Genomic DNA, 55995 nt, shown 5'->3' on the forward strand with positions numbered 1-55995 from the left:
GTCTGCCGTGACTACGCTCATCTCGCCATCGCCTTTTGCCGCGCCATGAACATTCCCGCGCGTATGGCGCGACAATCAGGATGGAGAGCGCGACAATCAGGATGAGACGGTCTGGGGTCGCGGCAAGAGCATGATTGACGCTGCAGTAGGCAGGTTTCAAGGGTTCTGTCGCGGAGCGTCAATCAGGTTGGAGTTGATTGTCGCGCGCGAGGGTGGGCGTCCAGGGCCGCGTTTTCTCTCCAGTGCTGCTCGTCGCCGGTAGCTTTCGACGTTCATCTCGAAGATGGTGGCGTGATGAACCAGCCGGTCGATGGCAGCCAGCGTCATGGCTTGGCTGGGAAAGATCTTGCCCCAGTCGCCGAAGGGCTGGTTTGCCGTGATCAACAAGGAGCGCCGCTCGTACCGGGTGCCAATCAGCTCAAAGATGACGCTGGTCTCCGCTTGATCCTTGGCGACGTAGGCGAAGTCATCGAGGATCAGCAGGTGGTATTTGTCCAGCTTAGCGATGGCCGACTCCAAGCTTAGGTCACGTCGGGCGATCTGCAGCTTCTGCACCAGATCGGTGGTCCGGGCGAACAGCACACGCCAACCATTTTCCACCAGGGCGTAGCCGATGGCGGCGGCCAGATGCGACTTGCCCCCGCCGGGCGAGGCAGCGACATACTGCCCGATATCAGGGCCAGGACGTAACGATCCACTACCCTTTCCATCCCCGGTGCGGCGAACGCGTCGGCGTCGTCCGGCGCCACCGCTTGCGCGGCACCGTCATGCTGGTAGTCGAACAGCCGGACGGCACGCTGACCCACGTGCCGGAATGGATGACCGCGCCGGCGGCCGCGAGCACCAGCCTTTGTGACGCCCCCCGGTTCCCGTTGGGGGTTCTCCAGGAGCTGTGTTTGGCCACCGACGCTGCCTTGTCGTTGCTCCGCGAGCGAGACAACGGAGGGCGGCATGAGACACCCCAAAGCGACCGTGCAACCGGACTTGTTCGCGCCGACGCGGCCGGAGGCCGCCCTTCCGCGGGAGGTGGCGCAACGGCTCCTGCCGCTTCTGGAACAGCTCCTGCTGGAGGTGCTGGCGAGCGAAACCCTGGTGACGGAGGCGGGCGATGAGCAAGATCACCCCTGACCACCTCGCGCGTCATGCCTACGTCTACGTCCGCCAGTCCAGCCCGGACCAGCTCCTGCACAACCACGAGAGCCGGCGCCGGCAGTACGGACTGGCCGACCGCGCCCGCCAGCTCGGCTGGGCGGAGGTGGTCGTCATCGACGACGACCTCGGCCGCTCCGGCGGCGGGATCGCCCGCCCCGGGTTCGAGCGACTGCTGGGGGCAATCTGCGAAGGGCGGGTCGGCATCGTGCTGGCCATCGAGGCGTCGCGGCTCGCCCGCAACGGCCGGGACTGGCACACGCTGCTGGAATTCTGCGGCTTGGTGGGGTGCTTGCTGGCCGATGAGGACGGGGTTTACGACGCGAAACTGCCCAACGACCGGCTTCTCCTGGGCATGAAGGGCACGATGAGCGAGATGGAACTGTCCATCCTGCGTCAACGCTCCCTGGAAGCCCTGCGCCAGAAGGCGCGCCGCGGCGAACTGTTCCTCACCGTGGCGGTCGGCTACATCAAGACCCACCACGACCGCATCGCCATGGACCCGGATTTGCGGGTGCGCGAGGCGCTCGGCCTGGTGTTCCGCAAGTTCGCCGAGTTCCAGAGCATCCGCCAGGTTCACCTCTGGCTGCGTCAGGAGCGGATCCGGCTGCCGGCCGTCGAGCGGACCGCCGAGGGGCCGCGCATCGTGTGGAAGCTGCCGGTCTACAACACGCTTCACCACCTGCTGACCAACCCGATCTACGGCGGGACCTACGCGTTCGGCCGCACCGGCAGCCGCGTGAGCGTGCAGGACGGACGCAAACGGGTGGTTCGCGGCTTCCGCCGCACGCAGGCGGAGTGGGAGGTGTTGATCCCCGACCACCACGAGGGCTACATCTCGTGGTCGGAGTTCGGGAGGAACCAGGCCCTGATCGCCGACAACGCCAACAGCAAGGGCATGATGGCCCGCGGCTCGGTGCGCCGCGGCGACGCGCTGCTGGCCGGACTGCTGCGCTGCGGACACTGCGGCCGACGGCTGCACGTTGCCTACAGCGGCACGGATGGCTACTGCGTGCGCTACGACTGCCGTGGCGCGCATCTCAATCACGGAACCGAGCGCTGCATCTCGTTCGGCGGGTTGCGGGTCGATGCCGCCGTGGCGGAGGAAGCCCTGCGGTTCCTGGCGCCGCTGGGGATCGAAGCGGCGCTACGGGCGATCGACGCGCGCGAGGCCGACGGCTCCGAGACGCGGCGGCAGGCGGAACTCGCCCTCGCCCAGGCGCGCTACGAGGCCGAGCTGGCGCGCCGCCAGTACGATGCCGTTGATCCCGATTACCGCCTCGTGGCGGCTGAACTGGAGCGTCGTTGGAATGACCGGTTGGTGGAGGTCCATCGCCTGGAGGAGCGCGTGGCGGCCTTGCGGACCGGCCAGACCGCCGCGCCCACGGCCGAGGAGCGGGCTCGCCTGATGGCGCTAGGCGCCGATGTCGCGGCGCTCTGGCATCATCCCGGCGCGACGGCGGAGACGCGCAAACGCATTCTGCGCACCGTCATCGCCGAGATCGTGGCCAAGGTCGTCGATGACACGATCGAACTGGTGATTCACTGGCAGGGCGGCGACCACACCCGCTTGAGCGTGCCGAAGAACCGGAGCGGCAAGCACCGCTGGAGAACCGACGCCGACACCGGTGATCTCATCCGCGCCCTGGCCCGGCAGCAGACGGACGGCGGCATCGCCGCGATCCTGAACCGGGCTGGCAAGCGCACCGGCAAAGGCAACAGCTGGACCGAGGCACGGGTGCGCAGCCATCGCAATGCCCATGGCATAGCGGTGTACCGGGAGGGCGAAATCGCCGAGCGGGGCGAAATGACCTTGGAACAGGCGGCCGACCGGCTGAAGGTGAGCAAGATGACGGTGCTGCGGCTGATCGCCGGCGGGACCATTCAGGCCAGCCAAGCGTGCAAAGGGGCGCCATGGGCGATTCCCGAGGCCCAACTGGCTGGGCTCGAACCGCTCCGCCCGTCGCCACGCCGTCCGGTAACAGACGATCCGGATCAGCAGACCTTTGATTTTCAATGACGTAGCGAGGTGGGCATCATGACGCGGGAACGGGCGGCCCGAACAGGATCAAATTGGCGCCTTTCTCCAACCAGCTGTCGCCGGCAACCAGGGCCATCACCTGGGCCTTGCTAACCATGGGCACCGCGTCGAACTCGAAGCTCTCCAGGGTCTTGCCGGGCGGCAGGCGGGCTTCGTCGAGGTGACGCTCGACGCGCCGACGGGCGCGCTCAGCGATCTCATGTTCGGTTAGGGCGGCCAGGAAGCGGGCAGCAGGCCAGCCCTCCTTGTCGGCTCGTGCGGCGAAGTCGGGCCAGATCAGCTTGATGGCCGGCAGGCGCAGATCGCCGAGCGCCAGCGACAGGCGGGCGGCGTCGATAGGATCGGCCGCAGTCATGCTGGTTCTCCCGGGCGAACGGTGCCCAGCTCGTCATAGACGCTGAGCGGCACGAGATCGACGGTGACGGTGGTGAGGGCGGTGGTGGGCGCCTGGAAGCGCTCACGCAAATCCTGCAAGTCGGGCAACCGGCCGGCCGCCAATTCGATCTCCAGGAGTTGGGCCAAAGCGGCTTCGCAGCCCCGTTCGTGGGCGAGCGACAGCAGTTCCACAGTGGTGGCGCAGGCCCGCCGCTCATCGCCGGCAGCCAGCAAAGCCTCGAAGGCGCGGGCGTAGGCTTGGCGAGGGAACAGCTGGTCACGGTAGACGAGATTGAGCAGCGCCATCGGCTTGCGCCGCAGGGCATGGATGACGTGGCGGTAATCCACGACATGGCCATGCTTGCCATTCCCGCGCGAGCGTCCGCGGGGCAGGCTCAGCACGTGCGTTCCTCCCAAGAAGCAGTCCAGCCGATCATCGAACAGGTGAACCCGCAGGCGATGCCCGATCAGGCGCGAGGGCACGGTGTAGAACACCTTGCGCAGGGTGAAGCCGCCGCTGGAGGTGACACAGACGATGGTTCGTTCGAAGTCGCGGGTTCGATCGGGTGGTAAGGGTTTGAGGGCATCCCGCTCCACCGCGACCTCTTTCACCCGGCGGGCGTTCTGCTGGCCAACGACCTCGTCGATGAAGCGGCGGTAGGCCGCCAAATCGGCGAAGTCGCGGCTGCCGCGTAACAGTAGGGCATCCTCCACCGCGCGCTTGAGGTGGCCATGGGGACTTTCGATGCTGCCGTTCTCGTGGGCGACACCGCGGTTATTCCGGCTGGCGCTCATGCCGTAGTGGGCGCAGAGCTCTTCGTAGCGGCGAGTGGCATCCTCGGCGGCTTCGCGGTCCAGGTTGCGGAATGCGGCCGACAGGCTGTCGCTGCGATGATCGGCCGGTACACCGCCGAGCGACCAGAGAGCGTTCTGCAGCCCCTCTGCCAGGGCGACAAAGCTTTCCCCACCCAGTACGACGTGGGCGTGCTCCCAGCCGGAATAGGCGAGGCGGAAATGGTAGAGGCGGTGATCGAGCGGCTGCTGGACGACGGTGACTGCCAGGGTCGCCATGTCAGTGAAATCCGACAGGCCCATCCGGCCGGGTTCGTGATCCTGACGGAAGATGACGTCCTGATCTGGGCCATTCACCGCTCGCCAGGCGCGGATGCGGCGCTCCAACGTACGCCGGACGCTTTCACTCAGATCTGGATGCCGTCGCCGGATTTCAGCGAACACCGCGATCGCTCGTAGCCCCGGTGCTGCTTTGAGCATCGGCACCACCTCGCTGTCCCAGAAGTCAGCCAACGGATCAGGGCGGCGCCGACCTCTTGGTGTCTTCTTGGTCGATGGCGGGCTAGGATCCTGGTCTATGCGATAGGCAGTCGCTGGACTGAACCCCGCTTTTGCTGCCGCTATGGCGGGGGTGTTGGAGGACCGGTATTTCATGTAGAGCCTCATTTGCTGGTCGGTGATGTGTCGGCCCGGCAAGGTCGGGGTTCCTCATTGGCGTGAAGACCCTCGATCCTGGCTGCGTTCACTGCTTCCGCCAGCAGCGCCTTTCCCAAACAGAAAGACGCCGATGCCGCCGTCGTGCCTCCGGCCGGGCTACGCCCGTCCTCCGTCACGACGGCGGCATTCCATTCTCATCCTGATTGTCGCCATTCTCACCGTGATTGTCGGGCCATACGCGCGCTACTGCACCGGCTACATCAGCGACATCGGCCAGCCACCGCCCTATGCACCGATGGATTTCGCGGCCTGGATGGAGGTGTATCTCGGTGGCCGCTGGCATGTCTTCGACCCACGGAACAACGCCCCCCGGATCGGACGAATCCTGATCGCGCAGGGACGCGACGCGGCCGACGTGCCGCTTACCCACACCTTCGGCCCCAACACGCTGACGGGATTCCAAATCTGGACGGACGAGGTGGTCGCCTGATCCGTTCGCCCGGCCGTTGTCGGCGCGCCGGAGGCCCTTGTCGGGCATGATCGGTACAGGTTACGCCCGACCGGCCACCGCGGCGTCCGGAGTCATGACGTCCAGGCTCCTGAAGGGCGGCGGCGGGACTGGCGCGCGGGCGCGTTCGCGGCGCGGCAGCAGTGCGATCCGATGCAGATCCTCCACCCAGGGCGACGGGTAGCTGTCGGTGCCGAAGACCCAGACGGTGGCCATGATGCCTTCCGCGGTTCGCATCAGAACGCGGGCGTCATGGCCGTCCTTTCCGGCATGGTTGGCGGCCTGCACCGCGGCGATCAGGGCGCCGACCTGTCCGTTGGGGAAGGGGCCGTAACGCTCCCCCTCCAGCCCGATGAACCAACCGTCCGTCCGGCACGACACGATGTAATGGGCTGAGAGGCTCATGAGGTCACAGTTCCTTGCGGGCGGTTGCGCCGGCCACGGCGCAGGCCATGGTGAGACGGGTCAGCACGGCCCCTCGCATCAGGCTGGCTTGACCCGGCGGCGAAAAAGCGGGGGGAAGAAGGTCGGCTGGCGTGCCATGGAACGCCGGATGCCAGCGGCGCTCGGCTTTCGTCCAGCGCAGCTGTTCGCGCAGCACGTCGGCGCCATGGGGGCATCGCCCTTCGATGGAGTGGAACAGGGCGGTCATGGGCGTTCCTCCGGTGTGGATGTGGGCGGTGGGGATGCGGCCGACGCGGATGTGGACTTCAGGAGTTCCGCCATGGCCGGAACCGCCGGATGCGGTGAACCTGCATTCGCCTGCGACGCTCCGCCCGCCGCTCCGCCGATGGCCGCACAGCACCAGCGGACATGGCAGCGCTCCCCCGCCGCCGATTGCGCCAGCACGATGCTGGCGAAACCGAGCCGCTCCGCCGCCCGCGCTTCACGAATGGCTTTGGCGAGCGCATCGGCCTGACTGGCGCAGGGCGGATAGACGAACCCGTCCACACGGACGATCCAGCCGACGCGGGTTTTCAAAATGAAGAAGGCAAGCCTTGTACGGGCATCCATGGGGTGGTCTCCGATGTGGGCCGGTTGTGTCGGCATTGGCGGCGGCCAAGCCGTCCGGATCGAGTCACACCAGGAAGGGCCCCGGATTTACGGACCGTAGCAAAAATGAGCAAGCCTGGAGTGGCTTCAACAGATTCCAATTGGTGATCCACAAGACAGTTTGCAATGGACACTATGCAAAAGTGATGGCTCCCGATGGCTTTTTGCCAATCGATTGCGCGTATCTATTCGTCGTTTATTTTTCAAAAAAAGGCGCTGAAAACTCCGTGAAGTCTTCATCGCCTTCGCCATTCAGTCCGCCACAGCTCAAGCCGGCTGCGGCGGGAGGCGGCCGGATCGCCGCCCCATCATGGTATGCGCGCTTGCGCTCAGCGCTTGTTGCCGGACTTGCCGCCGACGGGCTCCACCTTTACGTCGGTGCGGCGGGCGGTTGCCTCCACGGCCTGTTCCCGTTCGGAAGCGGTCTTGGACAGCACGACCTCCTCGACGACGCGGGCCTCCTTGGTGATCTCCGGCGTTTCGGTGGTCGCCGTCAGTTCGACGGTCTTTTCGCCGAAGGCGGCCTTCTCCTCGTCGGGGCTCAGGGCGCGGTCAACCTTGCGGTGTTCCACATCCACCGTCTCGTCACGCAGCGTGACGGTGTCCCGGACCGGCGTCTCGGTGACCTCCGAGGTGAGCTTCATCCCACCCTTGGCGACCCGCCGCTTGCCGATCTCGACCTCCTCCTTTACCGACTGGAGGGTCTCCTGCTCGACGGTGCCGCCATTGCCCGCCTTCTTGTTGCCGGCCTTCTGCCCTGCGGAAGCCTCGGGCAGGTCGATGGCGCCGTTCTCGTCGAGGATCGCCTCCGCAGCGTCGGCGTCATCGTCGGCGATGTCGGCCGCGACCAGGGTGTGGCCCTGGCGGACGGCAGCGCCATACTGTTCGGCCAGTTCCTTCTCGAAGCCGTGCCCCAGCAGTCCCTGGGCGGCCTTGTCGGCGCTGTCGGCGCCGCCGAAGGTTTCGATGTCCGTTTCCTGGCAGCCCGCCGCGATCAGGGCCTGGAAGGCCTTCTTGGCGGAACCGGTTTCCTTGTAAAGTCCAACGACGATCGTGCTCATGATGGTCTCCAGTGGGATTTCGAGTGTTTGGATTTTTGAAGCGGTCTTTTGAAGCGGTCTGGACCGGTCAGGCCGCGGAATCGTCCGGCGCCGGATCCTGGTCGATCACGACTTCCTGACGGCGCAGCGTGACCTCGCCGGTCATCTTGCGGCTTTCGGTGCGGCGGGTGATCCGGACCTCTTCCACCAATTTCAGGCGGACCTCCACGATCGCCACCTCCTCGATCACCGAGATGACGGTGGTGTCGCCATCCTGGCGGTCGGGGATCAGACCATCGACGAAGCGTCCGATGGGCACCCGCTCGACCTCCAGCGTCTCCACCGACAGGTCGGCTTCGACCGGTTGTTCCCGCTCGTGGCTGAGGGTGCGGGCGCGGACGGTCCCGGTGACCTGCCGGCGCTTGGCGACGCTCACCTGCTCTTCGACGGCGAGAAGCGTCTGCGGTTCGTTTTCCGAACTGGTCAACGGAGATCCTCCTGCGGTTCCTGGGCTGCGGCTCCCGGGGCTGGGGTTCCCGGGGGCGGCGTCAGGCGTCAGGGCTGTGCTTGGCGTCCTGGGTCAGACGGGACGCGGCCTGGGCGACGCGGACATTGACCTCGAAGAAGGCCAGCCACCCGCCGAGCAGGTAGCGGTTCCCCGCCGTCACGATGTCCTGCGGGCCACGAGCCTGGAGCATGCTGCCCATCATCTCGTTCTGACGCTCGACGGCCTTGTTCATGAAGGAGACGGCTTCCGAAAAGGCCGTTCCATAACCCGCCATCAGGGCCCCGCCGAGTGCCATCGCCCGGCCGCCGCCGTCACCGAGGCCCTGGTTGAATGCGCGGTCGAACCTCTGGCCGGCGGCCTGGACGGTTTCCGGGAAGCCCTGGTTGCCCGAGGTGCCGGGCAGCTTCGGCGGCCAGGGCCTCGGCGGTTGCTGGCCGAAGCCACGGCCGGCTTTCGGCGCGTGTTCTTCGCTGGCGCTCCGAATGGTGGCGCCCTTCGGCCCGTCGTTGCGCGCCGCGGTTTCGTCGCTTGCGCTGCGAATGGTCGGGCGGGTGGTGGGGGCGGTGTGCGTGCCGTCGTCCATATCAATTCCATATCTGTTTGGGTTGGGTGTCCGGGAGCGCTGTGCTCGACCTGATTGACTAAGGCTTATATTATGCTGCAGCGCGGAAATTCAACGCCGCAGGAAATAAAATTTGAAAGTTCATGCGATAAATCGCAGAATAGAAAGAGAGTGTTCTTTTGATTATTTTCGGGATGAGATTGTGTGTATGCAGGAAGCCTAGGAAAGATCGTAGGGGCATCCAGTAATATATTTGTCTCTCTGGGGGATTGGGCCACGGTATGGGCTCCACACCTCTTCGCCTGGGAAGGCTGCGCTGTGCAGCTATATCCTTTCAGCAGAAACGATTGGACCAGGGAGCGTTGCATGCCCGGTAATTCCCGCGATCAGAAGGACGCAGAGAAGATGGTCAGGGAGGAGGAGGCGCGTGGCGGCCCCTTCGTGGTCGCTGCGGAATCGACCCTGATGCCGATGCTGATCGCCGATCCGACCCTGCCGGATGTGCCGATCGTCTTCGTCAACGCCGCGTTCATCAAACTCGGCGGCTACGCGCGGGAGGAGGTGCTGGGCAGGAGCTATCACCTCCTGTCCGGCTCCGACACCGACCCGGAGGTGGCGCGCGCCATCGATCTGGCCCTGCGCGCCGGGGAAGCCATCGTGCGCCAGGTGCAGCTCTACCGGAAGGACGGAAAGGAACTGTGGGTGCTCCAGCATGTCGCTCCCGTTTTCGAGGACGACCGGATCCGCTACCACTTCGCGTCCTTTGTCGACATCACCGCTCGCAAGGCGGCGGAAGATGAACTGCGGCAACTCAACGAGGAACTGGACCGCCGCGTCTCGTTACGCACCGGCCGGCTGGACGAGTTGAACCGCCAACTCGCCGCCGAGGTGGAGCGCCGCGTCGACATGGAGCGGGTGCTGCGCAACACGCTGCATGACAAGGACATGCTGCTGCGCGAGAAGGATGACCTGATGCGGGAGGTGAACCACCGGGTCAAGAACACCTTGCAGATGGCGTCGTCCTTCCTGCGCATCCAACTGGACGCAAACCGGAACCAGGAGCCGGCCGTGCAGGATGCGCTGCACAGCGCCGTGGAGCGGCTGGACCGCATGGCCGAGATCCACGAGAAGCTCTACCGGGCGCAGGGGCTGCAGGAGGTCGAATTCGGCGGGTATCTGGGGATGCTGTGCCGTGACCTGCTGGCGTCCTTCGGGGCCGCACAAGGCCGGCAGGTGGTCCTGGATATCGATGCCGACGAAGCGTTTCTGAAGCCGGACCAAGCCATCCCGCTCGCCCTGATCGCCAACGAGGCGATGATCAACGCGGTGAAATACGCGTTCCCGGGCGGGCGATCCGGCCGCATCTCCGTCTCGTTCCGCCACACCTCGCGCAGCCTTCTGCGCATGACCATCGCCGACGATGGCGTCGGCATGCCCGAGAACCGGCGCTCCGGTTCGCTCGGCCTGACCTTGATAGAGTTGCTGGCCGAGCAGATCGATGGCGGCGTGACCGTCAGGTCCGACAAAGGCACGACCGTCACGGTGTCGATCCCGGCATGACCGGCCCGGTGCCGTCTGCCGGGAAGGCGAGGAGCGATGCCGCCATGGACCCGGTCACAAACCCGCATATCCCGACATCCGAGGTGCTGCGTGGCTTGCTGGCCGAGGCTCCGGCCGACTGCGTGACGTTCGGCTGGCTGCTGGACAAACTCCACAAGCGCTCCTTCGGCATCGTTCTGCTGCTGCTGGCGCTGATCGGGCTGGCTCCGGGAACGTCGCCGGTCGTCGGCCTGCTGCTGACGATTCCCGCGATCCAGATGATCCTGGCGCGCGAGAGTCCGGCCTTTCCCCGGATCATCGCTTCCCGGCGCTTCCCGACACGGCGTCTGGTCCGTCTGGTCGATCGTGCCGTGCCGGTGTTGAGGCGCATGGAGACGGTCATACACCCGCGTTGGAAGACACCGTTCGAAGCGACGACGCGCGTGGTCGGGCTGGTCGTTCTCGCGCTGACAAGCGTCTTCTTCTTGCCGATTCCACTGAGCAACGTCGTTCCGGCCGTGACGATCATGCTGATCGCCCTGGCCTATCTCGAAGAGGATGGGGTGTTGCTGGCCTTGTCCTTGACGGCAGCAGCCGCCGTGATCCTGGCCGGGGCCTTCACCATCTGGCAGTCGGTCGAGGCGGTCCGTTCCCTGACTTCCTGAGCCGTGCATCGCACGCCGCGCGGCTGCGGCCAGACAGCGGTTCGCGGACAAATTCAGAAGCAATCATAAAATCATGCTGCAGCGAGGGAAATCGTGCATCAGCAAGCACCCAATTGACTCTGATATGATTATTTCAAGGCCTTCGTTGCAATAAAATATCTCGTCACCATATTCAATATTGAAATTTTGGAAGGAGATGGCCATGGCGATCAGACACATGACATTGCCGGAATGGGCGGAGTCGGAGCGTACAGCCTGGGCTTTGTCCGCACCGAAATGGAAGAACACGGCTTATCTGACACTTGGCATGTCGATCGGCTTTCTTGCGGGATTGCTGTTCGCCGGCTTCGGCGGATAGCCACCGCTTCAAGCCGCACGCCCTGCAGAGCACATAGCAATCCACCGGATACGCATGGGAGTGCCCAACGATGACCACAGCATTCACCCGCACGACCAGCAGGACCGTGACGTTCACGCATCCTTTTGCCTTGGGCGGCGTCGACGGAGTGCAGCCGGCGGGAAGCTACGTCGTGGAGACTGACGAGGAGTTGGTCGACTCGCTCTCCTTCCCCGTGTACCGGCGCACTGCGACCTGGATCCATCTGCCGCGGTCCGATGGCGGGGCCAACAGGGGAATGGCCATGTCGCAGACTGCGCTCATCGACCCGGATGAACTGGATCGGGTCCTTCAGTCGGCGGAAAAGGGAAGCCACTCAGCAGAATGAACCCGCGCCAAGCTATGCGCCGCTCAACGGCTTAGGGAGTTATAATAGACACGCTTCACACTCATGTATAGCGCAGAGGAGACATCGTCATGCAATCCGTCCACCCAAGCAACCGCTCATCGTCCATCCATTTCCTTCACGGGAAAATGTTCATCCAGACCGCGTCTTTGTTTCCATTGACCGTGACGGTTGCCGGTGAACGTCAACGCCAGCGGGAGCGTGGCTCCCAACTTCGCAATTGGGACGACGATGGTGGTGCGCAACCGCAAGAGAATGCTAAAGAGTGAGTTGACCGTCGGCCTCAAGATTTGGCATCGACGGTAGAGGAGAACGCCAACCGGGACGCCGGGCTGCCGGACCGCGGGTCGTCTCAGTTGAGCCATCGAGAAATGCACTCTCAGCGAATACGCCATCAGCGGCACCCTCAAACGATATCGGTTCGGTCCTTCGGGAGCCGCGGAAGGGCAGCACCATGAGCGATAAGGCATCCTTCCCGATCGTCGGCATCGGCGCATCCGCCGGCGGGGTGGAGGCCTTGGAGGGACTGTTCCGCGCCTTGCCTGCCGACAGCGGCATGGCCTTCGTGGTCGTCACCCATCTGGCGCCGCAGCACGAAAGCCTGCTGGCGGACATCATCGGCCGATGCACTCCCACACCGGCGCGCCAAGCCCGTGATGGGGATGAGGTCGAACCCGACCACATCTACACCCTGCAGCCCGGAACCCTGCTGACCATCGAGAGCGGCCGCTTGCGTGTCCGGCCGGAAAACTCCGCCCATCGCGAGCGCAATCCGATCGACATCTTCCTCGGCTCTCTTGCCGGCGACTGTGGGGAACGGGCTGTCGGCATCATCCTGTCGGGCAGCGGCAGCGACGGAACCCTGGGCGTCAAGGCGATCAAGGAGCGGGGCGGCTTCACCATCGCGCAGGGCCATGACGGCATCCCCCGCCATGATGGAATGCCGAACAGCGCCATCGCCACCGGCGTCGTCGACCTCGTCGCTCCGGTGGAGACGATGGCGGCGACGCTGGTGGACTACACGCGAACCGCGACGCCGCTGGGCGACCTGACGAACGAGAAGGACGTGCGTGAGGATGCGCGGCTGGAGGCGGCGCGCCGAAGCATCACCACCATCCTGCGCAACCAGATCGGGCACGACTTCCGGGGCTATAAGCACAACACCTTCCTGCGTCGCGTCCAACGCCGGATGCAGGCCCTGCGGCTGACGGACATCGACAGCTATGTCGACTATCTGCGCGAGGATCGCACCGAAGCCGCGGCGCTGTTTCGCGACCTGTTGATCGGCGTCACCACCTTTTTCCGCGACGGCGAGACCTTCCAGGCGCTGGAGGAGCTCGTCATCCCGCAGTTGTTCGCCGGGAAGAGCACCGGCGATGCGGTGCGCGTCTGGGTTCCCGGCTGCGCCACCGGCGAGGAGGTGTATTCCATCGCCATGCTGCTGTCGGAATATGCGGAAACCCTCCACTCCGTGCCGAAGATCCAGGTCTTCGCCACCGACATCGACGAGCATGCGCTGGAAGTGGCCCGCACCGGGCGTTATCCCGCCAGTCTGGTGCGGGATGTCCCGGCCGACCGGCTCAAACGCCATTTCATCGAGGACGGCACCAGCTATGTCGTCCGCAAGGAGGTGCGCGACCTGTGCATCTTCTCGGCGCACAGCATCGTCCGCGACCCGCCGTTTTCGCGCATCGACCTGATTTCCTGCCGCAACCTGCTGATCTACCTGGGGGTGGAGCTTCAGGATCAGGTCATCCCGATGTTCCACTATGCATTGCGACCCAGCGCCTATCTGTTCCTCGGCGTGGCCGAGACGATCGGGCAGCATCAGGCGCTGTTCCTGCCCATCGACAAGAAGCACCGTCTGTTCCGCCGGGAGGACACCGTCTCGGTGACCATTCCGTTCGCCTTGGCTGAGCATGGCGGCCGCTCGGTTCGCGGAGCGTCCGATACGCCCCGCTCCATCCAGTCCAATGCCGCCAACCTGCGCGGGCATGTGGAGGCGCGCGTTCTGGAGCGCTTCGCCCCGGCCCATGTCGTCGTCAACCAGAATGGCGAGGTCGTCTACTACTCCGCCAACACCGGCAAATACCTTCAGGCGCCTCCGGGCGCCCCGAACCGCCAGCTTCTGGCGATGGCCCGCAAGGGATTGCGGCTGGACCTGCGCGGCGCCCTGCATGAGGCGATGCAGACCCACAAGCCGGTGACCCGCAAGCATCTTGCGGTGGAGGTGGACGATCGCGTCCAGGTGCTGGATCTGACGATCGAGCCGTTCGACCGCGACGAGGAAGCCTTCTTCCTGGTCCTGTTTTCCGATGTCGGCCGCCCGAGTCCGCCGGAGGAAATCTACGGCAAGGAAAGCCAATGGGGTCAGGATCCCGTCGCGGTGGAGCAGTTGGAGCGTGAACTTCGCGACACCAAGGAGCGTCTTCAGAGCACGATCGAAGAGTACGAGACCTCGCTGGAGGAGCTGAAATCCGCCAACGAGGAACTCATCTCGGTCAATGAGGAGCTTCAATCGACCAACGAAGAGTTGGAAACGGCCAAGGAGGAAACGCAGTCCGTCAACGAAGAGCTCCACGCCGTCAACATCGAGCTCAACAGCAAGGTTGAGGAGCTGGATCAGTCCAACAACGACCTCCAGAACCTGTTCAACAGCACCCAGATCGGGATCGTCTTCCTGGACCGGTTCCTGCTGATCAGGAGTTTCACGCCGGCGGTCACCCGGATCTTCAATCTGATCGCGAGCGACCGCGGCCGGCCGCTGACCGATATCGCCACCCATCTCGATCAGGTCGATCTGGACCAGGATCTCGGCCATGCGCTCGCGGGGCCGGGGCCGGTGGAAAAGGCGGTCCGGTCCCGGGACGGCACCAGGCACTACATCATGCGCATTCTGCCGTACCGGAACGCCAGCAACGATTTGGAAGGCCTGTTGTTGACCTTCGTGGATGTCACGTCGCTCAAGGAGGCCGAGGAGCAGCAGCGCCAGCTGATCGGCGAGCTCGACCATCGGGTCAAGAACATGCTCGCCGTCGTGATCGCCCTGGCCCAGCAGACGCTGAAGACGATCGCCAAGGCACCGGAATGCACGGCGTTCCTCGGACGCCTGAAGGCGGTTGCCAGCACCTACGATCTGCTGACCCGTGACCGTTGGGGGAATATTCCCCTGAACGACATCGTGCTCAACGAGGCGAAACCCTATGCCGGCAGCGAAGGACGGTTCGTCGTTGAAGGACCCGCGGTTCAACTCCGGCCCAAGGCCGCGCTGGCGCTCGGCATGGTGATCCACGAGCTGGTGACCAACGCCGTGAAATACGGCGCATTGTCCGTGGCGGAGGGCCGCGTCGACGTGAGCTGGAAGTTCGGTCAGGAGGGGGATGCCGATCCGGCACTGCTTGTCCATTGGCGCGAGACGGGTGGGCCGGCGTTGTCGCCGCCCTCCCATCATGGCTTCGGCTCCAAACTGATCACCCAGCAGATCCGCTACGAACTGCGTGGCGACGCCATGGTTGATTACCGTCCGGCCGGTTTCGAGGCGACCTTCACCGTACCGATGGCCCAATTGAGGAGAGACGACGAAGCACCCGACCTCCTTGAAAAGTCCCGATGACCGAACGCCCGATGACCGAACGCCCACTTACAGGCAAGCGTCTCGAGGGCTGCCGGATCGTGATCGTCGAAGACGAATTGCTGATCGCCATGGCGTTGGAGCAAATTCTGCAGGATGCGGGAGCCACCATCGTCGGCATGGCCGGCTGCGTGGCGGACGCTCTGGCGCTGATAGCACGGGAGGATTTCGACGCCGCCGTGCTGGATGCCCGCCTGGATGACGAGCGGGTCACCGCCATCGCCGATGCGCTCGAAGCCGGCGCGAAGCCCTTCATTTTCCATTCCGGATACGGACCGGAGCATCTGCCGCCGGAGCACCGGCACCGGCCATTGCTCCGCAAACCGTCCGATCCCGCTGCCATTGTCCGCGTGCTGTGCAATGCCATCGCCTGCACGGAGAGCGGCGAACCGGGCCCGGCTAATCGGGCATGATGGAAAGTTCGAAAGGGACGGTGCCGGATGGCCGATTCCGCTGTTGATCCGACGATGATGGACAAAAGCGAACGATAAGAGTCCGGCATGGATAGGCAGACTCGGGACATTGTCGTGGTTGCGGCCTCCGCCGGCGGCGTTCAGGCGCTCCAGCGGCTGGTCAGCCAACTTCCCGGGGACTTGGCCGCTACCATTTTCGTCGTCGTCCACATCGGCGCCAACCGCCCAAGTCTTCTGCCCCATCTCCTCAGCCGAGCCGGCCCCATGCCGGCCTATCATCCCGTTCATGGCCAGCCCATCGAACGTGGCCGGATCTACGTTGCGCCCCCCGACCTCCACATGCGGCTGCAGACGGGGGTCATTCACCTCGACCGCGGCCCCAAGGTCCGCCACACCCGCCCGGCAGCGGACCCGCTTTTCGAATCGGCGGCAGCGGCATACGGGCCGAGAACGGTCGGGATCGTGCTGACCGGCGGGGATTTCGACGCAACGGCGGGAGCCAGAGCCATCAAGGCGCAGGGCGGCCTCATGATCGTTCAGCAACCGCACGAAGCCGAAGCGCCCTCGATGCCGCTCAGCGCACTCCGTGACGATCACCCCGACTACATCCTCCACATCGACGATATGCCCTCAGTTCTGGTGGATTTGACCAAAGGGATGTAGGTCGTCGCATCGGGCGACGGTGATTGTTCGAGAAACTCATCACCTTGATCGTCGCGCTGGAGACGATCATCCGCCTTCGGTCATTTCATCACCTCATGTAGCGCCTGCACGACACTGGATGACAGCGATGGCTTGCGCAGCAGCGGGCGATGACGGTGGGCGCTTGGGAGATGCTCGGGGCCATATCCCGAATGAAAAACAAAAGGAATGCCCCGCGCGTCCAGGGCGTCGGCAATGGCGGTGACCGGTTCATCGTCCAATCGGGCGTCCAGAAGTGCGACATCGAAGCTCTCCGCTTCGATCAGTGCAAGAGCGTCCGCGGTGGAAGCCGCGAGCCGGACAACGCTGGCGCCCGCCTCCTCGACCGCCGCCTCCAGAACGACGGTAACAAGAAATTCGTCCTCAACGATGAGGACCCGTCGCTCATCCAGCAGCTTTCCAGACATCCACCGCTCTCCTGGCTTAGAACTCCGGTAGAGCATATGCCTGCGGCCCTCGATGTACAGTTGGACAAAAGCCATGACCGTACACGCCAATGGGGTGGACAACGGAGCCGAGTCCGGCCTTTACACCGATAAATCACTCCTCCATCGGCTGCTTTCGCGCCTCACCGGACCTGCCCTGGTCTGTTCAACCACATGCTTATATACCCGCCGATGCACCTCTTGCGGCAAATCTCGTCGGGTGACTGGACTGCGGTGGGGCAGCGTGTCGCGGATGCTTTGCGCCCCGCAAGTGCGGCGGTTTGCATAAAGATGTGGCGCAACGGCGCCGCGGGCGCCAAAAAGCGGGCGTCGTTCCCACGGAAGGCGTCCTGCTTGCCCGAATTAATCAGATCGTCAATTTTTTGGCTTGGTATGGCCTGACCATTTCCCCGGCAAGTGCGCCTTTCCACACAGCTTCGGACAGAACCTCCATGGCAGATTTCTTCCCGCGTTGGCCGCTTGCGACCGGCCCCGTCGTCCAGCCGGACGAGCGCCTTCCCTGGGGCTCGACGATGACGCTCGGCATCCAGCATCTGGTCGCCATGTCCGGCTCGACCATCCTCGGGCCGTTGCTGATGGGGTTTGATCCAAACCTCGCGGTGCTGTTTTCAGGCATCGGCACGCTGATCTTCCTCGTGCTCACCGCCGGGCGCGTGCCGAGCTATCTCGGCTCCTCCTTCTCGTTCATCGCCGTGGTGATCGCGGTGACGGGGTACAGCGGCCAAGGCGCCAACCCGAACATCGGGCCGGCGCTCGGCGGCATCATCGCGGCCGGCGTGCTTTATGTCCTCATCGGCCTGCTCGTGACCTACACCAGCACCGGCTGGATCGAGCGGCTGATGCCGCCGGCGGTCACCGGCGCGGTGGGGGCGGCGATCGGCCTCAACCTGTCGCCGGTTGCCGTCAAGGGCATCGAGGGAACCGGCCCCCACACCCTTGTCGCCCTGTTCACGCTGGCCGCCACCGCCCTCATCGCGGTCTACGCCCCGCTTGCCATCCGGCGGCTCTCGATCCTCGCCGGCATCGCGGCGGGCTATGTCTTCTATCTCGTGCTGGCCAACGGGTTCGGCATGCTGCCGCCGGTCAGCTTCGCGGAACTGGCCGCCGCACCGTGGTTCGGCATGCCGGAGTTCCGCACGCCCAGCTTCGATGCCGGCGCCATGGCCCTCGTCGCACCCATCGCCTTCATCCTGGTCGCCGAGAATCTCGGCCACATCAAGGCCATCGGCGCCATGACCGGGCGCAACCTCGACCGTTACATCGGCCGCGGATTCATCGGCGACGGCATCGCCACCATCGTCTCGGGCAGCGGCGGCGGCACCGGTGTCACGACCTATGTCGAGAACATGGGCGTGATGGCGGTCACCCGCGTCTTCTCCACGCTCATCTTCGTCGTCGCCGCGGTCGCCGCGATCTTCCTGGGCTTCTCGCCGAAGTTCGGCGCCCTGCTGCGAACCATTCCGGCACCGGTGCTGGGCGGACTGGCGACGGTCGTCTTCGGCCTGATCGCCGCGGCGATGGTGCGCCTGTGGGTCGACAATCGCGTCGACTTCTCCGATCCGCGCAACCTCATCACCGTCGGCGTGACGCTGGTTCTCGGCGCCGGCAACTTCACCATTTCCGCCGGAGGCTTCTCCATCGGCGGCATCGGCACCGCGACCATCGCGGCGCTCGGCCTCTACCAGCTGCTCGGGATCGGGCGTTCCAGCGAGACCTCCCGCACCGCCCCCCAGCCGGCACCAACGACGCTCCACTGACGGAGCAGAGCAAAAGGGGAGCGCGTCCGCTCCCCCTTTCCCCTCATTTGACGAGCGGACAGCCGCTGTCCTTCGGGTCGATGTAGGCCTGCGCGGCGGGCACGGTCTTGACGATCTTGAAGTAATCCCAGGCGTATTTGGATTCGGCCGGCGTCTTGACCTGGGCCAGATACATGTCGTCGAAGATGCGGCCGTTGGCGGCGATCTTCGCCTCCTTCATCATCATGTCGGTGATGGGCATGCTGCGCATCTTGGCGGCCACGTTGTCAGCATCGTCGGTGCCGATCTCCTGCACGGCTTTCAGGTAATGGCGGACTGCCGAATAGACACCGGCCTGGTTCATCGACGGCTTGCGGCCGGTCCGTTCCTCGAACTTCTTCGACCAGGCGCGGGTTTCGTCGGTCATGTCCCAGTAGAAGGAGTTCGCCAGCATCAGCCCCTGGGAGGTCTCCAGGCCGAGCGCCTGGATGTCGTTGATGTTCAGCAACAGGCCGGCCAGGGTCTGCCCGCCCTGCGGAATGCCGAACTCGGCCGCCTGCTTGACGCCGTTAATGGTGTCGCCGCCGGCATTGGCGAAGGCCACCACATCCGCACCCGACGCCTGTGCCTGCAGCAGGTAGGAGGAGAAATCGGATGCACCCAGCGGATGGCGCACGCTGCCCTTGATCGTACCGCCGAGCTGCTTGACCGTGTTGGCCGCTTCGGCTTCCAGCGAATGGCCAAAGGCGTAATCGGCGGTGATGAAGTACCAGCTCTTCCGGCCCTGCTCGACCAGGGCACGGGCGGTGGCCGACGCCACGGCATGGTTGTCCCAGGTCCACTGGAAGCCGTAGGGGCTGCATTCCTTGCCCGTCAGGTCGGTGGAACCGGGACCGGACATCAGGAAGAGGCGCTTCTTGTCCCGCGTGATCGCCTGGACGGCCAAGGCGGCGGCGGAATTCGGCACGTCGGCGACGACATCGACCTTGTCGGTGTCGATCCATTGCCGCGCCAGATTGGCGGCGATGTCCGCCTTGTTCTGGTGGTCGCCGACGATGATCTCGATCTTCGTGCCGTTGACGGCGTTGCCGAACTCCTCGGCCGCCATCCTTGCGGCGATGGCCGATCCTTCACCGTTGATGTCGGCGTAGATGCCGGACCTGTCGGACAGCATGCCGATCTTGATGACGCTGTCGGACATCTGGGCCTGAGCTTGGGTTGAGGCGGCGCCTGAAGCCAGCGTGGCGACGGCGGCGCCGGCGAGAAGGAACTTGCGCATGTTTCACTCCCAATTCTGACAGTTCTTGGTGCTTGGGGCGGCCGTTCACGGTGGCGCCGCCCGGACGACGGTGGGACGATTGCTCAATGGGTGGTATAGCCGCCGTCCACCGGAATGACCGCCCCGGTGATCGATGCCGCGGCGTCGGAGCAGAGGAAGCCGATGGCGGCGGCGACCTCTTCCGGGGCGATCAGCCGGCCGGTCGGCATCTTTTCCAGGAACACCGCCTTCAGGACCTGATCCTCGGGCAGGCCGGTGACCTGCGCCTGCTGGGCGATCTGGCGTTCGATGATGGGGGTCAGCACCGTACCGGGACACACCGCATTGCAGGTGATGCCGTGGCCGGCGACCTCGATCGACACGGACTTGGTCAGGCCGATGATGCCGTGCTTGGCGGCGACATAGGCGGGCTTGTGCGGGGCGCCCACCATGCCGAGCACCGAGGCGGTGTTGACGATGCGTCCCCAGCGCCGCTCCCGCATCGCCGGCACGGCCGCCTTGATGGTGTGGAACGCCGCGCTCAGGTTGACGGCCAGCAGCAGGTCCCATTTGTCGTCGGGGAACTCGTGCAGTGCGGCGACATGCTGGATTCCGGCGTTGTTCACGAGGATGTCCACCGGTCCCAGCAGCTCCGCGGCCTCCGCCATCATGGCGCGGGCCTCCTCCGGGCGGCTGAGGTCGGCGCCCGAATAGACGATCCGGGTCCCGCTCTGCTCCGCGATCCCGGCACAGGTCCGGTCGATCTCCGCGCGGTCGCCGAAGCCGTTGACCATCACATGACAGCCCCGGCCGGCCAGTTCCCGCACGGTCGCCAACCCGATTCCGCTGGTGGAGCCGGTGACGACGGCGTTTCTGTTCTGCATTTATCGTTCCTCGGTCAGGAAATGGTACGGCTCAGAACGCCACCTGGTCGGCACCCTTGAGGTCGAGCATGGCGCGCGCCTCGGCGGGGGTGGCGACCTCCAGCGACAACTCCTCCAGGATGCGGCGGATCTTCGCCACCTGCTCGGCGCTGTTCTGCGCGAGCCGGCCCTTGGCGAGATAGAGGCTGTCCTCAAGCCCGACGCGGACATTGCCGCCCATCACCGCGGCCATGGTCGTGAAGGGGATCTGGTGGCGGCCGGCGGCCAGCACCGACCATTGGTAATCCTTGCCGAACAGGCGGTCGGCGGTCTCCCGCATGAAGACGAGGTTGCGCTCCTCCGCCCCGATGCCGCCGAGGATGCCGAAGATGGTCTGGATGAACAGCGGCGTCTTCACCAACCCGCGATCGAGGAAATGCGCGAGGTTGTACAGGTGGCCGACATCGTAGCACTCGAACTCGAAACGGGTGCCGCAGCCCTCCCCCAGATGTTCGAGGATATAGGCGATGTCGCGGAAGGTGTTGCGGAAGATGAAGTCGTCGGTGCTGCGCAGATAGGGCTCTTCCCAGTCGTGCTTCCAGTTCTGGTAGCGGTCGGCCAGGGGGAAGATGCCGAAATTCATCGACCCCATGTTGAGCGAGCACATCTCCGGCTTGGCCAGAAGCGGGGCGGCGAGCCGTTCCTGCACCGTCATGTTCAGCGAGCCGCCGGTGGTGATGTTCAGCACCGCATCGGTGGACTGCTTCAGCCGCGGCAGGAACTGCATGAACACCGCCGGATCCGGCGTCGGCTGGCCGGTGCGGGGATCGCGGGCGTGCAGATGCAGGATCGCCGCCCCGGCCTCGGCCGCGCCGACGCCCTGCTCGACGATCTCGTCGGGCGTGACCGGCAGGGCATCCGACATGGTGGGCGTGTGGATCGATCCCGTCAGCGCGCAGCTGATGATGACTTTGTTCCGTATTGCGGCCATGCATGGCCCTCCTGTGCTGGTCCGGCCGGGGAGGCTGCGGACGATTGAGAGTTGAGCGTCGGCAAGCGGTCGTGCTGCCGGTCGTGCCGGCGGTCAGCTGTGGTCGACGCCATCCAGGCGTCGCAGGTGGGCGGCGAGGCCGTCGGCGACCTCCTGCCGCTGCCCCTCGGTCCAGCTCCGGAATCCGGCACCCGTCTTCATGCCGAGCCGCCCGGAGGCGACCAGATCACGCAGGAGCTGCTGCGGGCCGGCGCTGCGGTCGAGGTCGGCCAGGACATGCTCGTGGACCGCCAGCGTCAGGTCGGTGCCGACGAGATCGGCGTTCTCCAGCGGCCCAAGGACGGCGAGCCGCCGGCCGAAGCTCGCCTTGACCACGGTATCCACCGTTTCGGCATCGCACACGCCGCTCTCGACCAGGGCGATCGCCTCGCGCCACATCGCGTGCTGCAGGCGGTTGCCGATGAAGCCGGGAACATCCTTGCGGACATGCACCGGCGTCTTCCCGATCGACGCCAGCAGGTCGATCATCGCGGCCACCGCCGCATCGCCGGTGTCCCGGGTCTGGACGACCTCGACCAGCGGGATCAGATGGGGCGGGTTCCACCAATGGGTGCCCATGGCACGGGTCTTGTCGCCGAGCGGTTCCATGATCAGGGTGATCGGGATGACCGACGTGTTGCTGGCCAGAAGCGCATGGGCGGGAGCGGCGGCCTCGACGGCGGCGAGGACGCGTTGCTTGAGTGCCAGATCCTCCGGCACCGCTTCGATCACGATGTCGGCACCGGCGACGGCGTCCGCCAGCATTTCCTGCGGGTGGATCAGGTCGGCGACCGCGGCGTCCTCTCCCAGAATCTGCAGATTGCGGCGGATAACGCCGAGGATCGCCGCCCGGCGGTCTGCATCGGGTTCCTGGATCGCGACGCGATGCCCGGCGGCGGCGAAGGCCTGCGCGATGCCGTGCCCCATCAGTCCGCCGCCGATGATCGCGATGCGCTGCTTTGTCATGGCGCGTGCATATCCCCCTTTTTCCTGACCCGAGCCCCTATCCCGCCTCCCGCCGGATATAAGGCGTGAAACGGATTGTTTAGGTAGGGCACGTTGTGGAAGGTTGGACAGCAACGCGCGTGCCAGTTGGACAACCAATTGAAAGGAAAGGGTTTTGGTGCCGCGATGTGCGATTTGGGGACGCAGGAGACATGGATTTCGGACAGTCCGCCCCCTCCTGCGACGGGACACCCTTGCAAATGGGCGCTTTCACCCTGTTCACTTTTCTGACAGACAATGTACATTATATTGACAATCGGTGAGGCGGAGGACTGTCGGATGCAGTCGGAACCAGCCGGTCACTTCGCCGCGGCGCGTGCGCTGATGGTGATGATCGACGAGATGATCGACGGCGCCATACTGGTCGACCGGGATGCGCGCGTCGTCTGGTCCAACGACAAGCATGTCTGGTTCAACGACAAGCTGATGGCGCAGCTCGGGCTGAGATCGACCGCGGACCTGATCGGCCAGCCGGTGGAGCGCGTCATCCCGCACAGCCGGATGCGCGAGGTTGTGGAAACCGGCCGGTCGCTGCCGCTCGACATCATGCGCTATGGCGAGCACACGCTGCTGGTCAGCCGCCTGCCCCTGCGCGACGAGCGGGGGGAGGTCATCGGCGCCCTCGCCTTCGCCCTGAAGAACAGCCTCACCTATCTCCGGCCCATCGCCGACCGCTTCAACAAGCTGCAATCGCGCCTGACCCGCGTGGAACAGGAACTGGCGGCAAGCCGGGCTTCCCAATACACGGTCGAGAACCTGATCGGCTTCAGCCCGGCGATGCTTCAGGTCAAGCGGCTGGTGCGGCGGGCGGGCCAGATCCGATCGGCGGTCCTGCTGCTGGGCGAGACGGGGACCGGCAAGGAACTGGTGGCCCAGTCGATCCATGCGTCGTCGGACCGGGTCCATCGCCCCTTCGTCGCGGTCAACACCGCCGCCATTCCCGAAAATCTTCTGGAAGCGGAGTTCTTCGGCGTCGCGCCGGGGGCCTATACGGGTGCGGGGCGCCAGCCGCGCCCCGGCAAGTTCCAGCTGGCCCATGGCGGGACGCTGTTCCTCGACGAGATCGGCGACATGCCGCTGCCGTTGCAGGCCAAGCTGCTGCGCGCCCTGCAGGAACGCGAGGTCGAACCGCTGGGGTCCAATCAGGTCGTCAAGGTCGATGTCCGCATCATCGCGGCGACCAGCCGGCCGCTGGCCGACATGGTGCGGAGCGGCGCCTTCCGGTCGGACCTCTATTATCGGCTCAACGTCTTCCCGATCCAGCTGCCGGCGCTACGTGACCGCAAGGACGACCTGGAAATCCTCGCCTCCCTTTTTTCGGAAAAGATCGCCATCAGCCTCGACCAGCCGATGCGCGAGCTGACGGCTGCGGCGCTCGATGCGCTGCGGCAGCATGATTGGCCCGGCAATGTCCGTGAATTGGCCAACGTGATCGAACAGGTCTATGTGCGCACCGAAGGGGAGCGCATCCTGGCCGAGGATTTCGCGGACATCCTTCCGGGCACGGCGATCCAGCCCCCCGAACCGCCGGACAGGAAACGCTCCCTGGCCGCGGCGATGGACGATCTGGAGCGGGCGCTCATCCTCGAAGCGCTGGAGGACAGCCGCGGGAACAAGCTGGAAGCCGCCCGCAGGCTCGGCCTGTCGCGCACGAACCTCTATGCCAAGCTGCGCAAGCACGGCATTCCGTCGCAGCCGGACGACTGACGCCGCGCAACCGTGAACGGCACCAAATCGACGTTCGCCTGTTATCCCGCTTCAGGCGGCGGCCGGTGACGACCGGCCGGCCCTTGTTGGCCGGGAGGAACAGATGGGTATCACCGTGAACGGGGCCGAGGTGGATCTGCCAGATGATCCACGCGTCTCCCTGCTCGACCTGCTTCGTGAAAAGCTCCACCTGTCCGGCACCAAGAAGGGCTGCGACCAGGGAGCCTGCGGCGCCTGCACGGTGCTGGTCGACGGCCAGCGCATCCTCTCCTGCCTTGCGCTTGCGGTGCAGTATGAGGGGCGCTCGGTCACCACGATAGAAGGCGTCGGCACAGACGGCGCGCTGCACCCGCTGCAGCAGGCCTTCATCGAGCATGACGGCTTCCAGTGCGGCTACTGCACGCCCGGCCAGATCTGTTCGGCCATCGGCATGATCGAGGAATTGCGGCGCGGGGTGCCCAGCCACGTCACCGGCGACCTCCACGCCACATCGATCCCCTACAGCCGCGACGAGCTGCGCGAGCGGATGAGCGGCAACCTGTGCCGCTGCGGCGCGCACAACGGCATCATCGACGCCATCGCCGAAACCTATCGGGCCAATGCACATCCGGAGGCCGCGGAATGACGCCCTTCACCTACACGCAGGCGGCCGATGCGGACGCCGCGGTCCGCCTTGCCGGCAACCGGCAAGCGGGCGCCCGGTATCTCGGCGGCGGCACCAACCTCGTCGACCTGATGCGCGAGACCATCGAACGTCCCACGGCGCTCGTGGACGTCACCGGGCTGTCGGACGGGATCACGGAGACCGACGGCGGCGGCCTGCTGATCGGTGCGGCGGTGCGCAACACCGCCCTTGCCGAGCATCGGCTGGTCCGCAGCCGCTATCCGATGCTGGCCCGCGCGATCCTGGCCGGTGCCTCCCCGCAGATCCGCAACATGGCGACCGTGGCGGGCAACATCCTCCAGCGCACGCGCTGCGCCTATTTCTACGATCAGGCCGGATCGCGCTGCAACAAGCGGGAGCCCGGCCAGGGCTGCGACGCCATCGACGGCTTCAACCGCATGCATGCGATCCTCGGCGCCTCGCAGTCCTGCGTCGCGACCCACCCGTCGGACATGTGCGTGGCGCTGGCGGCCCTCGACGCGACCGTTCATCTGACCGGTGCCCAGGGCGAACGCCGCCTGCCCTTCGCGGATCTGCACCGGCTGCCCGGCGACGAGCCCGACCGCGACACGGTGCTGCAGCCGGGCGACCTCATCACGGTGGTGGAACTGCCGGCCCTTCCGCCGGCGGCGCGATCCGCCTACCGCAAGGTCCGCGACCGGTCGAGCTACGCCTTCGCCCTGGTTTCGGTCGCCGCCGCTCTGGCGGTGGAGAACGGGACCGTGACGGATGTGCGGCTGGCGCTCGGCGGCGTCGCGCACAAGCCCTGGCGCGCATCGAAGGCGGAGTTGGCTCTGCGCGGCCAGCCCGCGACCGAGGCCGCCTTCCAGGCGGCTGCGGCCGCTGAACTGGCGGAGGCCACCCCGCTGCGGGACAACGCCTTCAAGATCGAACTGGCGCAACGGGTCATCGTCGCCGTGCTCGGCGAGTTGGCGGAAAGCAGGCTGACGGGAGACGGGGCATGAGCATCGTCGACAAGGGCAAGGAAGCGGCGCAGGGCATCGCGCAATCGGTGATGAAGAAGGCCGTCGAGCTGGCGCCCGGCGCCCTCCTGCCGGGCGGTCGTCCCGACCCGTTGATCCGGCGCCAGCACGGCCATATCGGCAAGCCGGTCAGCCGGGTCGACGGTCCGCTGAAGGTGCGGGGCGCCGCCCCCTTCGCGGCGGAAATCGCGCTGGACGGCATGGTCTATGCCGCACTCGCCTACAGCACCATCGCCAAGGGCCGCATCGTCACCCTCGACACCGCCTCGGCGGAGGCGGCACCGGGCGTGATCCTGGTGATGACCCACCGCAACGCCCCGCGCCTCAACCCGCCGCCGCGATTCCTCAGCGGGGACAAGGCGGCGGCGGGCGACGATTCGCCGGTCATGCAGGACGACCGCGTCCGGTGGAACGGCGAGCCTATCGCCCTGGTGCTGGCCGAGACCCAGGAGCAGGCAGACCACGCCCGCTCGCTGATCCGCGTGACCTACGCGGAGGAGCCGGCGGCAACCTCCCTGCCCACGGCCGACGGCTGCGAGGTCGGGACCTTCATGGGCGAGCCATTGCGCGCGGTGGTCGGCGATGCGGATGCGGCCCTGGCCGCCGCTCCGCACAAGGTTGAGGCGGTCTACACCACGCCGGGCCACAACCACAACGCCCTGGAACTGCATGGCGCGACGCTGGTCTGGCGGGGCGACGAGCTGTTCGTCCATGACGCCACGCAGGCGGTCGCGCACACCGCATGGTCGATGGCGCAGGTCTTCGGCCTTGAGGAGGCCCAGGTCCATGTCAGTTCGCCCTTCGTCGGCGGAGGGTTCGGCGCCAAGGGGCTGTGGCAGCACCAGATCCTCGCAGCGGCGGCGGCGCGGCTGGCCGGTCGCCCGGTCCGCATCCCCCTGTCGCGGGAGGGCGTGTACCGCATCGTCGGCGGCCGCAGCCCGACCGAGCAGCGGGTGGCGCTCGGCGCCGATGCCGATGGCCGGCTGACGGCGATCATCCATCGCGGCGTGACGCCGAAGACGCGCCACAGCCCGATGCCGGAGCCCTTCATCCTGCCGACACAGAGCGCCTACGCCGCCCAGACCTTCGCGCTGGAGGTGCAGACCTGTTACCTCGACATGGTCGCCAACACCTTCATGCGCGCACCCGGCGAAGCGGTCGGCACCGTCGCCCTGGAATGCGCGATGGACGAACTGGCCGAACAGCTCGGCATGGATCCGATCGAGCTGCGCATCCTCAACGAACCGGAGAAGGATCCGCTCTCCGGCCGGCCCTTCTCCGCCCGCAACATCGTGGCGGCGTACCGGGCCGGCGCCCAGCGCTTCGGCTGGGAGCGGCGAAACCCGGTGCCCCGGTCGCGGCGGGAGGGGGACTGGCTCGTCGGCATGGGCTGCGCCACCGCGACCTACCCCTATCACCGCATGCCCGGTGGTGCTGCGCGCATCACGCTCGACGCGGCCGGGCATGTCCGCATCGACGTGGCGGCGCACGAGATGGGCATGGGCACCGCGACCACCCACACGCAGGTCGCCGCCGACCGCCTCGGCCTGCCGCTGGAGGCGGTGACGGTCCGCTACGGCGACTCCTCGTTGCCTGGCGTCATCCTTGCCGGCGGTTCGCAGCAGACGGCTTCCGTCGGCCTCTCCGTGATGATGGCCCACCAGGAACTGGTCGGCGAACTGCTGAAGCTCGCCGGCAACGATTCACCGCTGGCCGGGCTCGGTGCCGACGAGGTGGAATGCACCGACGCCGGCCTGCGCAAACAGGACGAGCCCGGCCGGTTCGAGAGCTACGCCTCGATCCTGGCACGGTCGGGGCGCAGCGAACTGGTGGTGGAAGGCAAGGCGCCGATGCCGTTGGAGACGATGCATTGGTCGATGCATTCCCACGGCGCGATGTTCTGCGAGGTGCGGGTCAACGCCATCACCGGCGAAACCCGGGTCAGCCGCTTCCTGGGTTCCTTCGACTGCGGCCGCATCATCAATCCGAAGACGGCGGCGAGCCAGTTCCGCGGCGGCATCATCATGGGACTGGGGCTGGCCCTGATGGAGGAGACGCAGTTCGACGGGCGGAACGGCCGGATCATGAACCGCAACCTCTCCGACTATCACCTTCCCGTGCATCTGGACGTGCCGGAGATCGAGGTGATCTGGACCGACATTCCGGACCCGCATGCCCCGATGGGCGCCCGCGGCATCGGCGAGATCGGCATCACCGGCACCGGCGCCGCCGTCGCCAACGCCATCCACAACGCCACCGGACGGCGGGTGCGGGAGTTTCCGATCACGCTCGACAAGCTCCTGTGATCGGGTCCCGAACCAGGCATGTTCCGTTGTGGTCAAAGCTGGCTGCACAGGCGGTAGGCATCGAAGATCGAGGCATGCAGATCGCGGCTGGCCACCGCATCGCCGATGCGGTGCAGGGCGAAGCGGCCGGGCCGCAAATCCTGAGGCTGGCCGGCCAGCAGCCGGTCGATGTCGGTCACCCCGTCATTCAGCGACGCGGCACGCAGGTCGTGGAACACCCCGTCCATCGGCAGCGTGCCGTGTTCGACCACGACCTGGGCGGTGACGATCACGCGCTCCTCATCCGTCATGTCGTTGCGCAGGATGGCGGCGAGACGATTGCCCTGGCGGCGCACCCGGACCAGGCGGTGATCGACCAGGGGCGTGATGCCTTGCTGGTAAAGCCTTTTGCGGAAGCTGGAGGTGTCCTGATACGGCATCTCGACCGCCGCCGCGGCATCGGGCGTGACGAAGGTCACCGTCTTTCCCGCCGCCGCCAGCTTCAGCGCGCAGGAGGGTGCCGCCTGCCGGCCGGTGCCGTCATAGACCAGCACGTCGTCCTGCGCCGGGACGTGGCCGGACAGCATGTCCCAGACGCTGGCGCAATGCTCGCCGCCATCCAGCCAGTCCAGATCGGGGATGCCGCCAGTGGCGACGATGACGATGTCCGGGTTCTCCGCAAGGATATCGGCGGCTTCGGCGAAGACATTCAGGCGGATGTCCACGTCCAGCCGCTCCAACTCGCTCCGGCGCCATTCGGTGATGCCCAGGAGATCCTGCCGCCCTTCGGCGCCGGCGGCGATCAGGACCTGCCCGCCCAGCCTGCTTCCCGCTTCGAACAGGGTGACGCGATGGCCGCGTTCGGCCAGCACGCGCGCGGCCTCCATTCCCGCCGGGCCGCCGCCGACCACCACCGCGCGGCGCGGCGTGTCGGCGGGCGCGACCTCGTGGCTCAGCGTGGTTTCGCGGGTCGTGGCGGGGTTGTGGATGCAATGCGCCTTGCGATAGAGGCAGTAGGACGCCCCGACACAGGGCCGGATACGCTCCTCCTCGCCGCGCTGGATCTTGGCGACCAGATGCGGGTCCGCGATGTGCGCCCGCGTCATGCCGACCAGATCGGCGATGCCTTCGCGCAGGACATGCCGCGCCGTCGCCACGTCACGGATCCCCGCCGCATGCATGACGGGGAGGCCGACCTCGGCGCGGAAGCGCCGCACCTCGGCCAGGAACGGGGCGCTGCGCTGGAACATGCCGGGCATGTTGTGTTCGGTCAGCAGCAGGTCGCTGTCCATCCGGCCATAGATGCAGTTGAAGAAGTCGATATGGCCTTCGCGCTGGAGCATGTGGGCGATTTCGAGGCTTTCGTCCATATGCAGCCCGTCCTCGCCCCCTTCGTCGATGACGTAGCGGATGCCGATGACGCAATCCGGGCCGACGGCCTCGCGCATCGCCTCATGCGCCATCAGCACGAAGCGGGCGCGGTTTTCGGTAGAGCCGCCGAAGCCATCGGTGCGCAGATTGGTGCGGGGCGACAGGAACTGGCCCATCAGATGCCCGCCGGTCAGCGTTTCCACCCCGTCCAGCCCGGCTTGGCGGCAGCGCCTCGCGGCGGCGGCGTAATCGGCGATGACGCGGTCGATGTCGGCGCGGTCCATTTCCTTGGGAAAGCTGCGGGTCCGGGTTTCGCGAACGCGCGATGGGGCAATCGCCGGCAGCCAGCCGCTGCCCAGCGCGGTCGCCCGCCGCCCAAGATGCGACACCTGGCACATGATCGCGGCGCCATGGCCGTGGATGCGCTGCGCCATCGCCTCGAGATGCGGCAGGATCGCGTCGCTCGACAGATTGAGCTGCCCGCCGCCCCAGCTTGAATCGCGCGAGGTCATGGCGGAGCCGCCGACCATCGTCATGGCGATGCCGCCCTTGGCCTTTTCCTCGTGGTAGCGCTGGTACCGCTCGGTCGGCATGCCGCCCTCGTCCAGCATCGAGGCATGGCTGGTGCTGATGATGCGGTTGCGCAGCAGAAGCCCGCCCAGCCGGAACGGCGACAGCAGGGGATCGGACGACTGGAAGCTCGGCTGGGTCGCGATCTGCATGGCTGGGGGGTTCTCCTTGGCGTGCCCGGGCGGGGCGGACATGAGCCAAGGATGTGCCTGTGGAGCACGGGCCGGGAAGCTTGATAAAACCTGCAAGAGGTATACGCTGAGCGTATGGCCCTGCGCAGCATCGCTCCCCTTGCCAGAACCCTGTTCATCTTCGAGGCCGCCGCCCGGACGGGCAGCTTTTCGGCTGCGGCGCGGGAATTCAACGTGACCCAGCCGTCCGTCAGCCGCAGCATCGCGCAGCTCGAGGATCGGCTGGGATTGCGGCTGTTCCAGCGCATCCCCACCGGTATTACCCTGACCACCGAGGGTGACGAGATCTTCCGCACCATGCGCGACAGTCTCGAGGCGATCGACCGCACGGTCGATGCCGTGCGTCAGCGCGCGGCGAAGACGCGGATCACCCTGTCCTTCTCCAGTTCCTTCGCCACCCATTGGCTGGTGCCGCGGCTACGCGCCTTCAAGGCGGCGTTCCCGACCGTCGAACTGCGTCTGGATCTGGTGCAGGGAATGCTGGGCCAGCCCCCGTTCGACGTGGACATCGCCACCCGCGTGGTCGAGGCCGACGACCCGCGCTATCACATCTGGCCCTTCGCGCCGGAAATCATCATGCCGGTCTGCAGCCCCGCCTATCTGGCGGAGCGCGGTCCCCTGGATGCCGATCCGCAACGCCATGTCTTCCTGAACCTGAACGACGAGCACAAGGCGCATTGGAGCCGGCTTCTGAACCCAAGCGGGCGTCTGGATGGCATCGGGACCTGGGATGTGTTCTCGGACTATTCGGTCGCGCTGCAGGCCGCGCAGAATGGCGAGGGGATCGCGCTCGGCTGGGTGAGCGTCGCATCCCGCGCGCTTTGCGAAGGGCATCTGGTTCGCGCCGGCTCAGGCGAAATACGCACCGGGCGCTGGCATTCGCTCATCGCGCCGAAAGCCCGCCCGCTGCAGCCCGTGGTGCCTGCGATCTGCGACTGGCTGATCGCGGTGATGCGCGACGACCTGGAGCGCCTCGACCTTGCCCGGCCCGCATGAGAACGACGAGGCGATGCGCCCCGCCGCTCACTCCTCCTCAAGCAACGCGCGGATCGGCGCCGGCCGGACCGGGGCTTGCGCACGCAGGCGTCCCACGTCTCCGGCATGGGCGAGCCCGCCGGTGGCGGCGATCAGGTCGGCCGCAGCCAGTTGGCAATAGCGGCCCTGGCAGCGCCCCATGCCGGCGCGGCCCAGGGATTTCACCCGGTTGGCCTCCGCCCCGCCATAGGACGCCGTTTCGCGCACCGCACCGGCGGTGATCCCCTCGCAGCGGCACAGGACGGTGTCGTCGGGCAATGCGCGCACCTGATCGGCCGGCCAGGGGAAGGCCCGGGCGATGCCGCGCGCAAAGCGTTCCATCCGGCCGAGCCGCTTCAGGTCGGCCGCAACATCCGGCCCCGGCAGCCCCAGATCGGACAGGCAGGCGGCCGCGGCGAGGCGGCCGGCCACCTCCGCCCCATCGGCTCCCAGCAGGCGCAGGCCGTCGCCGGCCAGATAGACGCCTTCCCCGGCACGGCCCATGCGGTCGGCACGGGGCAACCACTGCGCCCAGGTTTCATCATAGTCGAACCGGCAGCCGGCGAGATCGGCAAGCTGGGTTTCCGCCTTCAGATGCCAGCCCAGCCCGACCGCATCGCAGGCCGTCCGCCGGGATTGCCCGCCGGCATCCGTCCAGCGCACCGCCGTCACCCCGGTTTCCGTCGCCTCGATCCCCTCCAGACCGATCCCGGCATGGTAGAGCCGCCCCAGCCGCGCCCGCATCGCCAGCCCTTGCAGGGCGAAGGACGGGCGGACGGCAAGGTCGGGGAAGGCGGCGATCTGGCCGCGCATGCCGGCGGTGTCGAGAACCGCGGCGATCTGCGCGCCCGCCTTCAGCAGTTGGGTCGCCAGCAGGGTCAGCAACGGCCCCGACCCGGCCAGCACGATCCGCCGCCCCATCGCCACGCCTTGGGCCTTGAGCGCGATCTGCATCGCGCCGAGGCTGTAGACGCCGGGCGCCTGCCAGCCCGGCAGCGGGGCAAGGCGGTCGGTCGCCCCGGTCGCCAGGATCAGGCGGTCATAGCCGATCCGGCGGCTTCCGCCGTCGCTCACCGCATGCAGCGTCCCATCGGCCAAGGCGACGACCGAATGGCGCGGCAGATGGAGGATCCGGCCGGCCGCCACCAGCCCGTCGAAGGCCGCGTGCAGCGCCACCGCCTTGCCGGCCTGCGACCCGTAGAGCGTCGCGGGCGGACGGGTGAAGCCGTCGGGCGGGCGGCGGTAGATCTGTCCGCCGGCCCGTGCGCCCTCGTCGATCACCGTCGGGCGCAGCCCGGCCGCCGCCAGCGTTTCCGCCGTACGGATCCCGGCAGGACCGGCGCCGACGATCACGACACGCGGTTCGGTGGGCGCGGTCATGGCCAATCCTCCCGCGTCCGGGTCAGCAGCCGCATGCCGTCGGCCAGGGGGGTGGAGCAGGCGCGCAGGCGCGGCCCCTGTTCCTGCCAGATCCAGCAATCCTGGCAGGCCCCCATCAGGCAGAATCCGGCGCGCCGCTCCGGGCCGAATTCCGCCTGACGCAGCGCCGGGGCGTTGGTGAGGATCGCCGTCAGCACCGTATCGCCCGCCAGAGCCACCCGCTCCACGCCGTCCAGCAGGAAGCGGACGGGCTCCCGTCCCGTCTCGGCCAGCCTGACCAGCCGGCCGCCGGGTTCTTGCGGAGAGGCGAACGCCGCCCCGCTCATTCCGCCGCCTCCCGGACCAAGGCCTTGGAGCGGGGCATTTCGGGGAAGCGGGCATAGACCTCTTCCAGCGCGGCCTCCACCCCATCGGCCCCGGCGCGGCTGGCCATGCGGCCGAAGATTTCGGTCTTGGCGAAGAAGCGCCAGTGGATCGGCAGGCCGTCCAGGGTCCGCGTCAGGAAATCATAGGCGTCCGGGGTCCATTGCCGCTCGTAGCCCTCGCGTTCGGGTCCGAAATGGAAGTGCGCGGTGGGTGCCGTCCGGCCGGCCCGTAGCCGTTCGGTAGCATCGGTGTCGAGCACGCCGTCGCGGATGACGACGCCATACTCCCGCTCCGCCGCCTCCACCGACACATAGCCGCGCGCCACGTCCTGGGCCACCCGCCATGCCTCGCGCGCGAAGGGGTCGCCCCGGCCGCCGCCGCCGGCCGAGCGGATGTCCAGCATGTCGCCCGGCTGCAGCACCGCGGTGTCGATGTTGCCCAGCCGCCGTTCGCCCGGCGTGCCGGGATTGACCACCATGTCGGACAGACCCGCGGCCCGGCCGCCCAGCACGCCCCAGGGACGGAAGAATCCGCGGTCGCGGTTGCGCGCGGTGATCCGGGTGTCGGGGGAGAAGACGCGGAAGGCCATGTGGGTGGCCAGTCCGCCGCGCCAGCGCCCGGCCCCGCCGCTGTCGGTCGCCAGCCCGTAGCGCACGAACTCCACCGGGGTTTCCATCTCGGTGATCTCGATCGGCGTGTTCTTCAGATAGGCGGCGTCGGCTCCCGACCCGTTGGTGCCGTCGCGGTGCGGCATGCCGCCGCCGCCGCCGACCACCGGGTTCACCGCGGCGATGATGCGGTTGCCCGTCCGCTCGTCAGTGGTCATCACGTTGACGATGCAGTTGTTGCCGGCCGGCGCCGCCGGAAGCCGCTCCGGCACCGCCTGGGAGAAGGCGCCGAAGATGACCGAGCGCAGCCGCGCGCAGGTCAGCGACCGCATGCCCACCGCCGCCGGGAAGGTCGGGTTCAGCACCGTCCCCTCCGGCGCGATGCAGGTGAAGGGCCGGGTCAGGCCGGTATTCAGCAGGATCTTCGGGTTGAGGGTGTAGAGGACGTAATAGACCCCGACCAGCAGGATGGTGTGGCGGGGATCGCCGCCCGACGGCACGTTGAGGGAGGATGCCAGCTGCGGATCCGAGCCGGTGAAGTCGAGGATCGCCTCGTCGCCCCTGATCCTCAGGGTCAGCTTCAGGCGGCAGGGGTTGGCCTCGACCGAATCCTCGTCGGCGTAGTCGGCGAACACCCATTCCCCGTCGGGCATCGCGCGCAGGATGTCGCGCGCCTGCGCCTCGGCATGGTCCAGCAGCGCGTCCACGCCGTCGAGGAAGGCGGTCTTGCCGAATTTCTCGACCATGGCGAGGATCTTGCGCTCGCCGGTGTTCAGCGCGCCGACCAGCGCCTTGATGTCGCCGATGTTCAGGTCGGGCTTGCGGACGTTGGTGGTCATGATCCGCAGGATCTGCTCGTCGAACACCCTTTCGCGGACCAGCTTCATCGGCGGGAAGCGGATGCCCTCCTGATGGATTTCGGTCAGCGCCCGCGACAGCGAGGCCGGGACCGCGCCGCCCATGTCGGTGTTGTGGATGTGCCCACCGGTCCAGGCGATGATCTCCCCATCGTAGAAGACCGGCTTCCACAGATGGGTGTCGGGGGCGTGGGTCGCGACGAAGCCGGAATAGGGATCGTTGGTGAAGGCGACGTCGCCGGGCCGGTAATCCTCGATCATGTCGATGGCGCGGCCATAGGTCAGGCCCGGATACCAAGTCGCCCCCAGCTCCATCGGCACGCCGAAGGTCTCGCCCCGGCGGTTCAGCAGCATGACGGTGAAATCCTCCGTCTCCTTGACGAAGGCGGAATGGGCGGTGCGCTGGAGCGTGTGGGCCATGTTCTCGGCCGCCGAGCGCGCGTGGTTCGCCAGAACCTGAAGCTTCATACGGTCAAACACAGCGATCACTCCGCAAAGGTCAGGTGGAGGTTGAGGTGCGCGTCGACACAGGCCGCGGTCCCGGCCGGAATGGCGAAGGTGGTGTCCTCTTGCGCTACGATGGCCGGCCCCTGGAAGCGCGCGCCGGCCTGCAAATCCGCGCGGCGGTACAGCCCGACCGGGGTCACGACGCCGCCGGTGAAGACCGGGACGCTCCGCTCCGCCGACGCGGCGCGCGGCTCTTCCGGGGCGGTGGGGAAGTGCAGCGCCGGGCCGTTGCCGATGGCCGACAGGCGCAGGTTGACGATCTCGATGCGACCGGCCGGGTCGTGGAAATCATAAAGCCGGGCGTGCGCCGCGTGGAATGCGGCGGCGATGGCGCCCGAGCTGGAGTTGGGGTCGTCGCCGGCCAGCCAGGACGGCTGCAACAGCGTCTCGATCTCATAGCTCTGGCCGGCATAGCGCATGTCGGCGACGATCATCAGCTCGGCCGCGCCGGAATGGCCCTGAGCGGCGAGCCAGTCGCGCCCTTCCGCCCCCATCGCGGCGAAGGCTTCGCGCAACGTCGGCATCAAACCGGGGGACAGCTCGGCGAACAGGGTGCGGACGAAATCGCCGCGCAGGTCGGCGACCAGACCGCCCAGGGCCGACACCACGCCCGGCCAACGCGGAGCGACGACGCGCGGCATCCCCAGTTCGCGCGCCAGGAACACCCCCAGCATCGGCCCGCCGCCGCCGAAGGGCATCAGCGCGAAGTCCCGCACGTCCACGCCGGCGCGTGCCGCCATCTTCTCGACCTCCGCGAACATCTCCGACACGGCGACGTCGAGGATGGCCTGGGCGGTGGCCTCCACCGAGCGACCCAGCTCGTCCGCCAGCCGCCGGACGGCGGCGCGGGCGAGGTCGGCATCCATCCGCAGCTGCCCATAGGCCATCTGGCTGTGGCCGAGCCAGCCGCACACCACCATCGCGTCGGTCACCGTCGCCCATTCGCCGCCGCGGCCGTAGCAGGCCGGACCCGGCGTCGATCCGGCGGATTCCGGCCCGACGCGCAGTACCCCCTGCCCATCGACGCTGGCGATCGATCCGCCACCGATGCCGATGGAGCTGACCGACACCGACGGGATGTGCAGCGGAAACTCGCCGATCATCTCGCCGGTGCCGAACTGCGCCTGACCGTCGATGATGAGGGCGAAATCGGCCGAGGTGCCGCCGATGTCGAGCGTCAGGATGCGCGGCTCCCCCGCCTGCCGGGCCAGCCACGCCGCGCCATTGACGCCCGAGGCGGCGCCGGACAGCAGCATGTGGACGCAGGCCCGCTTGCCCTCCGCCGCGTTCATCACGCCACCGTTGGACTTGGTCAGCAGCGGGCGGGCGGGCACCCCGCGTCCGGCCAGCCGCTCCTCCAGCGCCGACAGGTAGCCTGAGATGCGGGGATGGACATAGGCGTTCAGGATCGCGGTCGTCGTCCGCTCATACTCGCGGATCACCGGCCAGACCTCGGCGGAGGTGAAGACGAACAGGTCGGGGGCCAGCCGGGCGATCTCCTCCTTCACCGCGCTCTCATGGCCGCCGTCGCGCCAGGAATGGAGGAAGGAGACGACGACGCCCAACGCCCCCTTGGCCTTGAGGGCCGCCACGGCGTCGGCGACGGCCGTCCTGTCGGGAGCCTGCCGCTCCGTACCGTCCGACCGCATGCGGGCGGGAATGCCGAAGATCATGTCGCGCGCCACCAGCTGGTCGGGACGCGAGCAGAACAGGGAATAGGTGTCCGGCATGCGCAGCCGGGCGAGTTCGATCACGTCCTCGAACCCCGCGTTGGTCAGCAGCGCCAGCGGAGCGCCCTTGCGCTGGATGACCGTGTTCATCCCCACCGTCGTCCCGTGCACGAAACGGCTGACGGCGCGCGGATCCATCCCCTCGCGCTCGGCCAGCAGGGTCAGGCCGGTCATCAGCTCCGCGCCCGGATCGTCCGGCGTCGTCAGCACCTTCAGCGACGCAACCCGGCCCGACCGGGTATCCAGCGCGCAGAAATCGATGAAGGTTCCGCCGATATCGACACCGACCTTCCAATCGGCCTCACCCATGCCCCCGTCCATCTTTGCTCCCTTCCGCAAATCAGCCTGTGCTGGGCAAAAAGCTGACATGGCTGAGTGAGGGCGGTCTAAGACCCAATGAAAGCAGAGGCATAAGGCGGACTTATGAATGCGGGCTCCGGATGGCCCAGCCCATAGCCCTGCCTTATGGGACCATGCCCAACCCGTCTTTGACCCGGCCGCCGGTCCTGGGCAGCCTGATCGGTGGGGCGGAGCCGCGTCCGCCCGCATGTGGGAGAGGTCGATGAGGGTTATCGTGCTGGGTGGCGGGTTGATGGGATCGGCCGCCGCCTTCTTCCTTGCCCGGCGCGGCCTGCGCGTCACGCTGCTGGAACGCAACCGTGTCGGTTCGGGCGCCACGGTGGCGTCCTTCGGCAACATCCGCCGCAGCGGGCGCTATCTGCCGCAGCTGCCGCTCGCCCACCGGTCGCGGGCGCTGTGGGGCGAGGCGGAGCGGCTGCTGGGCCGCGACGTGGAGTTCCGCGCCACCGGCCATCTGCGGCTGGTGTTCGACGAGGACGGCTTGGCCGATATGCGCCGCTACGTCGCCGACGCGCGGCCCTGGGGATTGGAGCTTGAAGAACTGTCGCCACCGGAGATCCGCCGCCGCTTTCCAGGTCTGGGTCCAGGGGCCATCGCCGCATCCTTCTCTCCGCAGGACGGCAGCGGCAACCCGCGCCTGATCGCCCCCGCCTTCGCCGACGCCGCCCGCCGCCTGGGGGCCGAGATCGTGGAGGACTGCGGGCCGGTGGAGGTGTCGGCGACCGGCTCTGGCTTCGAGGCGGTGACGCAGCAGGGCCGCTTCACCGCCGATTGCCTGCTGAACGCCGCCGGGGCCTGGGGGGCCCGCGTCGCCGCCGGCTTCGGCGAGCCTGTGCCGATGGAGGCGTACGGACCGCAGATGGGTGTCACCGAACCCTTGCCGCACCGGATCCTGCCGGTGGTGGGCATGTGGTCGCGCGCGGGCGGGGACGGCTATCTGCGCCAGGTGGAGCGCGGCAACATCGTCTTCGGCGGCGCGGCGGAGCGTGTGCCGGTTGCGCTCGACCCCGGCCACGCCAGGGCCGACCCGTCGCGGCTGCCCGGACAGCTGCGGGGGCTGGTCCGGCTGCTGCCGGCCATAGCCGACGTGGCGGTGATCCGCACCTGGTCGGGATGCGAGGGCTATGTCGCCGACAAGCTGCCGGTGATGGGGCCGTCGGCGACCACGCCGGGCCTGTTCCACGCCTTCGGCTTCAGCGGCCACGGCTTCCAGCTCGGCCCCGGCGTCGGCGACGTGATGGCGGAGATCATCGCCACCGGGCGCACCGACACGCCGCTGCAGGATTTCCGCATCGACCGCTTCCAGACCTCCGGCCAGCCGGTCGGCCTGGAAGCGGGACTGTCCTGACCGCGCCGCCGCCTCGGCTTGCGGACCTCAGCGGACAGACTCCAGGGCTTCGGACCGGCTGGTGAACCGGCCGGCCAGAGGCACAACCAGCGCCGAGGCGGCGATGACGAAGGCTCCGGCAAGGCTGACCGGGGACGGCAGCAGGCAGAAGATCAGCGCGTCGAGCATCAGCGCCCACAGCATCGCCGTGTAGTCGAACGGCGCCTGGGTGGAGACCGGCGCGCGGGCCATCGCCTCGGTCATGGTGATGTGCGCCAGACCGCCGGAGATGCCCGCGCCGACGAGGTAAGCCATCGCATGGCCCGTGGGGGTGATCCAGCCGAACGGCCAGCTCGCCAGGCCGCCGAGCGCACAGAGGAGGGCGAAATAGAAGGCGATGGTCCCCGGCGCCTCGGTCGCGGTCAGCGTCTTGATCTGGACCCGCCCGGCGGCGGTCGCGACGGCCATGGCCAGCCCGGCCGCCACCCCGATGATGGTGTCATGGTCCAGCCTCGGCCCGTCGAAGGCGGGGGCGAGCATCAGGACCACCCCGGCGAAACCGGCCAGCGCCGCACCGATGGCGACGGGGCCCGGCCGTTCCCGCAGGAACAGCATGGCGGCCGGCACGGCGAGCAGCGGTGCCAGGAATCCCAGCGCGGTCGCCAGCGCCAGCGGCAGATAGGCCAGCGAAATGAAGGACAGCACCATCGCCACGCCGCCATACAGGTTGCGCTTCATATGTCCGACCGGCTGCCGCGTCTTCAAAGCCCGCGGGAATTGCCGGCGCCACATCAGATAGGCGATGATCGGCGGCAGGGCGAAGGCGCTGCGGTAGAAGACGATCTGTCCGATCGGCGCCTCGACCGTGGCCAGCCGGACGAACAGCGACATCACCACGAACAGCCCGGCCGACACCAGCCTGAGCAGCACCCCGTCGCGGATGCCGGCGGAGGATGGCGGCGGTATCGGTTCTGGTACGGGTTCGGGCACGGGTTCGGCGTGAGAGCCGGCGGAGGAATCCGGCGTCTGTCCCGGCATGATCGGCAAATCCTTATTCGTGAAGCCGACGTCGGCTCAACCCAGGGCCTGGGTGGCGAGCGCGAAGGTGATGGGGCGGTCCGGTCCGCGTGTCGCCGGATCGGTCAGCGGCGCGCCCAGCGACATGGTCAGCACCGTGTCCTTGATCCGCATGCCCGACCGGGCGACGAACAGCGGGAAGATGCCTTCGTCCAGATGGGTGTCCAGACGCAGGAAACGGCCGTCATGCTCGTCCACATGAGGCCGGACCACGGCGACGGCATCCTCGTCCAGCCCGGCGACCACCGGACCGACGACATGGCCGCGGCCGAAGGGACGGCAGAGGGCGAAAGCCACCAGCGCGCCGTCACGCTCCAGCCCATAGCCGACCGACTGCCCGAACAGCCGCGCGATCAGCCCGGCGCGCGAGGTTCCAAAGGCGCGCTCGTCCAGCGCCGTCACCGCCGCCAGATCCGCCGCCGCCAGCCGCCGCACCGGCTCCGCCGAGGGGGGCTGGTCGCTGCGCCGGGCCTCGCCCTGGCACTGGAACACGGTCCGGTGGCCGATGAAGCCGAGAGAGCGGTAGAGCGCCAGCGCCGCCCGGGTGGCGTTGAGCCGGTAGGTCCGTCCCGCCGACGCCGACAGCACCCGCTTCATCAGCCATTCGCCGACCCCCAGCGATTGCAGCCGGGGCGAGGTCATGACCATGCCGATGGTCGCGAAATCGTCGCCATGGGGAAACCACATCGCCGACGCCAGGACCCGGTCGATCTCGTCCAGCGCGACGAAGCCGTGGCCGACCTCGCGCGCGAACTGCCAATCCTCCGCACGGTGCGGCCAGCCGACCGAGATCGACAGCGCCTGCAGGCGCTCCAGGTCGATATCCGCGACGTCGGCCATCCGCACGTCGAAGGCGTCGATTGTCAGGGAGGGCGGTAACGCACCGTCCCCCGACCCGTCTTCAAGGCCGCGTTCGCTCAATGCTTCCTCCTCCCCGGAGTTTCGATAGCGTGAGTCGGTGCTCCTATGGGTCAACCGATATGCCTGAGCCACCAACCGCTCCCCGAGATTACCGGGGCAACCACCGCACAAATCACCGCAGAGCGCCGGGCCGGCACAACAATCATCCAAATCGCCCGTGCATTCAGCATGGAATGGAGCGGGCAGCGGCTAAGATCGTGAGGGCCGCAGCCGCCGGGACCGCCGCCCCTTTCCGCACGAATCGAAACCGCAACGACCGCCCGCGCCCTCAGAACGGGACGCAGCACGGGACAAGGTGAGGCCGTCATGACCGTGATCGACATCCTGAAGGATCTGATCGCCTTTCCCTCCGTCGTCGGCACCCCCAACGGCGCCATCGTCGACAGGATTCGCAGCGTTCTGGAAGCTGCGGGGGTGCGCGTCCGGGTGCTGCCGGGGCCGGAGGGCGACCGCTTCAACCTGTTCGCCACCATCGGTCCGGCGATGGTGCCGGGCTATGTCCTGTCAGGTCACATGGACGTGGTTCCGGCCACAGAACCCGAATGGACCAGCGATCCGTTCCAGCTGCGCGCCGACGGCAACCGGCTTTACGGACGCGGCACTTCGGACATGAAGGGCTTCATCGCCGCGGCGCTGGCGGCCCTGCCCGCCCTGACCGCCGCCCCGCTGGCCCGGCCGATCCACTTCGCCTTCACCTATGACGAGGAGGCCGGCTGCCAGGGCGCGCCGCATCTTCTGCCGCATCTGCCCACCCTGTGCGCGCCGCCGCTGGGCGTCATCGTCGGGGAGCCGAGCGGCCTGCGCGCCGTCCGCGCTCACAAGGGCAAGGCGGCGGCCCGGCTGACCGTGCGCGGACGCTCCGGCCATTCCTCCCGCCCCGACCAGGGGCTGAACGCCATCCACGCCATGGCCGACGCGCTGACCGCAGCCGTCGCCCAGGCCGACCGACTGACCCGGGGGCCGCTGGATTCGGTCTTCGAACCGCCCTACTCCTCGCTCCAGGTCGGCACCATCCAGGGCGGGCTTGCGGTGAACGTCATCCCCGACACCTGCACCGCCGAATTCGAAGCCCGCGCCATCGCCGGGATCGACCCCGCGGCCCTGCTGGAGCCGGTGCGCGAGGCGGCGGCGCGGCTGGAGGAGCGGGGCTTCGCCGTGGACTGGACGCAAACCGGCGCCTATCCCGCCCTGTTCCTGGCCGCCCGCACGCCGCTGGCCCGCCTGCTGGAGGAGCTGACCGGGCAGGAACCACTAGCCGCTGTCAGCTATGGCACGGAGGCCGGGCTGTACCAGACCGCCGGGATGGACGCGATCATCTGCGGCCCCGGCGACATCGCGCGGGCGCACCGCCCCAACGAACACATCCTCGTCGAGGAACTGAACGCCTGCCAGTCGATGATCGAGGCGCTGGGCCAGCGCTGCCGCCTCTGACCATCGCCGGCAACGGCCGCGCATCGCCAAGGGGACGCACATGACCTTCCTGTTCAATTCGGACGCCGTGCGCGGCGCCGTGTTCGCCAAGGCCTTCGCCAGCGAGCTGCCCGACCTGCCCTTTTCGATGGATCCGGCCACAGTCGATCCCGATGCGGTCCGCTACCTGATCACCTGGACCATCCCGCAAGACCTCGCCCGCTACCGCAATCTGGAGATGGTCTTTTCCATCGGGGCCGGGGTGGACCAGTTCACCATGACCGATCTTCCCGACTCCGTGAAGGTCGTGCGCATGGTGGAGGACGGCATCGTCCGCATGATGCAGGAATATGCCACCCTGGCCGTGCTGACCCTGCATCGCCAGATGCCGGCCTATCGCGCCCAGCAGGCGGACCGCCTCTGGCGCCCCCTGCATCAGCCGCAAGCGGCAGAGCGGCGGGTCGGCGTGCTGGGGCTGGGCGTGCTGGGCCAGGCGGTGCTGGACCGGCTTAATCCCTTCGGCTTCCCGCTGTCGGGCTGGAGCCGCTCGCCGCGCCGGCTTGACGGCGTGACGTGCCACCACGGCGCGGACGGGTTGGACGCGATGCTGGCCGACACCGACATCCTGATCGTCCTGCTCCCGCTCACCCCGGACACCCGCGGTTTCCTCGACGCACGGCTGCTCGCCAAGCTGCCCAAGGGGGCCGCGCTGGTCCACACCGGGCGGGGACCGCAGCTGGACCATGCCGCGCTGGTGAGCGCGCTCGACGACGGCCACCTGTCCGGGGCCGTCGTCGACGTCACCGACCCGGAACCGCTGCCGCCCGACCATCCCTTCTGGGCTCATCCGAAGATCGTGCTGACCCCGCATGTCGCCAGCATCACCCAGCCGGACAGCGCCGCACGGGCCGTCATCACCAACCTCCGCCGGCATTTCGCCGGACAGGACCCGGTCGGGCTCATCGACCGGCGGCGCGGCTACTGACGCCGCGCCCGACCTATTCCCCCGCGGCGCAGCCGCACATCGCAAGGATTTCCCCATGTCGCTGCTCAAGACCATCGATCCCGCGCCGACCTTCGCCCCGCGCGAGTCCACCCCGGTTCCGGAACGGCTGATCGCCGGGGCGCCCGCCTTCAAGACCTGGGCGCAGGACGCCGCCAAGGACGACACCGTCAAGACCGGGGTCTGGGAGGCCACCCCGGGCGAAACCCGCTCGATCAAGGGCGAGACCTTCGAGTTCTGCCACATCCTGGCCGGCGTCATCGAGATCACGCCGGACGGTGGCGAGCCGGTGGTCTACCGGGCGGGCGACAGCTTCGTCATGAAGCCGGGCTTCACCGGCGTGTGGAAGACCATCGAGACGGTCCGCAAGATCTACATCACCGTCAATTGAGGGTGCGTCATGAGCCTGTCCTTCGACCCGGACCGCCTGCCGCTGCCCATCGGGCACTTCATCGGTGACCGCCTGATTCCGGCGGAGGACGGGCTGCCCATGCATCGCCCATCGGATGGCCGGGCCTATGCCGACTGCCCGGTGGCCTCGCCAGACCTCGTCGACGAAGCGGTCGCCACCGCCCACGCCGCCCTGAAGTCCAGCAACTGGGGCGGCGTGCGCCCGCGAGAGCGCACCGCCGTGCTGCAGCGCTGGGCCGCGCTGATCGAGGAGGAGGCGGAGACCCTGGCGAAGGTGGAGGCGCTGTCCTCCACCCGCCCGGTCGGCCAGCTCGTCGCCGGCGATGTGGCGGTGACCGCCGAGCAGATCCGCTTCTTCGCCGAATTCGCCGACAAGGAAGGCGGCGACCTCGCCCCCACCGACGATGGCAGCCTCGGCATGGTGATGACGGAGCCCTACGGCGTCGTCGGTGGCATCACGCCGTGGAACTTCCCGCTGTCGATGGCGGGCTGGAAGCTCGGCCCGGCGCTGGCCGCCGGCAACGCGGTGGTGCTGAAGCCGTCGGAGATGACGCCCTTCTCCACCGTCCTGCTGGCGCAGCTGGCGGTGAAGGCCGGTCTGCCGGCCGGGCTCATCAACATCGTCCTGGGCGACGGCCCGACCACCGGCGCCGTCATCACCCGCCATCCCGGCATCGCCAAGGTCAGCTTCACCGGATCGACGGCGGCGGGATCGGCGATCATGGCCGACATCGCCCGCAGCGGCGTCAAGCCGATGACGCTGGAGCTGGGCGGCAAGAGCCCGCAGATCGTCTTCGCCGACGCCGATCTGGAAAAGGCCGCCGCCGCCATCGCCACCAGCGTGCTGTCGAATGCCGGTCAGGCCTGCGTCGCCGGATCGCGCCTGCTGGTCGAGGCGGGTGTGGCCGAACCGCTGATCGAGATGATCCTGGGACATATGCGGGCCGTCCGCCCCGGCCCGACTTGGGACGAGAAGACACGCTATTCCCCCATCATCTCCGAACGGCAGCGCGCCCGCATCCACTCCATCGTCACCGCTTCGCTCGGCGGGCCGGTGGAGTGCCTGACCGGCGGGGCGCCGATGGACGGCGACGGGTATTTCTACGCGCCGACGCTGATTGCCGGGGTCGATCAAAGCTCCCCCGCCGTGGTGGAGGAGATCTTCGGCCCGGTCCTGACCGTGCAGAGCTTCGATACCGAGGAAGAGGCGATGGCGATGGCCGACCATCCCACCTACGGGCTTGCCGCCGGCCTCTACACCCGCGACCTGTCGCGCGCAATCCGCTTGACCCGACGCCTGCAGGCCGGAACGGTGTGGGTCAACCGCTATGGCCGCTCGCGCGATCACATCCTGCCGACCGGCGGCTACAAGCGCTCCGGCATCGGCAAGGACCTGGGGCGCGAGGCCTATCTCGCCAACCGCCGCAGCAAAAGCGTGCTGATCGGCCTGTAATTCGATGAAAACCGGTACAAACCGATAGGGGACGTTCGATGAAAACCCACAACATTGCGATCATCAAGGGCGACGGCATCGGACATCCCGTGGTCGACGCCGCCTGGGAGGTTCTGCAGGCCACGGCAAAGCAGTCCGGCTTTGCGCTGGAAGGCACCGAAATGCCTTGGTCCTGCGCCCACTACAAGGAAACCGGCGTGATGATGCCCGCCGACGGCATCGACACGCTGCGCAAGTACGACGCCATCCTGCTGGGTGCGGTCGGCTGGCCGGCGGAGGTGCCGGACGCTGTGTCTCTGCACGGGCTGCTGCTGCCGATCCGCAAGGCGTTCGACCAGTATGCCAATGTCCGCCCGCACCGGCTGCTGCCGGGGGTGGAGGGGCCGCTGCGCCGCGGCGGCTTCGACATCCTGTGCATCCGCGAGAACACGGAAGGCGAATATGCCGGCGCCGGTGGGCGCATCCATCAGGGAACGCCGCAGGAAGTGGCGGTGGAGACCGGAATCTTCACCCGCATGGGGGTTGAGCGGATCCTGCGCTTCGCCTTCGCCCAGGCCCGCGCCCGGCGCGGCAAGCTGGCCTCGGTCACCAAGTCGAATGCGCAGAAATACTCGATGGTGTTCTGGGACGAGATCACCCGCCAATTGGCCGCCGAGCATCCAGACGTCGAGGTCACCAGCTATCACGTCGACGCCATGGCGGCGCGCATGGTGACGGCGCCGGAGAGCCTTGACGTCGTCGTCGCCTCCAACCTGTTCGGCGACATCCTCACCGATCTGGGCGCGGCGATCCAGGGCGGGCTGGGCTTCGCCGCCTCGGCCAACCTCAACCCGGACCGCAAGGCGCCGTCGATGTTCGAACCGGTGCATGGCTCGGCCCCCGACATCGCCCATCTCGGCATCGCCAACCCCATCGCCGCCATCTGGTCGGGCGCGATGATGCTGGACCATCTGGGGGAGAAGTCCGCCGCCGACCGCGTCATGGCGGCGCTGGGCGACACCACCGGCCGCGGCATCGGCACGGTTCCCGGCAAGGACAAGACGGACGCGATCACCGCCGCCGTGCTGTCGGCGCTGTCGTAATGCCGGTTGCCCTGATGCCGGTTGCCCTGATCCCCGTCGCCTCGAATTCACCCGCAGCGGAAAACACACGACCATGACCCATCACCTGACGGACCCCTCCTTGTTCCGCGAACAGGGGCTGATCGGCGGGCGCTGGTGCGCCGGGGCGGCCGGCCGGACCATCGACGTCCGGAACCCGGCGACCGGCGGCAGCCTCGGCAGCGTCCCCGACATGGACGGAACAGACGCCCGCGACGCCATCGCCGCCGCGGCCGAGGCCTACCCCGCCTGGCGGCGTCGCACCCATGCCGACCGTGCCGCGCTGCTGGAGCGCTGGCACGCGCTGATGATCGAGAATCTGGAGGATCTGGCCCGCATCCTGACGCTGGAGCAGGGCAAGCCGCTGGACGAGGCGCGGGGCGAGATCCGCTATGGTGCGTCCTTCGTCAAATGGTTCGCCGAGGAGGCGCGACGCATCGGCGGCACCACCATCCCCTCCCCCACCCCGGACCGTCGCATCGTCGTCCTGAAGGAGCCGGTCGGCGTCTGCGGCATCATCACGCCGTGGAACTTCCCCAACGCCATGATCACCCGCAAGGTGGCCCCGGCGCTGGCCGCCGGCTGCACCGTGGTGATCAAGCCGTCGGACTTCACGCCCTATTCGGCGCTGGCGCTGGGCGTGCTGGCCGAACGGGCGGGCATCCCCGCCGGCGTGATCAACATCCTGACCGGCCGGCCGGAAGCCATCGGCGAGGAGCTTCTGGCGAACGAGACCGTCCGCAAGATCTCCTTCACCGGCTCCACCCGCGTCGGTTCCCTGCTGATGCGCGGGGCCGCCGCCGGCATCAAGCGGCTGAGCCTGGAGCTGGGCGGCAACGCGCCCTTCATCGTGTTCGACGACGCCGATCTGGATCAGGCGGTGGAGGGTGTGATCCTCTCCAAGTTCCGCAACGGCGGGCAGACCTGCGTCTGCGCCAACCGCATCCTGGTGCAGGCCGGCGTCTACGACGCATTCCGCGACCGGCTGGTCGCCCGCGTCAACGCCATGCGGGTGGGGTCCGGGCTGGAGCCGGGCGTCGCCATCGGCCCGATGATCAACGCCGCCGCCGTCGAGAAGATCGAGCGCCACCTCGACGACGCGCTGTCCAAGGGGGCGAGCATCGCGTCCGCAGCCGCCGTCGCGGCGCAGGGTCCGCAGTTCGTGGCGCCGGTGGTTCTGACCGACGCCACCACCGACATGCTGCTCGCCCATGAGGAGACCTTCGGCCCGGTGGCGCCGCTGTTCCGCTTCGAGACGGAGGAGGAGGCCATCGCGCTCGCCAACGCCACGCCCTTCGGCTTGGCCGCCTATTTCTACACGCAGAACCTCGCGCGGTCCTGGCGGGTGGGCGAAGCGCTGGAGGCCGGCATGGTCGGGCTGAACACCGGCCTGATTTCCACCGAGGTCGCTCCCTTCGGCGGCGTCAAGCAGTCCGGCCTGGGGCGCGAAGGGGCGCAGGTGGGGATCGAGGAATATCTGGAGATGAAGACCTTCCACATCGGCGGGCTGGGGTGAGGAAGTCCCCTCTCCCCCCCGGGGAGAGGGTTAGGGTGAGGGGGGCGCGCGGCAGGATTTCTACAAAGGTCCTGCAACGCATCCCCCTCACCCCGACCCTCTCCCCGGGGGGGAGAGGGAGAGTGCCACTTAAACCCCACATCACTGAATCCGGTCGAGCGCCTTGTAGTACAGCCCGACCAGCGGCAGGAACCAGGGCTTGCCGAAATGGCCGGGGACGGCGGGCCAGGACAGCCCCTTCAGCGGGTTCCGGTCCTCACGGCCCAGGATCGCATCGGCCATGGTCATGCCGAGATGGGTGGACAACTGCGCCCCGTGGCCGGAATAGCCCATGGCGTACCACAGGCCGTCCTGGTAGCCGGCGCGCGGGTAGCGGTCGCTGGTCATGTCCACCAATCCACCCCAGCAATAATCGATGTCGACGCTGGCGATCTGCGGGAAGATCTTCGCCAGGCTCGCCCGCAGGATCGCCCCGCTCTTGGCGTCGGACCGCTGGTCCGAGGTGGCCGAGAAGCGCGCCCGGCCGCCGAAGATCAGCCGCCGGTCGGGCGACAGGCGGAAGTAGTTGCCGATGTTCATCGACGTGACGTAGGTGCGGTTGCCGGGTACCACCGACGCGATCTCACCGTCGCTCAGCGGGCGGGTGGCAATGATGAAGCTGCCGACCGAGATGATGCGGCGGCGGAAATGGCTGAAATTCGGCGTGGTATAGGCGCCGGTGGCGACCAGCACCTCCTTGGCGGTCACCGTGCCGCGCGGCGTGGACAGCGTGTGGCGGTCGCCGGAGCGGGTGATGGCGCCGACCGGCGCGTTCTCGACCAGCACCGCGCCATGCCGCACGGCCGCATCCGCGAGCCCGGTGACGAAGCGGCCCATATGCATCATCGCGCTCTTGCGCGACAGCATCGCGCCGTGGAATGGCGAGCCGACCTCCCCCTTCAGGTCCTCGGCGGTCAGCAGAGCGGTGTCGGGATCGACCTCGCGGTGCACCACCTCGAAGTTGCGGGCGATGGTGTCGAAATGGGCGGGCTTCGAGGCCAGCTTCAGCTTGCCGGCACGACGAAAATTGCAGTCGATCCCCTCTTCGGCGATCACCGCCTCCAGCGTGTCGATCGACTGGTCGAAGGCGCGGTAGAGCGCGATGGCGCGCTCCGTCCCCAAGGCGGTCTTGGCGGCGATGAAGCTGTGCGCCAGACCGTTGTTGAGGTGCCCGCCGTTGCGCCCCGACGCACCGCCGCCGATGCGGTCCGCCTCCAGCACGACCACCCGCGCCCCGGCCTTGGCAAGCTGGCGGGCGGCACCCAGGCCGGTGAACCCCCCTCCGACGATGGCGACGTCATACTGGCCCTCTGCGACGCCCTCTGCGACGCCCTCTGCCCCGCCCCTGAAGGCGGGAGCGGTGTCGTGCCAGTAGGAGACGAATTTCATGACCTGGGTCCTTCTCATTGCAGCCTGAACCGTGAAATGCGCCCCTTACAGCCCGACCACGCCGGGCAGGCCGGAGATGTCGCGAATCTCCGTATAGCCGTAATACGGGTTGGCCGGTTCGTGGCCGCGGTTGACCCACACCTTGTTGCGGATCCCCAGGTCGTGCGCCGACATCAGGTCGTAGCGGAAGGAGGAGGAGCAGTGCAGGATGTCCTCCGGCCCGCAGCCGAGCATGTCGAACATGTATTCGAACGCTTGGAAGCGCGGCTTGTAGGCCTGCGCCTGCTCGGCGGTGTAGACGGCATGGAAGGGCGCGCCCAGCTTCGCCACGTTCGACGGGATCTGGTCGTTCATGGCGTTGGACAGGATGACCAGCGGGATTTCCTTGGCGACCCTGGCAAGCCCGGCCGGCACGTCCGCATGCGGCCCCCAGGTGGGAACCCGCTCATAGACCATGCGCGCATCCTCGTCGCGGAAGACGACGTTGTTGCGCTTGCAAGTCCGCTCCAGCGAATTGTGCACGACCTCGGCGTAGGGCTTCCAGTCGCCCATGATCTCGTCAAGCCGGTAGGCGGCGAAGTTCTTGATGAACTCCGTCATCCGCGCCTCGTCGAGGATCGATCCGTACAGATCGCGCGCGGCTTCGGCCATCTGAAAATTGATCAGCGTGCCGTGGCAATCGAAAGTGACGTATTTCGGCCGAAACTGGCTCATGGCTGCTTCCTCGGGATGGGGGCGGTGGGAGAGGATTGGGGCGCGATCGGCCCTGCCCCACGATCCTAGCCCCGCCGTGATACCGGGCCTGACCGAATTGCCCGGCGCGAAAGCACAAAGTTCCGTTTCCGTCTCCGCACTCAGCATTTGGTTGGGAGGGGAAGGGCGCTGGCGCTCGTCGAACGGGGTACGGGCGCCCCATGCGCGGGACCGGCGGCCCCCGCCACGGCATAAGATGCGGCCAGCCGCCGAAGCAAAGGTGAAAGATATCGCGGCAGGCGTCGCCTTCGGACAAACGTCCGGGAGCAGTGCGCCCACTCTTGGGTCAGAGGGTGAAAGGACTGCCCATGAGCAAGAATACGGTTCCCAAGAGAACGGTTCACTATCCGGCTTTCGAGCCCAGATTTCTCAAGGACGCGCTCGCCCTGTCGCGGCAGGCGCAATGGCCGCACCGTCTGGAAGACTGGTCCCTGGCTCTCGCGCTCAGCCAGGGGCTGGTCGCCGTGGACGCCGAGACGTCGCAGGTGGTCGGCACGGTGCTGATGACGCCCTATGGCGAGGATGCGGCCACCATCAACATGGTCATCGTCGATGAAGGCTGGCGCGGGCAGGGCCTTGGCCGCCGCCTGATGGACGAAGCCATGGCGCTGGCCGGAGACCGCCCCCTGCGCCTCGTCGCCACGACGGACGGTTTGCCGCTCTATGAAAAGCTGGGGTTCCGCGAGGTCGGCACCGTCCTTCAGCACCAGGGGGAGGCCGGTCCGGTACCGATGGTTGCGGCGGATGACGTTGTCCCCGCCGGCGCCGACGACCGCACCGCCATCGCCGCCCTGGACCGGCAGGCCTTCGGCGCCGACCGCGGCCTGCTGCTGGAGCGCTTCGCCGAGGTCGGATCCTTCACGCTGCTGCGCAGGAACGGCGCACCCGTCGGCTTCGCGGCGCTGCGCGATTTCGGCCGCGGACAGGTCATCGGCCCGGTGGTCGCCCCCGATGCGGAGGGCGCCAAGGCCCTGATCGGCCCGATCATTGCCGCAAATCCGGGGAGATTCCTGCGGGTGGACACCACCGCCGACACCGGCCTGGGACCATGGCTGGCCGATTGCGGCCTGCGCCACGTCGGCGGCGGCATCGCCATGCGCCGCCCTGCCCCGGCTGAAGCCCCCCCATCGACCGCTCCCGTTTCGACTTTCGCGCTCGCCAGCCAGGCACTCGGCTGATCCGGAGAAGACCATGCTCAGCAATTCCCTGATCGAACTCGACCGTGCCCATCTGGTGCATCCCGTCGCCTCCTACCGCGGCCATGAGAAGGCGGGGGTCCGGGTGATCGCCTCCGGTTCAGGAGCAACCCTCACCGACACGTCCGGCCACCGGCTGGTGGATGGCTTCGCCGGCCTGTGGTGCGTCAATGCCGGCTATGGGCAGCAGCGCCTCGTCGATGCCGCCACCCGCCAGATGCAGGTGCTTCCCTACGCCACCGGCTATTTCGGGCTTGGCAGCGAGCCGGCCATCCGGCTGGCGGCCGAACTCGCCGAACGCGCGCCCGGCGACCTCAACCACGTCTTCTTCACGCTCGGCGGGTCGGACGCGGTGGACAGCACCATCCGCTTCATCCGCTACTACTGGCAGGCCAAGGGCCAGCCGCAACGCGACCAGTTCATCTCGATCGAGCAGGGCTATCACGGCTCCTCCACCGTCGGTGCCGGGCTGACCGCCCTGCCCGCCTTCCATGCCGGCTTCGGCGTGCCGTTCGACTGGCAGCACAAGATTCCGTCGCATTACGCCTACCGCAATCCGGTGGGCGACGATGCCGACGCGATCATCGCCGCCTCTCTGGCCGCCCTCGACGCCAAGATCGCCGAGATCGGCGGGCCGGAGCGGGTCGCCGCCTTCTATGCCGAACCGATCCAGGGTTCGGGGGGCGTGCTGGTGCCGCCCGACGGCTGGATGAAGGCGATGTGCGACCGCTGCCGCAGCCTCGGCATCCTGTTCGTCGCCGACGAGGTCATCACCGGCTTCGGCCGAACCGGCCCGCTGTTCGCCTGCACCGACGACGGCGTGGTCCCCGACCTGATGACCACGGCCAAGGGCCTGACCTCCGGTTACGTGCCGATGGGTGCGGTCTTCCTGTCCGATGCGGTTTATGCCACCATCGCAGATGCCGCCGGCAGCGCCGCGGTCGGCCATGGCTACACCTACTCCGCCCACCCCGTGAGTGCCGCGGTGGGGCTGGAGGCGCTGCGGCTGTACGAGGACGGCCTGCTCGCCAACGGCGTGAAGGCCGGCGCGCGGCTGATGGCCGGGCTGCATGCCCTGCGCGACCATCCGGTGGTCGGCGACGTGCGCGGACGCGGCATGCTGGCCGCCATCGAACTGGTGGTGGACAAGGACCGCAAGACTCCCCTGCCCGCCGCCGCCGAACCGTCCCGCCGGATTTTCGACCGGGCCTGGACCAACGGTCTGGTGATCCGCGCCTTTGCGAACGGCGTCCTGGGCTATGCCCCGCCGCTCTGCTGCACCGACGACGACATCGACGCGATCTTGGAGCGCACGGCCCGCACTCTCGACCAGACGCTGGAGGATCCCGACATCCGCCGGGCTATGCGATAGACGAGAAAGGGGCAGTCCGCGGAAGAATCTGCGAATACCCCCGTATCCAGCGTTTTCTGCTGTCCGGCATCGATATTCAGAGACCCGCGTCAAGCCCATGGACCACACTGGATGGGAAGAAGACCGGGTCTCCTGGCCATCTCCAGAGGGGCCAGCTCCAGAAGAACCCCGGCGGACGATGCTGCCGAACCTGAAACGCCCCGCCGAACCGAAACGGTTCCCCGCGGTCCTTGATGAGGAGTTGGTGCGTTGCCCAAAACCCTGCCCAAGAGCCTGCAGAGCTTCAAATATCTGACCTTCGACGTCGTCGGCACCCTGATCGACTTCGAATCCGGCATCAAGGACTGCCTGGCCGAGATCGCGGCGGAGGCCGGCACAACGGTGGACGGCGAGGCGGCGCTGACCCTCTACCGCGAAGCGCGCTATACCGACGCCACCGGCCTGTTCCCCGACGATCTGGTGCGCGTCTATTCGGTGATCGCGCCGAAGCTGGGCCTGCCCGCCGGCACGCAATACGGCGAACGCCTGCGGGATTCCGCGGCGTCCTGGACCGGCTTCCCCGACAGCAGGGACGCCATGGCGCGACTTGCCAAGCGGTACAAGCTGATTGCGATGACCAATGCGCGGCGCTGGGCCTTCACCCATTTCTCGCGCGAACTGGGCGAGCCGTTCTTTGCCGGCTTCACCGCCGACGACACCGGCGTCGAGAAGCCCGACCCCGCCTTTTTCCAGCAGGTGTTCGAGTTCGTCGAGCGCGACGGCGGCAGCAAGGACGACATTCTGCACGTCGCCCAGAGCCAGTATCACGACATCGGCGTTTCCCGGCGCGTTGGCCTGACCAACTGCTGGATTCAGCGGCGGCACGCACAAAAAGGCTATGGCGGGACCATCGAACCCGCCGAGTTCACCGAACCGGATTTCCACTTCCGCTCGATGGCGGAACTGGCAGACGCCGTCGACGCCGCGGCAGCAGAGCCGAAGACGGCCTCCACGTAACCGGGCCAAACCGGAACGCGCCAAAAAAGAAACGAACAAAACAAACCCGAACAGAGTGAGGCTGACATGAGCAAGACGCCTGAAACCTGGAGCCGGACCGACGACAGCATGGTCGAAAGCGCCATCCGGCGCGGGGCCAACCGCCGCGACCTGATGAAGATGCTGCTGGCGGGCGGGGTGTCCCTTGCCGCCGCCGACCTTGTTCTGGGCCGCGCCACCATGGCGCTGGCCGCTACGCCGGTGAAGGGCGGCGCGCTGAAGGCCGCCGGCTGGTCGGCCTCGACCGCCGACACGCTCGATCCCGCCAAGGCGTCGCTGTCGACGGACTATGTCCGGTGCTGCGCCTTCTACAACCGCCTTACCTTCCTCGACCAGGCCGGCATCCCGCAGATGGAACTGGCCGAGAGCGTGGAATCGGGCGACGCCAAGATCTGGACGGTCAAGCTCCGCAAGGGTGTCACCTTCCACGACGGCAAGTCGCTGACGGCCGAGGACGTGGTCTTTTCGCTGAAGCGCCACCTCGATCCGGCCGTCGGCTCCAAGGTCGCGAAGATCGCCGCGCAGATGGCGGAGATCAAGGCGGTGGACAAGACCACCGTCGAGATCACGCTGGCCAGCCCCAACGCCGACCTGCCGACCATCCTGGCCACCCATCACTTCATGATCGTGGCCGACGGCACCACCGACTTCTCCAAGGGCAACGGCACCGGCGCCTTCACCTGCAAGAGCTTCGAGCCGGGCGTGCGCTCCGTCGGCCTGCGCAACCCAAATTACTGGAAGGGCGGGCCGAACGTCGACTCCTTCGAATTCTTCGCGATCAGCGACGACAACGCCCGCGTCAACGCGCTGCTGTCCGGCGACATCCATCTCGCCGCCTCGATCAACCCGCGTTCCACACGGCTGGTCGACGGGCAGAAGGGCTTCGCCTTGTCGAAGACCACCTCGGGCAACTACACCAACCTCAACATCCGCCTGGACATGGAACCGGGCTCCCGCAAGGATTTCGTCGACGGGATGAAATATCTCGTCAACCGCGAGCAGATCGTCAAATCGGCCCTGCGCGGCTTCGGCGAGGTGGGCAACGACCAACCGGTCTCCCCGGTCAACCCGTACCACAACGCGGCGCTGAAGCCGAAGGCGTACGACCCGGAAAAGGCGAAGGCCCTGTTCAAGAAGGCTGGCTTGCTGGGACAATCCATCCCGGTGATCACGTCGGACGCCGCCTCCTCCGCCATCGACATGGCGATGGTGGTCCAGGCCTCGGGCGCCGAGATCGGCATGAAGCTCGACGTTCAGCGCGTGCCGTCCGACGGGTACTGGAGCAACTACTGGCTGAAGGCTCCGGTCCATTTCGGCAACATCAACCCGCGTCCGACGCCGGACATCCTGTTCTCCCTGCTCTACGCCTCCGAAGCGCCGTGGAACGAGAGCAAGTACAAGTCCGAAAAGTTCGACAAGATGATGATCGAAGCGCGCGGCATGCTCGACCAGGCCAAGCGCAAGGAACTGTACAACCAGATGCAGGTGATGATCGCCGAAGAGGCGGGCACCATCATCCCCGCCTACATCTCCAATGTGGACGCCATCACCGACAAGCTGAAGGGCCTCGCTCCCAGCCCGCTGGGCGGCATGATGGGCTACGCATTTGCCGAGTATGTCTGGCTGGCCGCCTGATACGTCGGACGGGCGGGACGGTTCGGCCGAGAGGCCGACCGTCCCTGCCCCCGCCCTTCTTATCATCGCCCGGCTCATTGTCGCCCGTCCCGGTCCCCCCTCCGGGGGCGCCTCACCACGCGGAGGACAGGCATGAAATCACGCGTTCCGTCCCTCATCCTCGGTCGGCTGCTCATCGCGCTGGTCACGCTGACGATCGTGTCCTTCGCCGTGTTCTTCGCGACCACGCTGCTGCCCGGCGACACGGCGACCATCCTGCTGGGTCAGGCGGCGACGCCGGAAGCGATCGCCGGCCTGCGCACGGCGATGCATCTCGACCAACCGGCCCTGCTGCGCTTCTTCTATTGGATCGGCGGGCTGTTCCAGGGCGATTTCGGCACCTCCTACGCCAACAATGTGCCGGTGGCCACGCTGATCTCCGGCCGGCTGGCCAACACGCTGAAGCTGGCCGGGCTGACCACCCTGGTGTCGGTCCCCCTGGCGCTGACGCTCGGCATCACCGCCGCCATGTGGCGGCGCACGCTGTACGACCGCATCGTCACCGTCGCCACCATCGGCATCATCTCGGTCCCCGAATTCGTGGTGGCGACGCTGGCCGTGCTGGTGTTCGCCGTCTACCTGAAATGGCTGCCCGCGCTGTCCTTCACCTATCAGGTCGACAGCTTCGCCGGCCTGTTCCGGGCCTACGCCATGCCGGTCGTCACCCTGACCTTCGTGGTGTCGGCGCAGATGATCCGCATGAGCCGGGCAGCCGTGATCGAGACGCTGAACACGCCCTATGTCGAAATGGCGCTGCTGAAAGGGGCATCGCGCCCCCGGCTGGTCCTGCGCCACGCCCTGCCCAACGCGCTGGCCCCGATCGCCAACGCGGTGGCGCTGTCGCTGTCCTACCTGCTGGGCGGCGTCATCATCGTCGAGACGATCTTCAACTATCCGGGAATCGCCAAGCTGATGGTGGATGCGGTGTCCACCCGCGACCTGCCGCTGATCCAGTCCTGCGCGATGATCTTCTGCTTCGGGTATCTGCTTCTGATCACCACCGCCGACAT

General features: G+C 67.4%; 49 protein-coding genes and 4 pseudogenes (2 of these 53 running past the window's edge). 30 read left to right on the plus strand and 23 right to left on the minus strand.

What is annotated here, in order from left to right; genetic code table 11:
• Positions 1-63, plus strand: a pseudogene (locus ACWPKK_RS16575) (transglutaminase-like domain-containing protein) (its annotated part extends 501 nt beyond the left edge of the window); the annotation flags it as partial.
• Between the two features lie 93 nt (positions 64-156).
• Here ACWPKK_RS16575 and ACWPKK_RS16580 read toward each other — a convergent pair.
• Positions 157-651: pseudogene (locus ACWPKK_RS16580) on the minus strand (ATP-binding protein); the annotation flags it as partial.
• 300 nt (positions 652-951) lie between these two features.
• Here ACWPKK_RS16580 and ACWPKK_RS16585 point away from each other — a divergent pair.
• On the plus strand, positions 952-1128 hold the full coding sequence (locus tag ACWPKK_RS16585) for a hypothetical protein (protein WP_452006178.1): 177 nt from the start codon (positions 952-954) through the stop codon (positions 1126-1128).
• On the plus strand, positions 1109-3169 hold the full coding sequence (locus ACWPKK_RS16590) for a recombinase family protein (protein WP_452006181.1): 2061 nt from the start codon (positions 1109-1111) through the stop codon (positions 3167-3169). Before ACWPKK_RS16585 ends, ACWPKK_RS16590 begins: the two co-directional genes overlap by 20 nt.
• Positions 3170-3200: 31 nt before the next feature.
• Here the strand turns inward: ACWPKK_RS16590 and ACWPKK_RS16595 are convergent.
• Together ACWPKK_RS16595 and istA are read right to left on the minus strand one after the other, a co-directional pair.
• Positions 3201-3545, minus strand: a pseudogene (locus tag ACWPKK_RS16595) (ATP-binding protein); the annotation flags it as partial.
• Positions 3542-5053 carry an IS21 family transposase gene (gene istA, locus ACWPKK_RS16600; RefSeq protein ID WP_452006184.1) on the minus strand — a complete coding sequence of 504 codons (1512 nt, stop codon included), beginning with the start codon at positions 5051-5053 and terminating at the stop codon, positions 3542-3544. The gene istA and the pseudogene ACWPKK_RS16595, both read right to left, overlap by 4 nt.
• Before the next feature lie 202 nt (positions 5054-5255).
• Between istA and ACWPKK_RS16605 the strand changes: the two are divergent.
• Positions 5256-5504, plus strand: a pseudogene (locus ACWPKK_RS16605) (transglutaminase family protein); the annotation flags it as partial.
• Positions 5505-5564: 60 nt separating this feature from the next.
• On the opposite strand, the gene ACWPKK_RS16610 reads toward ACWPKK_RS16605, so the two are convergent.
• From ACWPKK_RS16610 to ACWPKK_RS16635, 6 genes are all read right to left on the minus strand, one after another.
• A complete protein-coding gene (locus ACWPKK_RS16610) occupies positions 5565-5927 on the minus strand; it encodes a hypothetical protein (RefSeq protein WP_452006186.1) in 363 nt (120 codons plus the stop codon).
• A gap of 4 nt (positions 5928-5931) precedes the next feature.
• Positions 5932-6174, minus strand: a complete 243-nt coding sequence (locus tag ACWPKK_RS16615; RefSeq protein WP_452006189.1) for a hypothetical protein — start codon at positions 6172-6174, stop codon at positions 5932-5934.
• Positions 6171-6536 carry a hypothetical protein gene (locus ACWPKK_RS16620; RefSeq protein ID WP_324867852.1) on the minus strand — a complete coding sequence of 122 codons (366 nt, stop codon included), beginning with the start codon at positions 6534-6536 and terminating at the stop codon, positions 6171-6173. The genes ACWPKK_RS16615 and ACWPKK_RS16620 overlap by 4 nt, the downstream gene beginning before the upstream one ends.
• A gap of 368 nt (positions 6537-6904) precedes the next feature.
• Positions 6905-7636 carry a YsnF/AvaK domain-containing protein gene (locus tag ACWPKK_RS16625; protein ID WP_452006192.1) on the minus strand — a complete coding sequence of 244 codons (732 nt, stop codon included), beginning with the start codon at positions 7634-7636 and terminating at the stop codon, positions 6905-6907.
• A 67-nt stretch (positions 7637-7703) separates the two neighbouring features.
• Entirely contained in the window at positions 7704-8102 is a 399-nt protein-coding gene (locus ACWPKK_RS16630) for a YsnF/AvaK domain-containing protein (protein ID WP_452006195.1), read from the minus strand.
• 61 nt (positions 8103-8163) lie between these two features.
• Positions 8164-8706: a hypothetical protein gene (locus ACWPKK_RS16635; protein ID WP_452006198.1), complete on the minus strand. Its 543-nt coding sequence runs from the start codon at positions 8704-8706 to the stop codon at positions 8164-8166.
• Positions 8707-9051: 345 nt separating this feature from the next.
• Here ACWPKK_RS16635 and ACWPKK_RS16640 point away from each other — a divergent pair, with 345 nt between their 5' ends.
• From ACWPKK_RS16640 to ACWPKK_RS16675, 8 genes are all read left to right on the plus strand, one after another.
• Complete coding sequence (locus ACWPKK_RS16640) at positions 9052-10245, plus strand: sensor histidine kinase (protein ID WP_452006201.1); 1194 nt, start codon at positions 9052-9054, stop codon at positions 10243-10245.
• A complete protein-coding gene (locus tag ACWPKK_RS16645; protein ID WP_452006204.1) occupies positions 10242-10889 on the plus strand; it encodes an exopolysaccharide biosynthesis protein in 648 nt (215 codons plus the stop codon). The genes ACWPKK_RS16640 and ACWPKK_RS16645 overlap by 4 nt, the downstream gene beginning before the upstream one ends.
• Before the next feature lie 202 nt (positions 10890-11091).
• Complete coding sequence (locus tag ACWPKK_RS16650) at positions 11092-11247, plus strand: hypothetical protein (protein WP_452006207.1); 156 nt, start codon at positions 11092-11094, stop codon at positions 11245-11247.
• Between the two features lie 70 nt (positions 11248-11317).
• Entirely contained in the window at positions 11318-11614 is a 297-nt protein-coding gene (locus ACWPKK_RS16655) for a hypothetical protein (protein ID WP_452006209.1), read from the plus strand.
• An 89-nt stretch (positions 11615-11703) separates the two neighbouring features.
• Positions 11704-11901, plus strand: a complete 198-nt coding sequence (locus ACWPKK_RS16660) for a hypothetical protein (protein WP_452006211.1) — start codon at positions 11704-11706, stop codon at positions 11899-11901.
• Positions 11902-12086: 185 nt separating this feature from the next.
• Positions 12087-15245: a chemotaxis protein CheB gene (locus ACWPKK_RS16665; RefSeq protein WP_452006213.1), complete on the plus strand. Its 3159-nt coding sequence runs from the start codon at positions 12087-12089 to the stop codon at positions 15243-15245.
• Positions 15242-15676 carry a response regulator gene (locus ACWPKK_RS16670; RefSeq protein WP_452006216.1) on the plus strand — a complete coding sequence of 145 codons (435 nt, stop codon included), beginning with the start codon at positions 15242-15244 and terminating at the stop codon, positions 15674-15676. Before ACWPKK_RS16665 ends, ACWPKK_RS16670 begins: the two co-directional genes overlap by 4 nt.
• Positions 15677-15763: 87 nt before the next feature.
• Positions 15764-16339: a chemotaxis protein CheB gene (locus tag ACWPKK_RS16675; protein WP_452006218.1), complete on the plus strand. Its 576-nt coding sequence runs from the start codon at positions 15764-15766 to the stop codon at positions 16337-16339.
• Positions 16340-16419: 80 nt separating this feature from the next.
• Here the strand turns inward: ACWPKK_RS16675 and ACWPKK_RS16680 are convergent, their stop codons facing one another.
• Positions 16420-16785, minus strand: a complete 366-nt coding sequence (locus ACWPKK_RS16680) for a response regulator (RefSeq protein ID WP_452006221.1) — start codon at positions 16783-16785, stop codon at positions 16420-16422.
• Positions 16786-17255: 470 nt separating this feature from the next.
• Here ACWPKK_RS16680 and ACWPKK_RS16685 point away from each other — a divergent pair, with 470 nt between their 5' ends.
• Entirely contained in the window at positions 17256-18581 is a 1326-nt protein-coding gene (locus ACWPKK_RS16685) for a solute carrier family 23 protein (protein ID WP_452006224.1), read from the plus strand.
• A gap of 43 nt (positions 18582-18624) precedes the next feature.
• Here ACWPKK_RS16685 and ACWPKK_RS16690 read toward each other — a convergent pair whose 3' ends face one another.
• The 4 genes from ACWPKK_RS16690 to ACWPKK_RS16705 form a co-directional block, all read right to left on the minus strand.
• Entirely contained in the window at positions 18625-19839 is a 1215-nt protein-coding gene (locus tag ACWPKK_RS16690; RefSeq protein ID WP_452006227.1) for an ABC transporter substrate-binding protein, read from the minus strand.
• Positions 19840-19922: 83 nt separating this feature from the next.
• Entirely contained in the window at positions 19923-20702 is a 780-nt protein-coding gene (locus ACWPKK_RS16695; RefSeq protein WP_452006230.1) for a 3-hydroxybutyrate dehydrogenase, read from the minus strand.
• 31 nt (positions 20703-20733) lie between these two features.
• Complete coding sequence (locus ACWPKK_RS16700) at positions 20734-21672, minus strand: 3-keto-5-aminohexanoate cleavage protein (protein WP_452006233.1); 939 nt, start codon at positions 21670-21672, stop codon at positions 20734-20736.
• Between the two features lie 93 nt (positions 21673-21765).
• Positions 21766-22677: a 3-hydroxyacyl-CoA dehydrogenase family protein gene (locus ACWPKK_RS16705; protein WP_452006235.1), complete on the minus strand. Its 912-nt coding sequence runs from the start codon at positions 22675-22677 to the stop codon at positions 21766-21768.
• A 318-nt stretch (positions 22678-22995) separates the two neighbouring features.
• Here ACWPKK_RS16705 and ACWPKK_RS16710 point away from each other — a divergent pair, with 318 nt between their 5' ends.
• The 4 genes from ACWPKK_RS16710 to ACWPKK_RS16725 all read left to right on the plus strand — a co-directional run bounded on the left by ACWPKK_RS16710 (position 22996) and on the right by ACWPKK_RS16725 (position 28376).
• Positions 22996-24423 (plus strand): sigma-54 interaction domain-containing protein, encoded by a 1428-nt coding sequence (locus tag ACWPKK_RS16710; protein WP_452006238.1) that lies wholly within the window; start codon positions 22996-22998, stop codon positions 24421-24423.
• Positions 24424-24526: 103 nt separating this feature from the next.
• Positions 24527-25048 (plus strand): 2Fe-2S iron-sulfur cluster-binding protein, encoded by a 522-nt coding sequence (locus ACWPKK_RS16715; protein WP_452006240.1) that lies wholly within the window; start codon positions 24527-24529, stop codon positions 25046-25048.
• Positions 25045-26052, plus strand: a complete 1008-nt coding sequence (locus tag ACWPKK_RS16720; protein ID WP_452006242.1) for an FAD binding domain-containing protein — start codon at positions 25045-25047, stop codon at positions 26050-26052. The genes ACWPKK_RS16715 and ACWPKK_RS16720 overlap by 4 nt, the downstream gene beginning before the upstream one ends.
• A complete protein-coding gene (locus ACWPKK_RS16725) occupies positions 26049-28376 on the plus strand; it encodes a xanthine dehydrogenase family protein molybdopterin-binding subunit (protein ID WP_452006244.1) in 2328 nt (775 codons plus the stop codon). The genes ACWPKK_RS16720 and ACWPKK_RS16725 overlap by 4 nt, the downstream gene beginning before the upstream one ends.
• 32 nt (positions 28377-28408) lie before the next feature.
• Here the strand turns inward: ACWPKK_RS16725 and ACWPKK_RS16730 are convergent, their stop codons facing one another.
• Positions 28409-30448, minus strand: a complete 2040-nt coding sequence (locus ACWPKK_RS16730) for an oxidoreductase (protein ID WP_452006247.1) — start codon at positions 30446-30448, stop codon at positions 28409-28411.
• A gap of 114 nt (positions 30449-30562) precedes the next feature.
• On the opposite strand from ACWPKK_RS16730, the gene ACWPKK_RS16735 reads away from it, so the two are divergent.
• On the plus strand, positions 30563-31483 hold the full coding sequence (locus tag ACWPKK_RS16735; protein WP_452006249.1) for a LysR substrate-binding domain-containing protein: 921 nt from the start codon (positions 30563-30565) through the stop codon (positions 31481-31483).
• Positions 31484-31510: 27 nt separating this feature from the next.
• Here ACWPKK_RS16735 and ACWPKK_RS16740 read toward each other — a convergent pair whose 3' ends face one another.
• The 4 genes from ACWPKK_RS16740 to ACWPKK_RS16755 are packed head-to-tail and all read right to left on the minus strand — an operon-like array spanning position 31511 to position 37258.
• Positions 31511-32881, minus strand: coding sequence for an FAD-dependent oxidoreductase (locus tag ACWPKK_RS16740; protein WP_452006251.1), 1371 nt, complete (start codon positions 32879-32881; stop codon positions 31511-31513).
• Complete coding sequence (locus ACWPKK_RS16745; protein ID WP_324867813.1) at positions 32878-33207, minus strand: (2Fe-2S)-binding protein; 330 nt, start codon at positions 33205-33207, stop codon at positions 32878-32880. The genes ACWPKK_RS16740 and ACWPKK_RS16745 overlap by 4 nt, the downstream gene beginning before the upstream one ends.
• Positions 33204-35192, minus strand: coding sequence for a hydantoinase B/oxoprolinase family protein (locus ACWPKK_RS16750; RefSeq protein WP_452006254.1), 1989 nt, complete (start codon positions 35190-35192; stop codon positions 33204-33206). The genes ACWPKK_RS16745 and ACWPKK_RS16750 overlap by 4 nt, the downstream gene beginning before the upstream one ends.
• A gap of 5 nt (positions 35193-35197) precedes the next feature.
• Positions 35198-37258: a hydantoinase/oxoprolinase family protein gene (locus ACWPKK_RS16755; protein WP_452006257.1), complete on the minus strand. Its 2061-nt coding sequence runs from the start codon at positions 37256-37258 to the stop codon at positions 35198-35200.
• A 253-nt stretch (positions 37259-37511) separates the two neighbouring features.
• Here ACWPKK_RS16755 and ACWPKK_RS16760 point away from each other — a divergent pair, with 253 nt between their 5' ends.
• Entirely contained in the window at positions 37512-38657 is a 1146-nt protein-coding gene (locus ACWPKK_RS16760) for an NAD(P)/FAD-dependent oxidoreductase (protein WP_452006259.1), read from the plus strand.
• Between the two features lie 27 nt (positions 38658-38684).
• On the opposite strand, the gene ACWPKK_RS16765 is transcribed toward ACWPKK_RS16760, so the two are convergent.
• On the minus strand, positions 38685-39674 hold the full coding sequence (locus ACWPKK_RS16765; RefSeq protein ID WP_452006262.1) for a DMT family transporter: 990 nt from the start codon (positions 39672-39674) through the stop codon (positions 38685-38687).
• Positions 39675-39710: 36 nt separating this feature from the next.
• Complete coding sequence (locus ACWPKK_RS16770) at positions 39711-40634, minus strand: GNAT family N-acetyltransferase (RefSeq protein WP_452006265.1); 924 nt, start codon at positions 40632-40634, stop codon at positions 39711-39713.
• A gap of 306 nt (positions 40635-40940) precedes the next feature.
• Between ACWPKK_RS16770 and argE the strand changes: the two genes are divergently transcribed.
• From argE to ACWPKK_RS16800, 6 genes are all read left to right on the plus strand, one after another.
• Positions 40941-42065 (plus strand): acetylornithine deacetylase, encoded by a 1125-nt coding sequence (gene argE / locus ACWPKK_RS16775; protein ID WP_452006268.1) that lies wholly within the window; start codon positions 40941-40943, stop codon positions 42063-42065.
• Positions 42066-42105: 40 nt separating this feature from the next.
• Complete coding sequence (locus ACWPKK_RS16780; protein ID WP_452006271.1) at positions 42106-43029, plus strand: 2-hydroxyacid dehydrogenase; 924 nt, start codon at positions 42106-42108, stop codon at positions 43027-43029.
• Between the two features lie 55 nt (positions 43030-43084).
• Positions 43085-43438: a cupin domain-containing protein gene (locus ACWPKK_RS16785; RefSeq protein WP_324867797.1), complete on the plus strand. Its 354-nt coding sequence runs from the start codon at positions 43085-43087 to the stop codon at positions 43436-43438.
• Positions 43439-43447: 9 nt separating this feature from the next.
• Positions 43448-44911: an aldehyde dehydrogenase family protein gene (locus ACWPKK_RS16790; protein ID WP_452006275.1), complete on the plus strand. Its 1464-nt coding sequence runs from the start codon at positions 43448-43450 to the stop codon at positions 44909-44911.
• Between the two features lie 38 nt (positions 44912-44949).
• A complete protein-coding gene (locus ACWPKK_RS16795) occupies positions 44950-45993 on the plus strand; it encodes a tartrate dehydrogenase (protein ID WP_452006277.1) in 1044 nt (347 codons plus the stop codon).
• A 73-nt stretch (positions 45994-46066) separates the two neighbouring features.
• Entirely contained in the window at positions 46067-47527 is a 1461-nt protein-coding gene (locus tag ACWPKK_RS16800; protein WP_452006280.1) for an NAD-dependent succinate-semialdehyde dehydrogenase, read from the plus strand.
• Between the two features lie 141 nt (positions 47528-47668).
• On the opposite strand, the gene ACWPKK_RS16805 is transcribed toward ACWPKK_RS16800, so the two are convergent.
• The gene (locus ACWPKK_RS16805; protein ID WP_452006282.1) at positions 47669-48955 is read right to left on the minus strand and encodes an NAD(P)/FAD-dependent oxidoreductase; all 1287 of its coding nucleotides are present in this window, start codon (positions 48953-48955) and stop codon (positions 47669-47671) included.
• Positions 48956-49000: 45 nt separating this feature from the next.
• Positions 49001-49669, minus strand: a complete 669-nt coding sequence (locus ACWPKK_RS16810) for a haloacid dehalogenase type II (protein WP_452006284.1) — start codon at positions 49667-49669, stop codon at positions 49001-49003.
• Between the two features lie 347 nt (positions 49670-50016).
• Between ACWPKK_RS16810 and ACWPKK_RS16815 the strand changes: the two genes are divergently transcribed.
• From ACWPKK_RS16815 to ACWPKK_RS16835, 5 genes are all read left to right on the plus strand, one after another.
• Positions 50017-50886: a GNAT family N-acetyltransferase gene (locus ACWPKK_RS16815; RefSeq protein ID WP_452006286.1), complete on the plus strand. Its 870-nt coding sequence runs from the start codon at positions 50017-50019 to the stop codon at positions 50884-50886.
• 13 nt (positions 50887-50899) lie between these two features.
• A complete protein-coding gene (locus ACWPKK_RS16820) occupies positions 50900-52276 on the plus strand; it encodes an aminotransferase class III-fold pyridoxal phosphate-dependent enzyme (RefSeq protein ID WP_452006289.1) in 1377 nt (458 codons plus the stop codon).
• Positions 52277-52537: 261 nt separating this feature from the next.
• Positions 52538-53272 carry an HAD-IA family hydrolase gene (locus ACWPKK_RS16825; RefSeq protein ID WP_452006677.1) on the plus strand — a complete coding sequence of 245 codons (735 nt, stop codon included), beginning with the start codon at positions 52538-52540 and terminating at the stop codon, positions 53270-53272.
• A gap of 66 nt (positions 53273-53338) precedes the next feature.
• Positions 53339-54946 carry an ABC transporter substrate-binding protein gene (locus ACWPKK_RS16830; RefSeq protein ID WP_452006292.1) on the plus strand — a complete coding sequence of 536 codons (1608 nt, stop codon included), beginning with the start codon at positions 53339-53341 and terminating at the stop codon, positions 54944-54946.
• Between the two features lie 132 nt (positions 54947-55078).
• Positions 55079-55995, plus strand: partial view of an ABC transporter permease gene (locus ACWPKK_RS16835; RefSeq protein WP_452006294.1) — the 5' portion only. The gene runs 34 nt beyond the window's last position; only the first 917 of its 951 coding nucleotides appear in the window; its start codon is at positions 55079-55081; the stop codon falls past the right edge of the window.

The organism is Azospirillum largimobile (assembly GCF_977007025.2).

Excerpts from the sequence above, each read along its gene's own strand:
- ACWPKK_RS16585 (WP_452006178.1), top strand. The coding sequence starts at position 952 with ATGAGACACCCCAAAGCGACCGTGCAACCGGACTTGTTCGCGCCGACG.
- ACWPKK_RS16590 (WP_452006181.1), top strand. The coding sequence starts at position 1,109 with ATGAGCAAGATCACCCCTGACCACCTCGCGCGTCATGCCTACGTCTAC.
- ACWPKK_RS16610 (WP_452006186.1), bottom strand. The coding sequence starts at position 5,927 with ATGAGCCTCTCAGCCCATTACATCGTGTCGTGCCGGACGGACGGTTGG.
- ACWPKK_RS16615 (WP_452006189.1), bottom strand. The coding sequence starts at position 6,174 with ATGACCGCCCTGTTCCACTCCATCGAAGGGCGATGCCCCCATGGCGCC.
- ACWPKK_RS16620 (WP_324867852.1), bottom strand. The coding sequence starts at position 6,536 with ATGGATGCCCGTACAAGGCTTGCCTTCTTCATTTTGAAAACCCGCGTC.
- ACWPKK_RS16625 (WP_452006192.1), bottom strand. The coding sequence starts at position 7,636 with ATGAGCACGATCGTCGTTGGACTTTACAAGGAAACCGGTTCCGCCAAG.
- ACWPKK_RS16635 (WP_452006198.1), bottom strand. The coding sequence starts at position 8,706 with ATGGACGACGGCACGCACACCGCCCCCACCACCCGCCCGACCATTCGC.
- ACWPKK_RS16640 (WP_452006201.1), top strand. The coding sequence starts at position 9,052 with ATGCCCGGTAATTCCCGCGATCAGAAGGACGCAGAGAAGATGGTCAGG.
- ACWPKK_RS16645 (WP_452006204.1), top strand. The coding sequence starts at position 10,242 with ATGACCGGCCCGGTGCCGTCTGCCGGGAAGGCGAGGAGCGATGCCGCC.
- ACWPKK_RS16650 (WP_452006207.1), top strand. The coding sequence starts at position 11,092 with ATGGCGATCAGACACATGACATTGCCGGAATGGGCGGAGTCGGAGCGT.
- ACWPKK_RS16655 (WP_452006209.1), top strand. The coding sequence starts at position 11,318 with ATGACCACAGCATTCACCCGCACGACCAGCAGGACCGTGACGTTCACG.
- ACWPKK_RS16660 (WP_452006211.1), top strand. The coding sequence starts at position 11,704 with ATGCAATCCGTCCACCCAAGCAACCGCTCATCGTCCATCCATTTCCTT.
- ACWPKK_RS16665 (WP_452006213.1), top strand. The coding sequence starts at position 12,087 with ATGAGCGATAAGGCATCCTTCCCGATCGTCGGCATCGGCGCATCCGCC.
- ACWPKK_RS16670 (WP_452006216.1), top strand. The coding sequence starts at position 15,242 with ATGACCGAACGCCCGATGACCGAACGCCCACTTACAGGCAAGCGTCTC.
- ACWPKK_RS16675 (WP_452006218.1), top strand. The coding sequence starts at position 15,764 with ATGGATAGGCAGACTCGGGACATTGTCGTGGTTGCGGCCTCCGCCGGC.
- ACWPKK_RS16680 (WP_452006221.1), bottom strand. The coding sequence starts at position 16,785 with ATGTCTGGAAAGCTGCTGGATGAGCGACGGGTCCTCATCGTTGAGGAC.
- ACWPKK_RS16685 (WP_452006224.1), top strand. The coding sequence starts at position 17,256 with ATGGCAGATTTCTTCCCGCGTTGGCCGCTTGCGACCGGCCCCGTCGTC.
- ACWPKK_RS16690 (WP_452006227.1), bottom strand. The coding sequence starts at position 19,839 with ATGCGCAAGTTCCTTCTCGCCGGCGCCGCCGTCGCCACGCTGGCTTCA.
- ACWPKK_RS16695 (WP_452006230.1), bottom strand. The coding sequence starts at position 20,702 with ATGCAGAACAGAAACGCCGTCGTCACCGGCTCCACCAGCGGAATCGGG.
- ACWPKK_RS16700 (WP_452006233.1), bottom strand. The coding sequence starts at position 21,672 with ATGGCCGCAATACGGAACAAAGTCATCATCAGCTGCGCGCTGACGGGA.
- ACWPKK_RS16705 (WP_452006235.1), bottom strand. The coding sequence starts at position 22,677 with ATGACAAAGCAGCGCATCGCGATCATCGGCGGCGGACTGATGGGGCAC.
- ACWPKK_RS16710 (WP_452006238.1), top strand. The coding sequence starts at position 22,996 with ATGCAGTCGGAACCAGCCGGTCACTTCGCCGCGGCGCGTGCGCTGATG.
- ACWPKK_RS16715 (WP_452006240.1), top strand. The coding sequence starts at position 24,527 with ATGGGTATCACCGTGAACGGGGCCGAGGTGGATCTGCCAGATGATCCA.
- ACWPKK_RS16720 (WP_452006242.1), top strand. The coding sequence starts at position 25,045 with ATGACGCCCTTCACCTACACGCAGGCGGCCGATGCGGACGCCGCGGTC.
- ACWPKK_RS16725 (WP_452006244.1), top strand. The coding sequence starts at position 26,049 with ATGAGCATCGTCGACAAGGGCAAGGAAGCGGCGCAGGGCATCGCGCAA.
- ACWPKK_RS16730 (WP_452006247.1), bottom strand. The coding sequence starts at position 30,448 with ATGCAGATCGCGACCCAGCCGAGCTTCCAGTCGTCCGATCCCCTGCTG.
- ACWPKK_RS16735 (WP_452006249.1), top strand. The coding sequence starts at position 30,563 with ATGGCCCTGCGCAGCATCGCTCCCCTTGCCAGAACCCTGTTCATCTTC.
- ACWPKK_RS16740 (WP_452006251.1), bottom strand. The coding sequence starts at position 32,881 with ATGACCGCGCCCACCGAACCGCGTGTCGTGATCGTCGGCGCCGGTCCT.
- ACWPKK_RS16745 (WP_324867813.1), bottom strand. The coding sequence starts at position 33,207 with ATGAGCGGGGCGGCGTTCGCCTCTCCGCAAGAACCCGGCGGCCGGCTG.
- ACWPKK_RS16755 (WP_452006257.1), bottom strand. The coding sequence starts at position 37,258 with ATGGGTGAGGCCGATTGGAAGGTCGGTGTCGATATCGGCGGAACCTTC.
- ACWPKK_RS16760 (WP_452006259.1), top strand. The coding sequence starts at position 37,512 with ATGAGGGTTATCGTGCTGGGTGGCGGGTTGATGGGATCGGCCGCCGCC.
- ACWPKK_RS16765 (WP_452006262.1), bottom strand. The coding sequence starts at position 39,674 with ATGCCGGGACAGACGCCGGATTCCTCCGCCGGCTCTCACGCCGAACCC.
- argE (WP_452006268.1), top strand. The coding sequence starts at position 40,941 with ATGACCGTGATCGACATCCTGAAGGATCTGATCGCCTTTCCCTCCGTC.
- ACWPKK_RS16780 (WP_452006271.1), top strand. The coding sequence starts at position 42,106 with ATGACCTTCCTGTTCAATTCGGACGCCGTGCGCGGCGCCGTGTTCGCC.
- ACWPKK_RS16785 (WP_324867797.1), top strand. The coding sequence starts at position 43,085 with ATGTCGCTGCTCAAGACCATCGATCCCGCGCCGACCTTCGCCCCGCGC.
- ACWPKK_RS16790 (WP_452006275.1), top strand. The coding sequence starts at position 43,448 with ATGAGCCTGTCCTTCGACCCGGACCGCCTGCCGCTGCCCATCGGGCAC.
- ACWPKK_RS16795 (WP_452006277.1), top strand. The coding sequence starts at position 44,950 with ATGAAAACCCACAACATTGCGATCATCAAGGGCGACGGCATCGGACAT.
- ACWPKK_RS16800 (WP_452006280.1), top strand. The coding sequence starts at position 46,067 with ATGACCCATCACCTGACGGACCCCTCCTTGTTCCGCGAACAGGGGCTG.
- ACWPKK_RS16805 (WP_452006282.1), bottom strand. The coding sequence starts at position 48,955 with ATGAAATTCGTCTCCTACTGGCACGACACCGCTCCCGCCTTCAGGGGC.
- ACWPKK_RS16810 (WP_452006284.1), bottom strand. The coding sequence starts at position 49,669 with ATGAGCCAGTTTCGGCCGAAATACGTCACTTTCGATTGCCACGGCACG.
- ACWPKK_RS16815 (WP_452006286.1), top strand. The coding sequence starts at position 50,017 with ATGAGCAAGAATACGGTTCCCAAGAGAACGGTTCACTATCCGGCTTTC.
- ACWPKK_RS16820 (WP_452006289.1), top strand. The coding sequence starts at position 50,900 with ATGCTCAGCAATTCCCTGATCGAACTCGACCGTGCCCATCTGGTGCAT.
- ACWPKK_RS16830 (WP_452006292.1), top strand. The coding sequence starts at position 53,339 with ATGAGCAAGACGCCTGAAACCTGGAGCCGGACCGACGACAGCATGGTC.